41 protein-coding genes and 1 pseudogene are annotated in these 50,142 nt (G+C 70.8%); 17 read left to right on the top strand and 25 right to left on the bottom strand.

Features of this window, described 5'->3' with window-relative positions:
• The first annotated feature begins 328 nt into the window (after positions 1 to 328).
• On the top strand, positions 329 to 1,165 hold the full coding sequence (locus N5079_RS33180; protein WP_261588167.1) for a chitosanase: 837 nt from the start codon (positions 329 to 331) through the stop codon (positions 1,163 to 1,165).
• Positions 1,166 to 1,295: 130 nt separating this feature from the next.
• Here the strand turns inward: N5079_RS33180 and N5079_RS33175 are convergent, their stop codons facing one another.
• The 5 genes from N5079_RS33175 to prcB form a co-directional block, all read right to left on the bottom strand.
• Positions 1,296 to 2,264 carry an FKBP-type peptidyl-prolyl cis-trans isomerase gene (locus N5079_RS33175; RefSeq protein WP_261588165.1) on the bottom strand — a complete coding sequence of 323 codons (969 nt, stop codon included), beginning with the start codon at positions 2,262 to 2,264 and terminating at the stop codon, positions 1,296 to 1,298.
• A 73-nt stretch (positions 2,265 to 2,337) separates the two neighbouring features.
• The gene (gene pafA, locus N5079_RS33170) at positions 2,338 to 3,696 is read right to left on the bottom strand and encodes a Pup--protein ligase (RefSeq protein WP_261588164.1); all 1,359 of its coding nucleotides are present in this window, start codon (positions 3,694 to 3,696) and stop codon (positions 2,338 to 2,340) included.
• 79 nt (positions 3,697 to 3,775) lie between these two features.
• A complete protein-coding gene (locus N5079_RS33165) occupies positions 3,776 to 4,468 on the bottom strand; it encodes a hypothetical protein (protein WP_261588162.1) in 693 nt (230 codons plus the stop codon).
• Positions 4,469 to 4,646: 178 nt separating this feature from the next.
• Positions 4,647 to 5,471 (bottom strand): proteasome subunit alpha, encoded by an 825-nt coding sequence (gene prcA / locus N5079_RS33160; RefSeq protein ID WP_261588169.1) that lies wholly within the window; start codon positions 5,469 to 5,471, stop codon positions 4,647 to 4,649.
• Between the two features lie 28 nt (positions 5,472 to 5,499).
• Positions 5,500 to 6,315: a proteasome subunit beta gene (prcB, locus tag N5079_RS33155; protein ID WP_261588168.1), complete on the bottom strand. Its 816-nt coding sequence runs from the start codon at positions 6,313 to 6,315 to the stop codon at positions 5,500 to 5,502.
• 247 nt (positions 6,316 to 6,562) lie between these two features.
• On the opposite strand from prcB, the gene N5079_RS33150 reads away from it, so the two are divergent.
• From N5079_RS33150 to N5079_RS33120, 7 genes are all read left to right on the top strand, one after another.
• A complete protein-coding gene (locus N5079_RS33150; protein ID WP_261588161.1) occupies positions 6,563 to 7,930 on the top strand; it encodes an extracellular solute-binding protein in 1,368 nt (455 codons plus the stop codon).
• A gap of 208 nt (positions 7,931 to 8,138) precedes the next feature.
• Positions 8,139 to 9,026 (top strand): carbohydrate ABC transporter permease, encoded by an 888-nt coding sequence (locus tag N5079_RS33145; RefSeq protein ID WP_261588160.1) that lies wholly within the window; start codon positions 8,139 to 8,141, stop codon positions 9,024 to 9,026.
• On the top strand, positions 9,023 to 9,907 hold the full coding sequence (locus N5079_RS33140) for a carbohydrate ABC transporter permease (protein WP_261588159.1): 885 nt from the start codon (positions 9,023 to 9,025) through the stop codon (positions 9,905 to 9,907). Before N5079_RS33145 ends, N5079_RS33140 begins: the two co-directional genes overlap by 4 nt.
• Positions 9,904 to 10,977, top strand: coding sequence for an ABC transporter ATP-binding protein (locus N5079_RS33135; RefSeq protein WP_261588158.1), 1,074 nt, complete (start codon positions 9,904 to 9,906; stop codon positions 10,975 to 10,977). The genes N5079_RS33140 and N5079_RS33135 overlap by 4 nt, the downstream gene beginning before the upstream one ends.
• 2 nt (positions 10,978 to 10,979) lie before the next feature.
• Positions 10,980 to 12,263: a CehA/McbA family metallohydrolase gene (locus tag N5079_RS33130; protein ID WP_261588157.1), complete on the top strand. Its 1,284-nt coding sequence runs from the start codon at positions 10,980 to 10,982 to the stop codon at positions 12,261 to 12,263.
• A gap of 149 nt (positions 12,264 to 12,412) precedes the next feature.
• Positions 12,413 to 13,540, top strand: coding sequence for a Gfo/Idh/MocA family protein (locus N5079_RS33125; protein WP_261588156.1), 1,128 nt, complete (start codon positions 12,413 to 12,415; stop codon positions 13,538 to 13,540).
• A gap of 110 nt (positions 13,541 to 13,650) precedes the next feature.
• A complete protein-coding gene (locus tag N5079_RS33120; protein WP_261588155.1) occupies positions 13,651 to 13,959 on the top strand; it encodes a hypothetical protein in 309 nt (102 codons plus the stop codon).
• Here the strand turns inward: N5079_RS33120 and N5079_RS33115 are convergent.
• Together N5079_RS33115 and N5079_RS33110 are read right to left on the bottom strand one after the other, a co-directional pair.
• Positions 13,941 to 14,243 (bottom strand): hypothetical protein, encoded by a 303-nt coding sequence (locus N5079_RS33115; protein WP_261588154.1) that lies wholly within the window; start codon positions 14,241 to 14,243, stop codon positions 13,941 to 13,943. The genes N5079_RS33120 and N5079_RS33115 overlap by 19 nt on opposite strands.
• Before the next feature lie 34 nt (positions 14,244 to 14,277).
• Positions 14,278 to 14,487: a ubiquitin-like protein Pup gene (locus N5079_RS33110; RefSeq protein ID WP_261588152.1), complete on the bottom strand. Its 210-nt coding sequence runs from the start codon at positions 14,485 to 14,487 to the stop codon at positions 14,278 to 14,280.
• Between the two features lie 301 nt (positions 14,488 to 14,788).
• On the opposite strand from N5079_RS33110, the gene N5079_RS33105 reads away from it, so the two are divergent.
• Positions 14,789 to 15,673: a serine/threonine-protein kinase gene (locus tag N5079_RS33105; protein WP_261588150.1), complete on the top strand. Its 885-nt coding sequence runs from the start codon at positions 14,789 to 14,791 to the stop codon at positions 15,671 to 15,673.
• Between the two features lie 170 nt (positions 15,674 to 15,843).
• Here the strand turns inward: N5079_RS33105 and dop are convergent, their stop codons facing one another.
• From dop to N5079_RS33085, 4 genes are all read right to left on the bottom strand, one after another.
• Entirely contained in the window at positions 15,844 to 17,361 is a 1,518-nt protein-coding gene (dop, locus tag N5079_RS33100; protein ID WP_261588149.1) for a depupylase/deamidase Dop, read from the bottom strand.
• 82 nt (positions 17,362 to 17,443) lie between these two features.
• A complete protein-coding gene (locus N5079_RS33095) occupies positions 17,444 to 18,619 on the bottom strand; it encodes an acyltransferase family protein (protein ID WP_261588148.1) in 1,176 nt (391 codons plus the stop codon).
• Positions 18,620 to 18,831: 212 nt separating this feature from the next.
• The gene (gene arc, locus N5079_RS33090) at positions 18,832 to 20,595 is read right to left on the bottom strand and encodes a proteasome ATPase (RefSeq protein ID WP_261588147.1); all 1,764 of its coding nucleotides are present in this window, start codon (positions 20,593 to 20,595) and stop codon (positions 18,832 to 18,834) included.
• 205 nt (positions 20,596 to 20,800) lie between these two features.
• Entirely contained in the window at positions 20,801 to 21,664 is an 864-nt protein-coding gene (locus N5079_RS33085; RefSeq protein WP_261588146.1) for a tRNA (adenine-N1)-methyltransferase, read from the bottom strand.
• Positions 21,665 to 21,828: 164 nt separating this feature from the next.
• Here N5079_RS33085 and N5079_RS33080 point away from each other — a divergent pair, with 164 nt between their 5' ends.
• Positions 21,829 to 24,537: a helix-turn-helix transcriptional regulator gene (locus N5079_RS33080; RefSeq protein ID WP_261588145.1), complete on the top strand. Its 2,709-nt coding sequence runs from the start codon at positions 21,829 to 21,831 to the stop codon at positions 24,535 to 24,537.
• Between the two features lie 13 nt (positions 24,538 to 24,550).
• Here N5079_RS33080 and N5079_RS33075 read toward each other — a convergent pair whose 3' ends face one another.
• Both N5079_RS33075 and N5079_RS33070 read right to left on the bottom strand, forming a co-directional pair.
• Positions 24,551 to 24,976, bottom strand: coding sequence for a hypothetical protein (locus N5079_RS33075; protein WP_261588144.1), 426 nt, complete (start codon positions 24,974 to 24,976; stop codon positions 24,551 to 24,553).
• Positions 24,977 to 24,989: 13 nt separating this feature from the next.
• Entirely contained in the window at positions 24,990 to 27,677 is a 2,688-nt protein-coding gene (locus N5079_RS33070) for an ATP-binding protein (RefSeq protein ID WP_261588143.1), read from the bottom strand.
• A gap of 215 nt (positions 27,678 to 27,892) precedes the next feature.
• Here N5079_RS33070 and N5079_RS33065 point away from each other — a divergent pair, with 215 nt between their 5' ends.
• Positions 27,893 to 29,002: a GNAT family N-acetyltransferase gene (locus N5079_RS33065; RefSeq protein WP_261588142.1), complete on the top strand. Its 1,110-nt coding sequence runs from the start codon at positions 27,893 to 27,895 to the stop codon at positions 29,000 to 29,002.
• 42 nt (positions 29,003 to 29,044) lie between these two features.
• Here the strand turns inward: N5079_RS33065 and N5079_RS33060 are convergent, their stop codons facing one another.
• From N5079_RS33060 to N5079_RS33050, 3 genes are all read right to left on the bottom strand, one after another.
• Positions 29,045 to 31,687: a helix-turn-helix transcriptional regulator gene (locus N5079_RS33060; protein WP_261588141.1), complete on the bottom strand. Its 2,643-nt coding sequence runs from the start codon at positions 31,685 to 31,687 to the stop codon at positions 29,045 to 29,047.
• 138 nt (positions 31,688 to 31,825) lie between these two features.
• Entirely contained in the window at positions 31,826 to 33,058 is a 1,233-nt protein-coding gene (locus N5079_RS33055; RefSeq protein ID WP_261588140.1) for an aminotransferase class III-fold pyridoxal phosphate-dependent enzyme, read from the bottom strand.
• A 107-nt stretch (positions 33,059 to 33,165) separates the two neighbouring features.
• A complete protein-coding gene (locus N5079_RS33050; protein ID WP_261588139.1) occupies positions 33,166 to 34,068 on the bottom strand; it encodes a carbohydrate kinase family protein in 903 nt (300 codons plus the stop codon).
• A 55-nt stretch (positions 34,069 to 34,123) separates the two neighbouring features.
• On the opposite strand from N5079_RS33050, the gene N5079_RS33045 reads away from it, so the two are divergent.
• The gene (locus N5079_RS33045; RefSeq protein WP_261588138.1) at positions 34,124 to 34,714 is read left to right on the top strand and encodes a TetR/AcrR family transcriptional regulator; all 591 of its coding nucleotides are present in this window, start codon (positions 34,124 to 34,126) and stop codon (positions 34,712 to 34,714) included.
• 157 nt (positions 34,715 to 34,871) lie between these two features.
• Here N5079_RS33045 and N5079_RS33040 read toward each other — a convergent pair whose 3' ends face one another.
• Both N5079_RS33040 and N5079_RS33035 read right to left on the bottom strand, forming a co-directional pair.
• Positions 34,872 to 36,488 (bottom strand): FHA domain-containing protein, encoded by a 1,617-nt coding sequence (locus tag N5079_RS33040; RefSeq protein ID WP_261588137.1) that lies wholly within the window; start codon positions 36,486 to 36,488, stop codon positions 34,872 to 34,874.
• A gap of 258 nt (positions 36,489 to 36,746) precedes the next feature.
• Entirely contained in the window at positions 36,747 to 37,871 is a 1,125-nt protein-coding gene (locus N5079_RS33035; RefSeq protein WP_261588136.1) for a site-2 protease family protein, read from the bottom strand.
• Positions 37,872 to 38,013: 142 nt separating this feature from the next.
• Between N5079_RS33035 and N5079_RS33030 the strand changes: the two genes are divergently transcribed.
• From N5079_RS33030 to N5079_RS33010, 5 genes and pseudogenes are all read left to right on the top strand, one after another.
• A complete protein-coding gene (locus N5079_RS33030) occupies positions 38,014 to 38,874 on the top strand; it encodes a RecB family exonuclease (RefSeq protein ID WP_261588135.1) in 861 nt (286 codons plus the stop codon).
• 111 nt (positions 38,875 to 38,985) lie between these two features.
• Positions 38,986 to 40,200 (top strand): sensor histidine kinase, encoded by a 1,215-nt coding sequence (locus N5079_RS33025; protein WP_261588134.1) that lies wholly within the window; start codon positions 38,986 to 38,988, stop codon positions 40,198 to 40,200.
• 61 nt (positions 40,201 to 40,261) lie between these two features.
• Entirely contained in the window at positions 40,262 to 40,945 is a 684-nt protein-coding gene (locus N5079_RS33020; protein ID WP_261588133.1) for a response regulator, read from the top strand.
• 36 nt (positions 40,946 to 40,981) lie between these two features.
• A pseudogene (locus N5079_RS33015) lies at positions 40,982 to 41,174 on the top strand (IS5/IS1182 family transposase); the annotation flags it as partial.
• A gap of 228 nt (positions 41,175 to 41,402) precedes the next feature.
• Positions 41,403 to 42,023, top strand: a complete 621-nt coding sequence (locus N5079_RS33010) for an ester cyclase (protein ID WP_261588132.1) — start codon at positions 41,403 to 41,405, stop codon at positions 42,021 to 42,023.
• Between the two features lie 276 nt (positions 42,024 to 42,299).
• Here the strand turns inward: N5079_RS33010 and N5079_RS33005 are convergent, their stop codons facing one another.
• From N5079_RS33005 to N5079_RS32975, 7 genes are all read right to left on the bottom strand, one after another.
• Entirely contained in the window at positions 42,300 to 43,343 is a 1,044-nt protein-coding gene (locus tag N5079_RS33005) for an ABC transporter ATP-binding protein (RefSeq protein WP_261588130.1), read from the bottom strand.
• Positions 43,340 to 44,368 carry an ABC transporter ATP-binding protein gene (locus N5079_RS33000; protein ID WP_261588129.1) on the bottom strand — a complete coding sequence of 343 codons (1,029 nt, stop codon included), beginning with the start codon at positions 44,366 to 44,368 and terminating at the stop codon, positions 43,340 to 43,342. The genes N5079_RS33005 and N5079_RS33000 overlap by 4 nt, the downstream gene beginning before the upstream one ends.
• Positions 44,365 to 45,384: an ABC transporter permease gene (locus N5079_RS32995; RefSeq protein ID WP_261588127.1), complete on the bottom strand. Its 1,020-nt coding sequence runs from the start codon at positions 45,382 to 45,384 to the stop codon at positions 44,365 to 44,367. The genes N5079_RS33000 and N5079_RS32995 overlap by 4 nt, the downstream gene beginning before the upstream one ends.
• A gap of 63 nt (positions 45,385 to 45,447) precedes the next feature.
• The gene (locus N5079_RS32990) at positions 45,448 to 47,223 is read right to left on the bottom strand and encodes an ABC transporter substrate-binding protein (RefSeq protein WP_261588126.1); all 1,776 of its coding nucleotides are present in this window, start codon (positions 47,221 to 47,223) and stop codon (positions 45,448 to 45,450) included.
• A gap of 71 nt (positions 47,224 to 47,294) precedes the next feature.
• The gene (locus N5079_RS32985; RefSeq protein ID WP_261588125.1) at positions 47,295 to 48,296 is read right to left on the bottom strand and encodes an ABC transporter permease; all 1,002 of its coding nucleotides are present in this window, start codon (positions 48,294 to 48,296) and stop codon (positions 47,295 to 47,297) included.
• A 318-nt stretch (positions 48,297 to 48,614) separates the two neighbouring features.
• The gene (locus N5079_RS32980) at positions 48,615 to 49,142 is read right to left on the bottom strand and encodes a cellulose synthase (protein ID WP_261588124.1); all 528 of its coding nucleotides are present in this window, start codon (positions 49,140 to 49,142) and stop codon (positions 48,615 to 48,617) included.
• A 180-nt stretch (positions 49,143 to 49,322) separates the two neighbouring features.
• Complete coding sequence (locus N5079_RS32975) at positions 49,323 to 49,964, bottom strand: HAD family hydrolase (RefSeq protein WP_261588123.1); 642 nt, start codon at positions 49,962 to 49,964, stop codon at positions 49,323 to 49,325.
• Positions 49,965 to 50,142: the final 178 nt, after the last annotated feature.

Raw genomic sequence — 50,142 nt, 5'->3', positions numbered from 1 at the left:
GTGGATCCGGTGCCGTGGATCCGGTGCCGTGGATCCGGTGCCGTGGATCCGGTGCCGTGGATCTTACGCCGCCGCGCCGCGTCGACAGACGCGTTCATGTCGGCCAGCGGCTTTACATGCGGCGGAAGATACCGGGTCAAATTCGAGTAAACAAGGCGTTGACAGCGGCTTGCCGCTACTGCTCTCATTAGGAAACCTTCCTAACTAACGCCGTGAAGCCTCGCTTCCCGGCTGTTCCGCCACCCCCCTCCTCGACGGCGCACCCCCCAACCGCGTCACCCGCGCGGGCCGCCCGTCGCCGAGAACGGCGGAGAACGGAGAGAACACTGTGAAAGACCTGCTGAACAAGCAGACCTCTCGCCGGACCGCTCTGCTGGTCCTGGCCGCTTCCGTGGCCGTGCTGCCCGCCCAGACGGGCCTGGCGGCGGCCGCGACGGGCAAGACCAAGGCCGCGTCCGTCGACCTCACGGACCCCAAGAAGAAGGAGATCGCGATGGAGCTCGTCTCCAGCGCGGAGAACTCCTCCCTCAACTGGAAGGCCCAGTACAAGTACATCGAGGACATCGGCGACGGCCGCGGCTACACCGGCGGCATCATCGGGTTCTGCTCGGGCACCGGCGACATGCTGGACCTCGTCGAGCTCTACACCCAGCGCAAGCCCGGGAACGTGCTGGCCAAGTTCCTGCCCGCGCTCCGCAAGGTCAACGGCACCTCCTCGCACAGCGGCCTGGGCTCGAGCTTCACCAACGCATGGAAGACCGCGGCCGCCGACTCCGCCTTCCAGCAGGCGCAGAACGACGAGCGCGACCGGGTCTACTTCAACCCGGCCGTGCAGCAGGCGAAGGCGGACGGCCTGCGCGCTCTCGGCCAGTTCATCTACTACGACGCCATCGTCATGCACGGCCCCGGCAGCGACAGCACCAGCTTCGGCGGGATCCGCAAGAACGCGCTGAAGAAGGCCAAGCCCCCGTCGCAGGGCGGCAACGAGACGACCTACCTCAACGCCTTCCTGGACGCCCGCAAGGCCGCCATGAAGACCGAGGAGGCGCACAGCGACACCAGCCGCGTCGACACCGAGCAGCGGGTGTTCCTCAAGAACGGCAACTTCAACCTGAACCCGCCGCTCGACTGGAAGGTCTACGGCGACAGCTACCACATCAGCTGAGCCCATCAGCTGAGCGCCGTGACGGACCGGGTGAACCGGGACGCCGGGTGAACTGAAAGATCTTTCCCGCTCCTCCGGATGACACGGGGAGCGGGAAAGATCTTTTTTCTTTCGCGGCCGCCTGAGAACGTCAGGCGGCGGCGAGGACGTCCACGACGAAGACGAGGGTGTCGGTGCCCTTGATGCCGCCCTGGGCGTTGCCCTCCTTGCCGTACCCGAGGTCCGGCGGGATGGTGATCAGCACGCGGCTGCCGACCGGCACGCCGGTGAGGCCCTGCGACCAGCCCTTCACGACCTGGTTGAGCGCGAACGTGGCCGGCTGTCCCTTGTCCCAGCTCGAGTCGAACTGCTTGTCCGTGCCCCAGATCTTGCCGGTGTAGTGGGCGAGGACGGTCTGGTCGGCCTTGACGGCGGGGCCGGTGCCCTTGATCACGGTCTTGACGACGAGGCGCTTGGGGGCCTTGGCGTCGGTCTTGGTGGTGAGCGTCGGGGCCTTGTCGCCGCCAGGGTTCTCGAGCTTGACGCCCGCGACGCCGGGATCGACCGCGGCGCCCTGGGCGGCCTTCGCGGCGGCCGAGACCACGTCGACCACCAGCACCTGCGACGACGCGGCGAAGTCCGTGCCCTGCTGCTTGGCCTGCGTCACCTGGTCGGGGGACAGGTTGTCCTTGGCGATGACCGCGAGGACCCGGCCGCCCGGCTTGGCGCCGAGCAGCGCGTCGTGCAGGGCCTTCGGCAACTGCGGGTTCACGGTGACGAACTCGGACTTGCCTTGGTCGTAGTCGGAGCCGGCCGACTTGTTCTCCTTGCCGTCCCAGTTGTAGACGGTCACATTGGCGGTGAGGACGTCACCGTCCTTCGCCGGGGCGCCCTGACCCTCGATGACCTTCTGGGACGACGACGTGAGCGCCGGCTTGCCGGCCGGGAAGGTCACGGTCGGCTTCTTGCCGGCGTCCCCCGTCACCTTGATGCCGGAGGCGGACGCGGCGGACGCGGCCGAGGCCGGGCTCGCGCTGGTGGCGGTGGTCTTCTGCGCGGTCCCGCAGGCCGCGGCGAGCAACAAGGGAACAGCGGCGACTATTGCCGTACGGCGGCGCATGTGAAATTCCTCAGACAGACAGCAAGGTTCGGGTAACCCTACCCGAACCCGCTGTCGGAACGACGTAAGGAGATCACATTCCGGCGATGAGCTTGTCGACTCTTTCATCGACGCTGCGGAACGGATCCTTACAGAGCACCGTGCGCTGCGCCTGGTCGTTCAGCTTCAGATGCACCCAGTCGACGGTGAAATCGCGCCGCTTCTCCTGCGCCTTGCGGATGAACTCCCCGCGGAGCCTCGCGCGGGTCGTCTGCGGCGGTACGGATTTCGCCTCGAAGATTTTGATGTCGCTTGCCACTCGCTCCACCGCGCCGCGCTTCTGGAGCAAATAGAAAAGCCCACGCTTTCTGTGCACATCGTGATACGCGAGATCGAGCTGCGCGACGCGCGGCGACGACAGCGGCAGGTCGTACTTCTGCCGGTAGCGTTCGATCATCTGGTATTTGGTGACCCAGTCGATCTCCCGCGACACGAGGTCGAGGTCGCCCGTGTCGACCGCCCTGAGCGTGCGCTCCCAGAGCTCCAGGACCCGCTTGCTGGTCTCGTCGCCGCCCCGGCGGTCCACGAAGTCCTTGGCCTTGGTGAGGTACTCCTGCTGGATCTCCAGCGACGAGGCCTCCCGGCCGTTGGCCAGGCGGACCCGGCGGCGGCCCGTCATGTCGTGGGACACCTCGCGGATGGCCCGGATGGGGTTCTCCAGCGACAGGTCGCGCATGACGACCCCCGCCTCGATCATCCGCAGCACCAGGTCGGTCGCGCCGACCTTGAGCAGCATCGTGGTCTCGCTCATGTTGGAGTCGCCCACGATGACGTGCAGCCGCCGGAACCGCTCCGCGTCGGCGTGCGGCTCGTCGCGCGTGTTGATGATCGGCCGGGACCGGGTGGTCGCCGAGGAGACGCCCTCCCAGATGTGCTCGGCCCGCTGCGAGACGCAGTAGACCGCGCCGCGCGGCGTCTGCAGCACCTTGCCGGCCCCGCAGATGATCTGCCGTGTGACGAGGTAGGGAATGAGGACGTCGGCCAGCCGGCCGAACTCCCCGTGCCGGCCGACGAGGTAGTTCTCGTGGCAGCCGTAGGAGTTGCCGGCCGAGTCCGTGTTGTTCTTGAAGAGATAGATGTCCCCTGCGATGCCCTCCTCGCGGAGCCGCTTCTCGGCGTCCACGAGGAGACCTTCGAGGATGCGCTCCCCCGCCTTGTCGTGGGTCACCAGCTCCACGACGTTGTCGCATTCAGGGGTGGCGTATTCGGGATGGCTGCCCACGTCCAGGTAGAGACGCGCGCCGTTGCGGAGGAAGACGTTGCTCGATCGGCCCCATGACACCACTCGCCGGAACAGGTACCGCGCCACCTCGTCCGGCGACAGCCTCCGCTGTCCACGGAACGTGCAGGTGACGCCGTACTCGTTCTCAAGCCCGAAGATGCGTCGATCCATCACCTCACCCTATTCCCCGAAAGCGACAATCGGATAGGGATCACGTGTCTATTGCCGCCCCGAGCCCGGCGGGCGCCGGTCAGGGGGCATAGATCTCCACTACCTTGACGATCTGCCCGGACTTCACCGTGATGAGCGCCCGCACGTCTCCCTTCGCGGCGCGGGTGACGAGCTTGGCGCGGGGGCAGCGCTGGGTGCCGACGTAGCTGTTGTTGATCGTCTGGTCGTTCCCGTCGCAGCCGACGGCGCTGAGGAAGACGACGCTCTTCGCGATGGGAGCGGCGAAGGCCATCGCGTCGCCCTCCGGCGGCCCCTCGAAGTGGCCGTTGGTGGAGCCGCCGGTCTCCTTCACCCACTTGATCGGGACGTACTCGGCGACGTTGGCGTCCTGCATCGTGCGGATCTGACCGCGCAGAACGCCGTCACGGCTGGGGCTGATGCCCTTGGTGAAGTCGTGTCCCGGGTCCGACTGGAAAATCTCCCCGAAGACGGGCGGGGTCTTGCCGGAGATCGGCGGCCAGTTGTCGTCCTCGGTCGGGTCGGCCACCGGGCGGGAGCTCGCGGACGGCGACGGGGTGGCGGTCTGGCCCGCCGAGCCGTCGGTGGGGGTGGCCGCCGGGCTCTCCACGGCGGACGGCGGCGCCGTCACCGTGACGGTCGCCGCGGGCGTGGGCGGCGTGCCGGCCTCGCCGGAGCAGGCGGCCAGCGAAAGGAGGGCGACGGCGGCGGCAGCCGGAGCACCGACCCGCCGGAAGAGGTCAAATGTCGTCACAACCGGATGAGACTACCGAAACCCGGGTTTGGTTTGGCCAGGAAATCGTGATCTCCCCCACGCCGCCCGTCCGGGGCGTACCGGGGCCGCGGCGTCGGCGGCACACCGCCGCGCCCCCTCACGAGGAGCGCGGCGGCGCCGGGTCACGTCTTCCGGGTCGTGTTTCTGGATCTTCCGTTTACTCGTCCGAGCCCGTGTCGATGTCGCCGTCCGGCCCGATCGGAGGCGCGGTGGGCGGCTCGGCGGGGGGCTCGGCAGACGGCTCGGCCGGCTGCTCGGCGCCCTCGGCGGGAGCCGTACCGGCCGGGGGCTCCGGAGGGGCGGCGGCGGTGAGCAGCCGCTCCAGCCGGGGGCCCGTGAGGCGCAGGAACTTGCGGTGCTCCCGGCTCCGGTCGAGGACGGCCACCTCGAGCTGGGCCGACGGGGGCCGGTCGCCTCCGGGCTCGGTGAGCGCGCTCAGGGCGGCGTCGAGGGCCTCGGGGAGGGCCAGGCCCTCGCGGTAGCGCTCCTTGAGCCGCCCGGCGACGGCCTCGGCCTGGCCGCCGATGACGGCCATGCCCTGCTCGTCGAAGACGGAGCCGTCGAACGTCAACCGGTAGATCTGGTCGTCCTCGGGGGCCTCCCCGACCTCCGCGACCACGATCTCCACCTCCAGCGACTTGATCGACTCGGTGAAGATCATGCCGAGCTGCTGGGCGTACAGGTTGGCGAGCCCGCGGCCGGTGACGTCGCTCCGGTTGAAGGTGTAGCCGTTGATGTCGGCGTAGCGGATGCCGGCCAGCCGGAGCGACTCGAACTCGTTGTAGCGGCCGACGGCGGCGAAGCCGATCCGGTCGTAGATCTCGCTGATCTTGTGGAGTGCCTTGGACGGGTTGGGCGCCACGAACAGGATGCCGTCGGCATACTGCATGACGACCACGCTGCGGCCTCGCGCGATGCCCTTACGCGCATACTCCGCCCTGTCCCGCATGATCTGCTCGGGTGAGGCATATCCAAAGGGCATGGACACCGGGGGTGATCCTCTCTTCGAGTTAGCGCAGCGGGGCGGTCGGGCCGTCGGGGTTGGTCATCCGCGCGTCCAGCATGGTCTGGACGTGGACCGCGACCTCGTCGTCCGGCAGGCGGCGGAAGCCGTCCGCGGTGATCACGGCGATCACCGGCCAGATCCTCCGCGTCACGTCGGGCCCGCCGGTCGCCGAGTCGTCGTCGGCCGCGTCGTACAGCGCGTGGAGGCAGGCCACCACGGTGTCCTCCGGCGTGGCGTTCTCCCGGTACAGCTTCTTCAGCGAGCCCCGCGCGAAGATCGATCCCGAGCCGATCGAGTGGTAGTTGTGCTGCTCGTACGGCCCGCCGCCCACGTCGTACCCGAAGATGCGCCCGGCGTCGCGGTTCGGGTCGTAGGCCGCGAACAGCGGGACGACCACGAGACCCTGCATGGCCATGGGGAGGTTGCCGCGGATCATCGTCGCCAGGCGGTTGGCCTTGCCCTCGGTCGAGAGCGAGCGGCCCTCGGTCTTCTCGTAGTGCTCCAGCTCCACACGGTACAGCCGGGCCATCTCGATGCCGGTGCTCGCGGTGCCCGCGATGCCCATGCAGGAGTAGTCGTCGGTGCGGAAGACCTTCTCTATGTCCCGCTGCGAGATGATGTTCCCGGAGGTGGCGCGCCTGTCACCGGCCATCACCACACCGCCGGCACAGGTCGCCGCGACGATCGTGGTCGCGTGCGGGATCTGCTCTCCGACGGGGGCGGCCAGCACCTGCGCTCGGGTGGGCAGCAGATCCGGCGCGTACGCGCCGAGAAACTCGGTGAACGACGAAGAACCCGTGTTGGTGAAGAGGTTGTTCATCCAGGCCTGCTGAGATGCCACGCGACTCCCTCCAAGCGTGCGTTGTTACGCCCGACCCTACTCATGTCTCAGCACTGGTTGCACTCTTCCCGATCAGCTCAGCGCGAACCACACTCGTGATCCCCATCCCCGTGGATCCCAGGGCGTACCGTCCTGACTCGTTCACCGAACCGGTTCTTTACGTGTGAGTAATCACGTGCGAGTGTCGATTTGTCTGCACGTCATGACTTTGGCGGGAAGGACGTCCATGAGACCTGCACTCGCGGCGGTGGCGGGAGCCCTGCTGGTCCTGACGGCGTGTGGCACCGGAACCGGGGCCGGGGACGGCGGCGTCACCCTGACGATCACCGCCAACGCGATCTCGGGCGGCAAGAACGCCGAGACGGCTGACTGGACCGAGCGGTGGGTGATCCCCCGGTTCGAGGCCGCGCAGAAGGCCAGGGGCCGCCAGGTCCATGTGCTGTTCCAGCCGAGCGCGGCCGACGACGAGCAGTACAAGACGAAGATCGCCCTCGACCTCAAGTCCCACGCCGGGGCCGACGTGATCGACCTCGACGGCATCTGGATCGGCGAGTTCGCCCAGGCCGGGTACATCAAGCCGCTCTCCAGCGTCGCCGGCGCGGAGGTCGGCTCCTGGGAGGGGTGGAGCCAGATCCCTCCGGCCGTGCAGGGCCTCGGCATCTTCGACGGCCAGAAGTACGGCCTGCCGCAGGGCACCGACGGCCGCGTGCTGTTCTACAACAAGGACCTGTTCCGCAAGGCCGGGCTCCCGGCGGAGTGGCAGCCGAGGAGCTGGCAGGAGATCATCGACGCCGGCGCCGCGCTCAAGAGGTCCGGCGTGCCGGCGCCGATCCAGCTGGACGCGGGCACGGCCATGGGCGAGGCCACGACCATGCAGGGCGTGCTCCCGCTGCTCGCCGGCGCGGGCGCCGAGATCTACGCCGGCGGCAAGTGGACGGGCGCGTCGCAGGCGCTCAAGGACGTCCTGGGCTTCTACCGGCAGATCTACACGTCCGGGCTGGGCGACCCCAGGCTCCAGCAGGAAGCGCAGGGCCGGGACAAGTCGTTCGCCGAGTTCGCCCGGGGCGAGATCGGCATCCTGGCCGAGAGCGACTACTTCTGGCGGGCCGTCGTCGAGCCCAAGGCGGGCGTCGCCCCCATGCCGAATCGGAACGCCGTGGTCGGCTATGCCCTGATCCCGGCCGAGCGGCCCGGCTCCGGGATCCGCGGGCAGGACGTCGTCAGCATGTCCGGCGGCGGCGTACGAGTGCTGAACCCGAACTCGCCGAACCCCAAGCTGGCCTGGGAACTGCTGGCTTTCATGCACTCGGCGGAGGCCACCACGGCGCAGCTCGCCGGCGCGGCGAGGGTCACCTCCCGCAAGGACGTGAACGACAGGGTGCTGGGCGTCGACCCGATGCTGAAGTTCGTATCGGACAAGGTGCTGCCGATCACCGCGTACCGGCCGCCCCTCGCCGTCTACCCGCAGGTGTCGGCGGCCCTTCAGGAGGCCACCGCCGACATCGTGTCCGGCAGGACCGTGGACGAGGCCGCCGCCGGCTACCAGCGCAAACTCCAAGCCATCGTCGGCCCCTCCCATGTCACCACCAGCTGACACGCGCGAGCGGAGCGAGCGCGATGAACGCGAGGGGCCTCGAAGGCGCCCCGAGCCCACGCGAGCGGAGCGAGCGCGATGAACGCGAGGGGCGCGGCTGCGCCTGGACTGAGGAGTCGAGTGGGGAGCGAGGGACGAGCGACCCCGAGCGACGAGGGAAGGCGCAGCCTCAAAGGCGCCCCGAGCCCGTCGCGCCGGAGGCGCGACCATGAACACTGACGCCGCCGGCCTGGGGCGGGGGCGGGCCGCCGGCTTCGTGCTGCCCGCGATGGTGCTGATCGGCGTGTTCCTGGTCTTCCCGGCGCTCTGGACGATCTATCTCGGGCTGACCGACTACCGGCTGACCGGGCTGGCGGCGGCGAACCCCCGGGTCGTCGGCGCGGACAACTACACGGCGGCGCTGGGTGACGAGCGGTTCCACCGGTCGCTCTGGCTGACCGTGCAGTACGTGCTGGGCTCGGCCGTGCTGGGACAGGCGGTGCTGGGGTTCACGATCGCGTGGATGCTGCGCGACCGGCCGGGACCGGTCAAGCGGATCACCGAGGCGCTGGTGCTACTGGCGTGGATCCTGCCGTCGTCGGTCGTCGCGTTCCTGTGGATCGCGCTGCTCGACCGCGACGAGGGGACGCTCAACGCACTGCTGCACACGCCGGGGTTCGCGTGGCTCCTCGACTATCCGATGCCGTCCATCATCGTGTTCAACGTCTGGCGGGGAACGGCCTTCTCCATGATGCTGTACGGCGCGGCGCTGGAGAACGTGCCGCCGTCCCAGCTGGAGACGGCGCGGCTCGCCGGGGCCTCCACGCTCCAGCAGCTCAGGGACGTGGTCTTCCCCGCCATCAAGGGCCACGTGCTGACCAATCTGCTGCTGATCAGCCTGTGGACGTTCAACGACTTCACGACCTTCCAGATCACGGCGGGAGGCCCCGAGGGGCGCTCGGAGATCCTGCCGGTCTACATCTACAACGTCGCGCTGCGCGACGGGCAGCTCGGGTTCGGCGCGGCGATCTCGTCCGTCGTGCTGCTGATCAACCTCGTCTTCGCCTTCGCCTATCTCCGGCTGCTGCGCGGGCGGCGCGAGGCGGTGACCTCATGATCCGCGGAGACCCCGTGATCCGCGGAGACCGGGGGACCCGCCCCCCCTCCACCGGCCGGGACTACACGCGGCACGCGCTCGGGACGATCGGGCGGGCGACCCTGCTCGCCGTGCTGCCGGCGTTCTTCGCGCTGCCGCTGCTGTGGCTGGCGTCCGCGCCGTTCGACGCGCACCCGTCGATCACGACGTCGGTGCCGGAGTTCACGCTGGCCAACTTCCGGTCGCTGCTCGAGAATCCGTACGCGCTGAGCTCGCTGCGCAACTCGCTGATCCAGGCGGGCGGCAGCGCGGCGATCGTCGTGGTGCTGGCCGCGCTGGCGGCCTACGCGCTCTCCCGGGTCCGGGTCCCCGGCCGCGACGCCCTGCTGTACGTGCTGCTGCTCCTGTCGTCGGTGGTCACGGGGACGGCGGCGATGGTGCCGCTGTTCGAGCTGGCCACCCGCCTGAACCTGATCGACACCCATCTCGGCGTGATCCTGACGCTGTCCGGCGGGCTGCTCCCGGCCGCGATCTTCATCCTGAAGGACTTCATGGACGGCACGCCGACCTCCTACGAGGAGTCGGCGCGGGTCTTCGGCGCGTCGCCGCTGCAGATCCTGGGGCACATCGTGATCCCGCTGGTGCGGCCCGGCCTGGCGACCATCGCGGTGTGGGCGGTCGCCAACGTGTGGGGCAGCTTCCTGCAGCCGTTCATTCTGCTGCGCGATCCCGGCAAGGCGCCCGGCGCGGTGATCCTCTACACGCTCTACACCGAGGGCGGCGCGCCGCGCCTCGACCTGATCTCGGCGTTCTCGCTGCTCTACTCGCTGCCCGTGGTCGTGATGTACGTGTTCGTCAGCCGCAGGTACGGCTTCCGCTTCCACGGAGGGATCAAGCGGTGATCTCGCTCAGCGGCCTGACCAAGGAGTTCCCCGGCGGGGTCCGGGCCATCGACTCCCTCGACCTGGAGATCGCCGACGGGGAGTTCTTCGCGCTGCTCGGCCCTTCGGGGTGCGGGAAGACGACCCTGCTGCGGACGATCGCCGGCCTGGAGACCCCCACATCCGGAAATATCAGGATCGGGGCGGTGGATGTGACCCGGCTCCCGCCCGGACGGCGCGATGTCGCGATGGTCTTCCAGGACTACGCGCTCTTCCCCCACATGGACGTCACCGCCAACATCGCCTACCCCCTGCGGATCAAGAAGGTCCCCCGGGCCGCGCGCGAGGCCAAGGCCGCGGAGACCGCCTCCCGGCTCAGCCTCTCCGAGCTGCTCGGCCGCAGGCCCGGCCAGCTCTCGGGCGGCCAGCAGCAGCGGGTCGCCCTCGCCAGGGCGATCGCGTCCCACCCCACCGTGTTCCTCTTCGACGAGCCGCTGTCCAACCTCGACGCGCGGCTGCGCCTGGAGGCCCGCACCTTCCTCAAGCGCCTCCAGCGCGAGCTGGCCGTCACCACGGTCTTCGTCACGCACGACCAGGGCGAGGCGCTGGCGCTCGCCGACCGGATCGCCGTCATGTCCGCCGGGCGGATCATGCAGGTCGGCACGCCGTCCGAGGTGTTCCAGCGGCCCGCCAACACGTTCGTCGCCGCCTTCATCGGCTCAACCCCCATGAACCTGCTGCCCGGCCGCGCCGAGAACGGCGCCCTGCACGTCGCCGGGGCCGTCCTCCCCCTCCCGCCCGGCGTCCGCGAAGGCCCCATCGTGTACGGCCTGCGCCCCGAGTACGCGGATCTCACCCAATCGCCGCCACTAGGAAGGAACGACGCGTTCACGGGGAAGGTAGCCGTCGTGGAGAATCTCGGCACCGCCCACCTCGTCACCCTGGAGTCCCCCTCGGCTGAGGCGAACCACCTGCTGCAGGTCGTCGTGCCCGAGGGCGAGGAGCCCGGCCTCGGCACGCCCGCCTGGGTCACGCCGCGCCCCGGCCGCGCCCTGCTGTACCGCGACGACGAGCTCCTCACGAGCGCCTGACCATGACCGCCACGAGAGGGACCGCCATCAGGGGGACCGCTATCAGGGGGACCTGGACCCTCGACGACCGGGCCGACGCCACCTGCCCCGCGGCGCCGGTCAGAGAGGTGACCTTCGAGGTGCCGCCCGGCACGGCGGCCCTGACGGTCAGGCTCACCTACGACCGCTCGGCGGGCGTGCTCGACCTCGGCTGCTCCGGCCCCGGCGGCTTCCGCGGCTGGTCCGGCGGCGCCCGCTCCGAATACACGATCGCCCCCGCCTGGGCGACCCCCGGCTACCTCCCCGGCGAGGTCGAACCAGGCCTCTGGCACGTCCTCATCGGCCTTCACCGCGTCCCCCTCGGCGGCCTGCCGTACGAGATCACGTTCATTCGGCACGGGCGGCCTCCGGCCGTGCCGCGCGACCACCCGAGCCGGTGCCCGCGCGCCCCGCGAGCGCCGCATCGCGAGGCCGCGGCGGCACGGCGCGGCCTCCCCGGCCTGGGCGGCCTCCGCTGGCTCGCCGGGGACCTCCACGCCCACACCACCCACTCCGACGGCGCGCTCGGCGTCTACGAGCTCGCCTGCGTCGCGGCCGAGCGCGGCCTCGACTTCCTCGCCGTCACCGACCACAACACCATCAGCCACCACGCCGAGTTGCCGGCCGCGGCGGCGCTGGCGGGCATCGTCCTCATCCCCGGCCAGGAGATCACCACGGACCTCGGCCACGCCAACGCCTTCGGCGACATCGGCTGGATCGACTTCCGGCGTCCCCCCGGCGAATGGGCGAAAGCCGTACAGGAAAGGGGCGGCATCCTGTCGATCAACCATCCGGTGGCGGCCGACTGCGCGTGGCGGCACCCGATGGACACCCGGCCCAGAACGGCCGAGGTCTGGCACTCCAGCTGGTGGGACCGCACCTGGGGCGCGCCGCTCGCCTGGGGCCAGACCTGGGCGGACGACCTCGTCGTCGTGGGCGGCGGCGACTATCACACGCCGGAGGAGGGGCACCCGCCCGGCGCGCCGGCGACGTGGGTTCTCGCCCACGCCGCTGACGACCGGGCCGCCGGGCCGGACGCCGTCCTGGAGGCGCTGGCCGAGGGCCGCACGGCCGTGTCGGCGTCGCCCGGCGGCCCACTGCTCCTGCGGCATGGGGAGGACTTCCTGGTGGTGGACGGGGACGGGCTCGTGTTGTGGGGACCGGAGACGCGGCGGGTGATCCGCGGGGACCGTGTCCGGCTGGCCGCCCGCCCGGGGATCCACCGGCTGGAGACCCCCTCGAACGAGGTGATGGCTCTGTGCGGCTGAGCGCGCCGCATGATCACGATCACGGTCCGCGCCGGTCGGAGCACCTCGGCGGGAACCTGTGCATGATCACGCTGGAGAGGGGCGCAGGTAGGGGGGCCTTGACGGGAATGTGTGCATGATCACCACAAGGGTGGGGGGATGGTGAGGGTGTGGACGTACTGAAGGTGGGCATCGCGGGGCTCGGGGTGGTGGCGCAGGTCGTGTACCTGCCGCTGCTCACCCGCCGCCGCGACCTGTTCCGGGTCTCGGCCGTCAGCGACCTGGACCGCGGCCACGCCGAGACGATCGGGCGTGAGCTCGGCGTCCCGGCCTACGACGACCCGGTGGCCATGCTGGACAAGGGCGGGTTCGACGCGCTGCTCCTGCTCACCGCCGGCTCGCACGGGCCGCTGGTGAGGGCCGCCCTCGACCACGGCTACTGGGTGCTGTGCGAGAAGCCTCTCGCCTACAGCCGCCGGGAGCTGCGCGGCATCCCCGGCGACGCCCGGCTCATGGTCGCCTACATGAAGCAGTACGACCCCGCCACGCAACGCATGCTGGAGGCCCTCCACGAGGCCGGCGGCGCGAGAGCCGTACGCCACCTGGACATGACCGTGCTGCACCCCTCCGAGGAGTCGCAGCTCCTGTTCGCCAGGGCCCGCGCGTCGCGGCCGTCGCGCGAGCGGCTCGCCCCCTACCTCGAAGCCGACGAGGAGTCGCTCACCACCGCCCTCGGCACGTCCTCGGAGCGGCTGCGGCGGCTCTACGCCCAGGTCATCCTCGGCAGCATCTGCCACGAGCTGTCCCTGATGCGGCTGTTCACCGGGCCGCCCGACACCGTCGACCACGTGGCCGTCTGGCCCGTCGACGCCTTCCCTCCGTCCGTCGAGGTCAGCGGGACGCTGCCCGACGGCGGAGCCGGCAGGTACGGCCTGCGCTGGCACTACCTGCCGAGCTATCCGGCTTATCAGGAGATGATTCGGCTCGACCACGAGCACGGATCACTGGAGCTGAGCTTCCCGTCCCCCTACCTCCTGAACGCCCCCACCACGCTGACCGTCCTGTCCCGGGTCGGGACCACCGAGCGCAGGACCGTCTACCGCGACATCGCCGAGTCGTTCGAACGGCAACTCGTCGCGTTCCACCGGTTCGTCACCCAGGACGAACCTCCGCTCACCGGACTCGACGGGGCGCTGAAGGATATCGTCGCGGCCCAGCGGATCGTCCGCCGCTACGCCGAGTGGGCGGGCATCCCCATAGGTGGCGAATGCGCCGAGGAGACCCCACCTGAACGCTGAAACCGATGCGGGGCACGGGGAACGGACGCGCGAACAGATCGCGGCACAGGACAACTCATGATCAGACTGGCACGAGGCCGGGCTGCCGCGCCTGGCTGAGGAGTATCGCCATGAGCTGCCGGCCTTCCCGGACAGGATCCCCGGAGGCGGCCGCCACCGCGCCAGAGCCGATGGCGCCGGTGATCTCCGGAGACGGGGTCATGATGGCCGCGCTGAGAGAAAGGGACGGATGGCTGGAGATCCGCCTGGTGGCCGAGCATCTGGTGACCACCGAGGCCGTCCTCCACGGGGGTTTCACCGCCGCGCGTCTCGCCGACGCGCTCGGCTCCCCCGCCGCCCCGCTTGAGGTCTCGTCAGGCGCGGTACGGCTCCCGCTCCGGCCCTTCGAGATCGCGACCGTTCAGCTGTCGTGGGTGTAGGCGAACTTCCACTCGGCCTTCCGGTAGAACCCCCGCAGCGGATCGGCTTTATCTCGCGGCATCGCGGGCAGTGTTTTGCGAGCCTCGGGAACGTCGATACGCTCCCGGACGGTCTTTCCCTGCTCCGCCTTCTTTCGATAGCAGCTGGCGGTGGATCGGATTCGGAAGCCGGCCTTGCGGTACCTGGCGCGGCCGTCCGGCACGCGCCTGTTCAGTCCGAATTCGGAGAGTTGCTTACTGACGCCACAGTCCGGGCACGTCTTCGTACCGTCCTGCGAATCCACCCGACTTGACCCCCTTTCCGTGTCCGTTTTGCCGCTACTCGCCGCCTTTCTGCACATACGACCGCACGAACTCCTCGGCGTTCTCTTCGAGGACTTCGTCGATTTCGTCCAGAATCGCGTCGACGTCGTCGGTGAGCTTCTCGTGGCGCTCCTGCACGTCCGGAGACGCCTGCGCCTCGGTCTCCTCGACCTCGCTCTCCTGGCGGCCGGCCTGCTTCTGCCCGCCGGTGTCCTTGGTCGCCATCTCCGCTACCTCCGCTGCTCGGGGGACCCTCTTCCCCATATCTTCCCCGAACCGGGCGACAATGCGCGCGAATGGTCCCGCGATCTTCGCGGCCCGGTGCCGGGGCGTCCCGCCAGACAACCCTCTGCACGGCGTCAACGCAACCCACGGGCAGAATGATCCTCGCCAGGGCCTGCCGTACATCGGATCGTTATCCCGGCGGAGCCGCCGGTCGCCCGGAATCACCGTCACCCCGGACCGGCTCGGACCACAATGTGATCCCGGGTTCGAGATGCCGGTGCGGGGACGTGGACGGGGGCTGATGGCGACGGGCCGTGCGCGGCATCTGCTGGGGGATCGCTACAGGCTGCTGTCGCCCGTCCGCCGCGACGGCGGAGGAATCCTGTGGCACGGCCACGATCTGCTGCTCAAGCGCGACGTCGCCCTCAAGGAAGTGTCGCCGCCGTACGAAGTCGACATGCCGGACCTGCCGGCGGCGCGGCGGCAGGCGCTGCACGAGGCCCGGGCGGCGGCCCGGCTGAGCCATCCGGCGATCATCACGGTGCACGACCTGCTGGAGGACCGGGGCCGGCTGTGGATCGTCACCGAGCTCCTGTCCGGCCTGACCCTCGACGAGACGGTCGAGCATGTGGGGCGGCTTCCGGTCCGCTGGGCGGCGTGGGTAGGTTTCCAGCTCCTGGCGGGCGTGCGGCACGCGCACGCGACGGGGGTCGTTCATGGCGACATCAGGCCGGGCACCGTGCTGCTCACCGGGGATCGGGTCGTGCTCACGGACTTCGGAATCGCCGCCATGGGGAGGGACGCGGGCGGCTCCGCGCCGCCGCCTGCCCGGTCGGCGGCGTATGTCGCGCCTGAGCGGATGCGGGGGGCGCCTGCCGCCCCGGAGGCCGATCTGTGGTCGTTCGGAGCGACGCTGTACTGGGTGGTGGAGGGCAGGGCGCCCTTCCCCGGCACGGGACCGCTGGCGGAGCGGGGAACGGGCGGCCTGCGCGAGCCGGACCCTCCGGATGAGGCGGGGCCGTTGCGGCCGGTGCTGGAAGGGCTGCTGCGGCGGGATCCGGCCGAGCGGCTGACCGCGGAGGAGGCGACGCGCCTACTCGTGGGCGTGCTGCGGCGGGAGGGCATCGCGGCCGCTCCGCCCGGCCGGCGGGCCGAGGAGCTCCCGCCGGACGCCTTTACGATGTAGATCCGCTGCCCGGAGAGAGCTCGTCGCCGCCCCCGCCCTCACCGGCACCCACCCTCGCCGTGATCATGCGCAGATTCCCATAAACCCGTCCCACCTGCGGTTTCGCGGTTCGTGATCGTGCAGGTAGGGCCAGCAGAGCGAGCACCGCTCCCCAGAGGAGGAGGCGCGGCTCAGCCTTCGCCGGTCAGGGCGGCGACGAGGTCGGCGGCGGTGCGGCAGCGGTCGAGAAGGTCGCCCACGTGGGCCTTGGTGCCACGGAGGGGCTCCAAGGTGGGGACGCGCTGGAGGGACTCCCGGCCGGGGATGTCGAAGATCACCGAGTCCCAGGAGGCGGCGGCCACGGACTCGCTGTACTGGCGCAGGCAGCGGCCGCGGAAGTAGGCGCGGGTGTCGGTGGGCGGCGTCTCGATGGCGCGCTCGATGTCGTTCTCCGTCACCAGCCGCTGCATGCGGCCGCGGGCGACCAGGCGGTTGTAGAGGCCACGCTCGGGCCGGATGTCGGTGTACTGCAGGTCGACGAGCTGGAGCCGGGGGTGGGACCAGGGCAGGTTGTCGCGGGTCCGGTAGCCCTCCAGGAGCTCCAGCTTGGCGACCCAGTCGAGCTCGCGGGACAGTTGCATGGGGTCCTCGGCGAGCCGGGTGAGCACGGACTCCCAGCGGTTGAGCACGTCCTTGGTCATGTCGTCGACGCTGGAGCCGTACCGGTCCTCGACGTACTTGCGGGCCTGCTCGAGGTATTCCATCTGGAGCTGGATCGCCGTCATCTTGCGGCCGTTGCGCAGGGCGATCTCGTACCGGCAGGTGGGGTCGTGGGACACCGCCCGCAGGGCGGCGACCGGGGACTCGACCGAGAGGTCGGTGGTGAGGAACCCGTCCTCGATCATGGCGAGGACGAGCGCCGTCGTCCCTAGCTTCAAATATGTCGAAATTTCCGACATATTTGCGTCGCCGATGATGACGTGGAGCCGGCGGTACTTCTCCGGGTCGGCGTGCGGTTCGTCGCGCGTGTTGATGATGGGCCGCTTGAGCGTGGTCTCCAGGCCGACCTCGACCTCGAAGAAGTCGGCCCGCTGGCTGATTTGAAAGCCCTCGCCGCGCGAGTCCTGCCCGATGCCGACCTTGCCCGCGCCGCAGACGATCTGGCGGGACACGAAGAACGGCGTGAGGTGCCGGACGATGTCGGCGAACGGAGTCGCCCGGCGCATCAGGTAGTTCTCGTGGCAGCCGTAGGAGGCGCCCTTGGCGTCGGTGTTGTTCTTGTAGAGCTGGATGGGGGCGTTGCCCGGCATGGCCGAGGCGCGGACGGCGGCGTCGTGCATGACCCGCTCGCCGGCCTTGTCCCAGATGACCGCCGCCCGGGGGTTGGTGCACTCCGGCGTGGAGTATTCCGGGTGGGCGTGGTCCACGTAGAGCCGCGCGCCGTTGGTGAGGATCACGTTGGCCAGGCCGAGGTCCTCGTCGGTCAGCTGGCTCTGGTCCGCCACCTCGCGGGCCAGGTCGAACCCTCGGGCGTCGCGGAGCGGGTTCTCCTCCTCGAAGTCCCATCGAGCCCGGCGAGCCCGGGCGGCCGATGCCGCCAGGTACGCGTTGACGACCTGTGAGGAGGTCACCATCGCGTTGGCTCCCGGCTGACCGGGTACGGCGATGCCATACTCGGTCTCGATGCCCATCACCCGCCGAACCGTCATGCGCACCCCGCCTGTTTCAGGCTGTCGTTCCGCCGTTATATCCCCGAGCCTAGCCTCTTCTCTATGCCCTGCCACCCGACACTTACGGCACGGATGCCTCGTGACTTTGCGCCGGGACGGGCGGCCGGTCCGGGGAATCGGGGCCCGGGCGGCGTCCACGCCGCGGCCGTGAGCGTCCCAGGAGGGCTTCCAGACGGGCTCGTAGCCACCGCTGACCAGGCCTGTCGACGAGCCGGTACACGAGGTAGGCGAGCGCGATCGAGACCGTCATGGTGACGCCGACGAGCAGCCAGGGGTCGATCTCGTCCCGGTAGGACGGGATGAGAACGGCCGAGACAGTCTGGTGGAGAAGGTAGAGCGGGTACGTGAGGGCCCCGACGGTGACGAGGGGCCGCCAGCGGAGCCACCGCAGCCAGCCGAGGGCGACCGCGGCCATCAGCGCGAAGATCAGCGTTATGGCGACGATCACGGCCCGGGGCGGCGCCGGGTAGTGCGCGATGCCGATCGACGCCACCCGCTCGGCGACCCGCCTCAGCGCGGTGTGCAGGGCCAGGCCGTACGACACGGCGACGAGGATCCAGGCCGGCCAGGAGCGGAACCGGTGGATCAGGTAGAAGGCCATGCCGCCGATGAAGTACGGCGCCTGCTTGGGCAGGACGACGAAGTCGAGCACGGGGCTCTGGGTGACCTCGGCGGCGCCGACGAGGACCGCCCAGACCGACATGAACACCAGGCAGCGCCGTACGGTGATCCCGAACAGGGAGAACACCGCGACGATGACGTAGAACCGCAGCTCCGCCCACAGCGACCAGAAGACGCCGCCCGCGTGGCCGATCCCGAAGGCGCCCTGCAGCATGGTCAGGTTGACGGCGTACTCCCCCGTCGTGAGCTTGGGGTCGAACGCGGTGACGCCGCTGAACCGGTACATGATGAAGATCACGATGACGGCGAACCAGTACGCCGGGTAGAGCCGCGACACCCGGGAGACGGCGAACTCGCCGATGGTACGTCCCCACACGCTCATCAGGATGACGAATCCGCTGATGAGGAAGAACAGCTCGACGCCGAGGATGCCCAGCGCGGTGACGCGGCTGACGGCCGGGAAGAGCGAGGCGGGGAACTCGCCCCAGAGCGACTTGCTGGCCGCCATGAAGTGGAAGGACATGACGGCGAACGCGGCGACGAAGCGCAGCGTGTCCAGCTCGACGAGGCGCGGCCCTCTGGCCGTCTGGGGGGCCGTGAGACCACGGGGAGGCACAGGAGTCACCCGTGTGCGCCTAGGGAGATCACGCACCTTTGACGTGATCGGATCCGTCCCGGTTCCGGGAAAGCCGCGGTTCCACACGGCCGCCGACTCCGGGGCAGGTACCGGGACGAACGGAACGGCGCGGATGAACGGAGGCGCCCGGCATGACGAAGCGGCGCGGCCCCTGGGGACCGCGCCGCTCGTTCTCTTCCGGACCGGTGGGACTACAGGTACTGGCCGGTGTTGGCGACCGTGTCGATCGACCGGCCGGCCTCGGTGCCCTGCTTGCCCTGCACGAGGGTGCGGATGTAGACGATCCGCTCGCCCTTCTTGCCGGAGATGCGGGCCCAGTCGTCCGGGTTGGTGGTGTTGGGCAGGTCCTCGTTCTCGGAGAACTCGTCCACGCAGGCGGCCAGCAGATGCGCGATCCGCAGGCCCTTCTGCCCGGTCTCGAGGAACTGCTTGATGGCCATCTTCTTGCCCCGGTCCACGATGTTCTGGATCATGGCGCCGGAGTTGAAGTCCTTGAAGTAGAGAACTTCCTTGTCGCCGTTGGCGTAGGTCACCTCGAGGAAGCGGTTCTCCTCGCTCTCGGTGTACATCCGCTCGACGACCCGCTGGATCATGCCGGCGATCGTGCCCTCGCGGCTGTTGCCGTGCTCGGCGAGGTCGTCGGCGTGCAGCGGCAGGTCGCTGATGATGTACTTCGAGAAGATGTCCTTGGCCGCCTCGGCGTCCGGCCGCTCGATCTTGATCTTGACGTCCAGGCGGCCGGGCCGCAGGATCGCCGGGTCGATCATGTCCTCGCGGTTGGAGGCGCCGATGACGATGACGTTCTCCAGGCCCTCGACGCCGTCGATCTCCGACAGCAGCTGAGGGACGATGGTGTTCTCCACGTCGGAGGAGACGCCGGAGCCTCGGGTGCGGAAGATCGAGTCCATCTCGTCGAAGAACACGATCACCGGGGTGCCCTCGGAGGCCTTCTCCCTGGCCCGCTGGAAGACCAGGCGGATGTGCCGCTCGGTCTCGCCGACGTACTTGTTGAGGAGCTCGGGGCCCTTGATGTTGAGGAAGAAGCTCTTGCCGGACTGGCCGGTCTTCTCCGCGACCTGCTTGGCGAGGGAGTTGGCGACCGCCTTGGCGATGAGCGTCTTGCCGCAGCCGGGCGGGCCGTACAGCAGCACGCCCTTGGGCGGGCGGAGCTTGTGCTCCCTGAACAGGTCGGCGTGCAGGTAGGGCAGCTCGATGGCGTCCCTGATCTGCTCGATCTGCCGGCTGAGGCCGCCGATCTCCTCGTAGGAGATGTCGGGGACCTCTTCGAGGACGAGCTCTTCGACCTCGGACTTCGGGATCCGCTCGTACACGTAGTTGGAGCGGGGTTCCAGCAGGAGCGAGTCACCGGCCCGGATGGGCTGGTCGAGGAGCGACTCGGCCAGCTTGACCACGCGCTCCTCGTCCGCGTGCGAGATGACCAGGGCGCGCTCGCCGTCCTCGAGGAGCTCCTTGAGCATGACGATCTCGCCGACGTCCTCGAAGCCGAGGGCCTCGACCACGTTGAGCGCCTCGTTGAGCATGACCTCCTGGCCACGCTTGAGCGAGTCGACGTCCACGGCGGGGCTGACGTTCACCCGCAGCTTGCGGCCTCCGGTGAACACCTCGATCGTGCCGTCGTCCCTGGCCTCGAGGAACACGCCGAAGCCGGACGGCGGCTGTGCCAGCCGGTCGACCTCCTCCTTGAGGGCGACGATCTGGTCCCTGGCCTCCTTGAGGGTGGAGACCAGACGCTCGTTCTGGCTCGTGAGGGCGGCCACCTGGGCCTGTGCCTCATGGAGACGTTCTTCGATGACCCTGGCCTGCCGGGGAGACTCGGCCAGCTTCCGGCGCAACGCGGTGATCTCCTCCTGCAGGAAGGAGACCTGTGTTGTGAGATCTGCGACCTCCCGTTCGCGCTGCGCGGCTCGAGCCTCAGCGTCGTCGCGAGCTGCCACGCCCCGTCACCTCCTTCCCCGTCGAGAACGACTACTCAAGACCCTACCTATCTTGGCGCTGTACGTAACCTGGCCGGGCAGTGTTCGTGTAGTTACGTTGGGTGTTCGGCGTTTGATACCTTATGAACCTTTTATTCGGGTAACCATAAGGAACACACCCTTATGTTCCCGTGTCACGCGGCTTTGCCGGTTTGTGGCTGAATCGTCACAGTGGTTCGATCCCCTCTCCATACGCTCCCTTGGCCGGGCGCCTGCGTCGCGGCGGGGGCGTCACACCGTCCGCCATGCGACGGGCGCTGACGAGGAATCCCGTGTGGCCGACCATGCGGTGGTCCGGCCGTACGGCGAGCCCCTCGACATGCCAGTCGCGAACCAGGGTCTCCCACGCGTGAGGCTCCGTGAAACTCCCGTGTTCCCTGAGGGTCTCCACGGTTCGGGACATTTGGGTCGTTGTCGCAACATAGCAGCAGATAACGCCTCCCGGAGTGAGCGCCTTCGCCGCGGCGTCGACGCATTCCCAGGGGGCGAGCATGTCGAGGATCACGCGGTCGACGTCCACCTCGTCGAGGGCGGAGACGAAGTCCCCGACGACCAGCCGCCACTGGTCCATGGGTCCGCCGAAGAACTTCTCCACGTTCTTGGTGGCCACGTCGGCGAAGTCCTCGCGGCGCTCGTAGGAGGTGACCGAGCCCTCCGAGCCGACCGCGCGGAGCAGGAAGCAGGTCAGCGCGCCAGACCCGACGCCGGCCTCCACGACCCGCGCGCCGGGGAAGATGTCGGCCATGCCGACGATCTGGGCCGCGTCCTTCGGGTAGATCACCGCCGCGCCGCGCGGCATGGAGACCGCGTAGTCCTGCAGCAGGTGCCGGAACGCCAGATAGGCGGTGCCGCCGGAGGAGCGCACCACGGACCCCTCGGGCTGCCCGATCAGGTCGTCATGCGGGATCGACCCCTTGTGCGTGTGAAAGACGCCGCCCTCTTTCAACGTCACCGTGTGCCGCTTGTTCTTCGGATCGGTGAGCTGAACCTGATCTCCGGCCTGGAACGGGCCGTGCCTGCGAAAACCCATGCTGAAAAGGCTATCGGTGATTGCCGTGTACGGCTGTCGCCCGCGGGAGCCGTACAGGCCGCGGGACAGGCCGCGGGACAGGCCGCGGGACAGGCCGCGGGACAGGCCGCGGACATCGCGCGACACGCTGTGTCGCAGGGTTTCCTTTGCGTAATATCCCGGATGTGACCGCTGAATGGCCATTCGCTGGGCGGGCGGCGGAATTTCGCCGCGTCCTCGGCCTGCTGGACGGCCGCGACGCCCCGGGCGCCGTTATCGCGGGCAGCGCGGGCGTGGGCAAGAGCCGGCTCGCGACGGAGGTGGCCGGGACGGTCAGGGCCAAGGGGGACACGGTCGTCCACGCCATCGCCTCGTTCGCGACCCGGTCCATCCCGTTCGGGGCGTTCGCCCATCTGCTCCCCTCGACGGCGCCTCCCGCCAACCCACTCAGGTGGGTGGCGCAGACGCTGGTGGGGTCGGCCGCGCATCCGCTGGTCCTGGTCGACGACGCCCATCTGCTCGATCCGGGATGCGCCGCCGTCCTCCATCACCTGGTCCAGTCGGCGACCGCCGGCGTGCTGGTCACGATGCGGAGCGGCGAACCGGTGCCGGACACCGTGACGGCCCTGTGGAAGGACCTCCACCTGCCCCGCGTGGAGCTCGACCCGCTCACCGCCGAGGACACGGGGCGGATCCTCGCGTCGGCTCTGGGCGGCCCGGTCGAGGCGGCGACGGCCAGGCGGCTGCACCGGCTGAGCGAGGGCAACGCGCTCTTCCTGCGGGAGTTGGTGCTCGGCGCGCTGGAGAGCGGCTCGCTCGCCCCGGTGCACCGGCTGTGGCGGCTGGACGGCTCGCCGCCCGTGGCGCCCCGGCTGCGGGAGCTGGTCGAGGCCAGGATCGGCCGTCTCGAACCCGCCGAGGAGGAGGCGCTGGAGCTCGTGGCCTTCGGCGAGCCCATCGGCTTCCAGCCGCTCCTCGGCCTGGTCTCGGGGGACGTCCTCGAATCACTGGAGGCCAAGCGGCTGATCCGCCTGCTGGAGGACGGCCTCCGGACCCTCGTCCGGCTCGCGCATCCGCTGTACGGCGAGGCGATCAGGGCCCGCTGCCCGCGGCTGCGGGCGCGGCGCAGGTACCGGCAGCTCGCGCAGGCCGTCGAGGCGACGGGGGCGCGCCGCCGCGACGACACGCTCCGGCTGGGGGTCTGGCGGCTGGAGAGCGGCACCGCCGGCGACCCGAGGCCCCTCCTGGCCGCCTGCCGCGTCGCCTGGGCCGCCCACGACGCCCCGCTCGCCGCCCGGCTGGGGTGGGCGGCGCTCGACGCGGGCGGCGGCATCCCCGCCGCGATCGCCCTGTCGGACGTGCTGGACTTCTCGGAGCGGTTCGAGGAGGCCGAGTCGGCTCTGCTGGCGGTCTGGGACCACCCCTGCGCACCGGAGCAGCGGGCGGAGCTGGCGATGCGCCGCGCCTGGAATCTCAACTTCGGCCTCCAGCGCCCTCGAGAGGCGGAACGGGTTCTCGACGAGGCGGAGGCCGAGCTCTCCGAAAGCGCCCCGCTGTCCGGAAACCCGGAGCTCTCCGGAAACCCGGGGCTGTCAGGAAACCCGGGGCTGTCCGGAACCTCGCTGCGGCATGACATCCAGTGCATGCGGCTGCACCTGCTGGCCCTGAGGGGCGAGGTGGCCGCCAGCGTCAGGACGGCCGAGACGCTGCTCGCCGAACCCGAGCTGCGGCCGGGCTCCACGGCGCTCGCCCTGGTGATCAAGATTTTCGGGCTTCCGTACCTGGGCCGCCACCGCGCGGCCGTCACCGCCTACCGGCACGCCCGGTCCATCGAGGCGCGCTGGCGGGACGCCGCGCCGGCCGAGCTGCCCAAGATGATCTGCGGGCTGTTCCTCGCCCACGTGTTCTCCGGCGCCCTGGACCTGGCCGACGAGGCGCTCGACGAGGGCGACGCCATCCTGGGGGACGACAGCGGGCTGCGGCTGTTCCGGCGCGCGTTCCTGACCTGGCGCGCGGAGGTGCTGCGTCTGAGGGGCCGCGTAGCCGACGCCGTCCGGGTGTGCCGGGACGCGGCCGTGCTGGGCAGCCCGGGCCCGCTGGGCGCTCTCACACACGCCGAGCTGGCGCTGTCCGCCGCGCTCGCCGGAGACCTGGAAACCGCCCGCGCGGGGCTGGCCCAGGCCGAGCGGCACGCCAGCCCCGTCGTCCGCGTGTACCAGTACACGCTCGGCCCCGCGGCCACGTGGGTCGCCGCGGCGGGCGGCGAGGTCTCCCGGGCGATCGAGCTCGCGTCGGCACGCGCGGCGGAGGCCCGCGACCTCGGCCTGCCCAGCCTGGAGATGGTCGCCCTGCACGATCTCGTACGGCTGGGCGTGCCGGAGCGGGCGGCGGCCCGCCTGGGCGAGATCGCGCGAAGCGCCGACGGTGAGCTGGCGCGGGTCTGCGCCGCCCAGGCGGCCGCCGCGGGCGCGGGCGACGGGCCGGGCCTGGAGGCGGCGGGAGCGGCCTTCGCGGGGCTCGGCCTGACTCTCTACGCGGCCGAGGCCTACGCCCAGGCCGCCGAGGCCCACCAGGCCTCCGATGGACCGGGGCCCGCCGCCACAAGAACCGCCACAGGAGCCGCCGCGGGGGCCGCCCGGCGGGCATCGGTGCGCGCGGCGGAGCTGGCCGCCCGGTGCCAGGGCGCGCGCACCCCGGCCCTGCTCGGCCTCACGGCGCCCGCACTGACTCCGCGCGAGCGGGAGATCGCCCGCCTCGCCGCCACGGGGATGTCGAGCAGGCAGATCGCCGCGTCTCTCACGGTGTCGGTCCGCACGGTCGACAACCACCTCCAGTCGGTGTACGGCAAGCTGGGAATCAGCGACCGCGGCCAGCTGGCCGGCGTTCTCGGCTGAGCGACCGGCCCCGTCATGTGTGGAAGCGCCGCCGGAACTCCTCCGCGACCTCCTCACCGGCCGCGGCGGCGAGCCTGTCGACGATCGGGCTGACGACCACCCGCCCCACGGCGGCCGCCATCCGGGGGAACCTGCGGGCGAACCAGCCGCGCACATGCTCCATGGTCGCCAGGTCCGGCGGCTCGGCGAAGACGGCCTCCTCCAGCTCGCCGAGCTTGGCGAGAGCCGTACCGGCCCTGTCGTCCCCGTCTGCCTCGATCAGGCGGCGCAGCCGGTCGAGCGCGTCCTTCAGATCTCCTGTGTCTTCCAGTGTGTCTTCCAGTGGGGCTGGCTCAGGTGGCGGCGGCTGCGCCGAGACGGTGATGTTCCCGTCTCCGGTGACGATGTGGCCGGTCATGTTCCGGCCGACGCTGATCTTGTGTCCGGTCCGATCTGTCATCGGGCGCTCCCGTTCATGAGGGACGGAGGTCGGCCACGGGCGGAAGCTCGGAGCCGGTCAGCATGGCGCAGGTGGTCCGCCCGGAGGCCTCGGCGAGGTCCTTGGTGGCCATGCACACGCTGACCCTGCTCTTGGGATTGCCGGGATCCTCGCGCAGCCATTTCCTCGTCTGGTCGACCCGCTCCTGTGTGACCGTGACCGTGCAGGTATCCGACGGGGAGGGCTCGTCGCAGCCGTACCAGACGATGGAGTTGTCGGGGCTGGACACCCCTCGCATGTAGGCGTAAGGGTCGGGGCCGGTGATCCGGGCGGACAGGGTGAAGGAGCCGCCGATGGGCGGGTCGAAGCCGCACGCGTCCTTCCGCTTCATGAGGTCCTCCTCGTTCAGCTTCAGCGTGCAGCCGTCCGGGAGACCGGAGACCTCTATCGGCCACCGGGTGGTGATGGAGATGGTGAAGCGTGTCGTCGGACCCTTCTCTGAGATCGGCGTCTCAGACGTCCCGGTTCCCGGCCGCGTCACGAGCCCGGCGCAGGCCTTGCGGGCCGCCTTGTCCTTGGGGCTGGTCGTCGAGACGCAGACCGACTTCTCCTGGTCGGCCTTGACCGTGCAGGTGGGGACCTCATCGCCTTCCGCGCAGCCCCAGTAGCGCATCGCGACACCCTTGGGCAGGGGCCCGTCGGGGCGCACGCCGATGGTGTCGGCCTTGTCCTTGGACGCCTCGATCGTCCAGGTGCAGTCGGTGCCCTTGCCGGCCGGGGCGCACTCGGTCTGCCGCTCGGGGAGGCTCACCGCGATGACCTTCGTCTTGACCGCGACGTGAATGGGGACGGTGTCCGGCCTGCTGAGCTGCCCGAAGCCGTACGCGCCGCCCGCGACGAGACCGCCGCCGAGGGCCAGGCCGATGAAGAGCTTGCCGGTGAGCGGCAGGCCGTGCGCCGCCGCACCCCCCGTTCCCGCCGCACCCCCCGTTCCCGCCGTGCCGCCCTTACCGGCCGCGCCTCCCTTGCCCGACGCGGGCCCCTTCCCGTTCTTCACGGGGGTCCGCCCGTGGGAGGTCGCGCCCTGGTGACCGCCGCTCGCCGCCTGGTCAGTCGCCGGTCCATGGGAGCCGTGGGCGCTGTGCTCGCCGTTCCCGCCACTGTGCCCGCCACTGTGCCCGCCACTGTGCCCGCCACTGTGCCCGCCGTTGGCCCCCTGGCCGGGCGGGTGCGCCGACGCCGCGCCCGGATCGGCGGCGGGGCCGGAGGCGGCCGCGGGCGGGGTCCCGGTGAGGGCCTGCGTCTGCCGCGCCGCCTCGGCGGCCCCCGTGTCGCCAAGGCGGTGCCAGATCGCGATGGCCGCCGCGATGGAGACGGCGGCCTTGACCCTGTTGCCGGTCAGGAGTGACCGGATGCCGTGCTCATGGGTGAAGTAGGCCTGGGCGGGCTCGTCGCCCGCGGCTCTGGCCGCTCCGAGGCCCCCGTCGAGGAGGCGCCGCCACGCTCCCCAGCGGAGCGACCTGGCGGCCGCGGGCGCGGCGGCGCGGGCGAGCGCGGTGCCGAGCTCCGGCCGGCCCGCCCTGACGAGCGCGTCGACGACCCCCGTGACGAGCGTCTGGTTGCCGGCGACGCCGGCGGGCGGGGCCGAGGCGGCCCACGCCGTGAGCCGTTCGGCGATCGCGGCCAGCCGGCTCCCGCCGAGGGTGAGCCGGGCCGGAAGGGCGCCGGCGACCCCATCGGTCAGGCGGCAGCCGTACTCGGACTCGGTGACCAGGCCCATGCCCGCCAGCCGTGTGATCGTCTCGTCGAGCCCGTCGACGCCCTCCGCGAGCAGGGCCAGCAGCTCCCGCGAGGCCGTGGCGCCGTCCACCACGCCGAGCAGGGTGACGATCTCGCGGCCGGGGCCGTCGAGCGTGCCGAGGATCCGGGGCAGGATCCCCGGCACGTCAGCGGGTCGCGGCAGGAGGCCCGGTCCGCCACTCCCGCCGGTCACGGCGGCCGCGCGCATCAGGTCGAGCGGGTGCCCGTCCGTGGCCTCCCAGAGCAGCGCCGCGGCCTCGGTCTCGGACGGCTCCAGCGGTCTGGCGGCGGCGGCCGACAGGAGCTCGAGCGCGGCCTCGCGGCCGAGCCCGGTGAGGGCGAGCGCGTCCCCGTGCCACCAGAGCGACCGGGCGGCCGAGGTGAACAGGACCGCGCCGTCGGGGACGGCGTCGAAGATCCCGGCCAGCTCCTCGCCGGGCAGGTCCACGTCGTCGGCCAGCAGGCACACGCCGACTCCCGCCATCAGGCGGCGCAGCTCCGGGGCTCCCGGCCGATATCCCTCGGCGTCGTAGCAGGCCTCGAACAGGTCCTGGACGAGGTCCTCGGCGTCGCGGCCGTGACCGTTGAGGAAGACGACATCGGCGCCGTCGCCCGCGAGCAGCCGCGCGGCGTGCCGCAACAGGACGCTCTTCCCCGATCCCGGCGGGGCGAAGACCTGGAGCGTCCGCCCGTCGACCGCCGCGGACGTGAGGACGGCCAGCTCGGCGTCCCGGCCGATGGGCGGCGCGGCCCGGCGGGGCGGGAGGCTGATCCGGTCGCGGCGGCGCGGCGCCGGGCGTCGCGAGCCCTGGATCACGGTGACGGTCGACCCCTCCGCCGTCACGGCGACGTTGTAGTCCCCCGTGATGAGGGGGCCGCGCATGTCCCTCCCGACGTGCACGGTGGGGGCGGTCTCCGTCATCTCAGGGCCTCCATGCCGAGTTCCCCCGCGGGGGGTGCGGTTCCACGCTCTCCACGGAAACACGCCGCGGCGCGGCTGGCCTGAGTAGCGGATTACTCAATCAGGAGCGAGGCGCCTACTCAGGCGGCCTCGGGCCGTACGGGGAGGCGACGGGAGGCGGGCCGTACCGGGAAATGGGATGGCCGCCGGAGCGGGGCGGCTGGTAGCAATGGGACATGTTGCCCCACGAGGTCATTTCCGCCGGTCCAGTGGTTCTACGGACTCCCGAGACGAGCGACGCCGACGGGATCACGCGTGCCTGCGCCGATCCGGATATCGCCCGGTTCATTCCCCTTGTCCCGTCGCCGTACACCCGTGACGACGCGCTGTTGTGGATCACCGAGCTGGCTCCCGGCGGCTGGGAGGCGGGCGGCGCCGAGTTCGTGATCGCCGGCCCCGGGGAGGCGGAGCTCCTCGGCGTGATCGGGCTGAAGCCGGTCGACCGGCTCGGCAACGGCGAGGTCGGTTACTGGGTCGCGCCCTGGGCGCGGGGGCGGGGAGTCGCGACGGCCGCCGTCCGGGCGCTCTCCGAGTGGGCGTTCGCGCACGGCCTGCCGCGTCTCGCGCTGCTCGCGGGGGTCGAGAACATCGTCAGCCAGCGCGTCGCCTACGCGGCCGGCTTCGAGCACGAGGGGGTGCTGCGCGGGGCGCAGGCGTCGAGGGACGGCTCCCGCGCCGACATGGTGGCCTTCGCCCGGCTGTCCACCGACCCCGGCGACCCCATCGAGCCGTTCCTGCCGTTCTTCCCCGGGGGCTTCCCCGGTGGTTCGCTCACGGACGGCGTCGTGCTGCTCACGCCGCTCACCACGGGCGACGCCGCCGACCGCCACGCGGTGGCGTCGGTCCCGGACATCGTCAAATACCACGTCCCGCCTGTGACGCCGGACTACGCGGAGACGGTGGCGCGCTGCCGCTACGCGGGCCACCGGTGGCTCGCGGGGCAGATGGCCTCGATCGCCATCCGGGACGCGGAGACCGGCGAGTACGCGGGAGACATCCAGCTCACCAACATCATCCCGCCCCTCGGCCAGGCCATGATCGGCTACAGCCTGCACCCGCGCCATCGCGGGCGGGGCCTCACGACGCGCGCGGTGAACCTGCTCGTCGAGTGGGCCTTCGAGAACACCTCGCTGTGGCGGATCGTCGCGGGCACCGCCCCGGAGAACACCGCCTCGCACCGGGTGCTCGAACGGGCCGGGTTCACCCGCGAGGTGCTCGTCAAGGACCTGCTGCCGGGGCCCGGCGGCACCCGCGTCGACGACCTCCAGTGGGCCCGCACGCGCTGATTGGGACGATACGGTCCGCGGGGGCCAGACCTCGCGGCGGCCTCAGACGAGCCCTCCGAGGTCGCCGCGTCCCGAGATGCCGAGCTTCGCGTAGATCGCGGACAGGTGGTTGTCGATCGTCCGGGACGAGGCGAACAGCCGTGCGGCGATCTCCTTGCTGGTCAGCCCGGACGCGGCCAGGCGGGCGATCTCCAGCTCTCTGGGGGTGAGGGCGGGAGCCCGGAGGCGGCCGAGGGCGGGCGTGACCCCGGCCTCGCACCGCCGGGACAGGGCCCACGCACGGGCCGACGACGCCCGCGCGGGGGCCGTACGGCCGGCGGCTCCATGGGCGAGGGACGCCTGGGCGAACGCGTCGGCCGCGTGCAGGGGCAAGCCGAGGCCGTCGAACGTCTCCGCCGCCCGGTCGAGGGCCGCCCCGTCGCCGGACGCGGCGGCGCGGGCGTGAGCGGCGCAGGCGGGAGCGAGGTCGCCGTCGTGGAGGGGCGCGATCTCCTCGATGCGCCCCACCACCCGTGCCGCCGCGCCGAGCCGTACGGCATCATGCAGGGTGATCATCTCGTGGCCCAGGGCGCCGACGGCACGGCACCCCTCGGCGAGTTCCGCGGCGAGCGACAACGCGCCGCCGGCGTCGCCCTCCATCGCGGCGAGCCAGACAGCGGCGTGGTCGGCCCAGAAACCGAGGATCCGCGTGGAGGAAAGGCGGCGCCGCTCCGCTTCCCGCAGTGCCTGGCGGGCGCGGCCGAGGTCTCCCATGAGGGCGGCCGTGTGCGCCAGCTCGCCCCACGCGAGAGAGCCGATGGCGGCCACGGCGCCGGACCCGTGCGCCGCGGACTCCGCCGCGTGGCGCGCGCCCTCGGCGAGGCGGCCGGACAGCCGTCCAGACTGCGCCAGGAGAGCCTTCAGCATGGTGGCAGCCAGGTCCCACTTCTCATACTCGGCACCGTTCCGCAGGGCTCCGGCGGCGAGGGCCTCGGCTTCGCCCGGCTTGCCCGCGAAGAGATGGGCCAGCCCCGCACCGATGAGCGACGCCGGCAGGACGTTCGGCACCGCGCTGTGCCAGGCGTCCACGGAGCTCAGCGCCGCGTGGGCGTGTTCGAGGGCCGTCGCGGTGCGGCCGCTGTGGCCGTGGGCCAGCGTCGCGACCGCGTGGGCCTGCGCGTCGATCATGATGCCCTGCGACGCGGCGAGCAGTCCCGTGGCGACGGGCAGCGACTCGCCGAGGCGCGCGCCGAACACGAGGAAGGCCGCTCTCTGGGCGGTGACGTGCTGGTTCCACAGAGGGTCGCGGATCGACGCCTCGGCGTCGGTCAGCATCCTCATCGCCGGCTCGTGCCGATCGAGGCCCCAGTAGAGGTTGTGGCCCCGGGCGATCGCGTAACCGGCCCGCTCGCGGTCGTCGGCGGGCTCGTCGGTGACCGCGCCCCACATCGCCTCGGCCTCGTCGTGGCGCTCGGCGTAGTTGAGCACGATGCCGAGCGTGATGGCGGCGCTCATGCCGCCCCCCGCGCGCAGCGCCGCCCAGCCGAGCCGGGCCGCCAGCGTGAGATCGTGCAGCGCCCAGGCCGCCTCGCACCCCGCCAGGAGCACGGCGGGGCCGGGGGCGTCCCCGGCGTCCAGCCACCAGACCGCCAGGCGGAGGGTGTCCTCACGGCGGCGCGCGCCGGTGGCCTCCACCGCCTCCGCCAGCTCCCGGACCCGCCGCCTCGCCCTCAGGTCGGGGCAGCGGGACCGGATGACCTCGCCGTACAACGGATGGGTGAGGCGGACCCGCTGGCGCCGGCCGTCCCCGGCCACCTGGATGAGCCCTCTGGCCTCGACCGCCTCCACCGCCTCGGGCGGGCAGAGCGACTCCAGCTCGGCCAGGCCGACGGGCTCGCCCAGCACGACGAGCTCCAGCACCCGCGTCTCGGCGGCGTCGAGCCGGCCGAGGCGCTGGTCGATCACCTCGACCAGCCGTGGGGCCAGGGCGGGCTCACCGTCGAGGCGCCACATCCCGGACTCGGCCCGCAGGGCCCCGGTCGCCCGGCTCGCGAGCACCACCTCGCGCAGCAGCAGGACGTTGCCCTTGGTGACCCGCCACAGGCGGCTCGCCGTGGTGGGGTCGACGTCTCCTTCCAGCGCTCCGGCCAGCACCGCCGCGGAGTCCTCCTCCGACAGCGACTCCAGCTCCACCCGCGTCGCCAGGCCGTCCTTCCAGAGCTCGACGACCGAGTCGGGTGCGGGCTCGCCCGTACGGACGGTCGCGAGGATCCGGGCCTGGCCGGGCCTGACCGGGGCAAGGTCGGGCGGCAGGCGCGGCAGGAGGTGCACCAGCGCGGCCGACATCGAGTCGAGCAGGTGCGCGTCGTCAACGGCCAGGATCAGCGGCCGCCGTGGCGGCCCTCCCCGCATGGCCGCTCCGAGGACGGCGTCTGCGGCCCACCGGAGCGGGTTGGACACCTCCGAGGGGACGACCGCCGGAAGCAGGTGGGCGAGAGCGCCGAACGGCAGCGCGGCGGCGGCCTGGGTCGCGCGGACGGTCTCGACGGCGAAATCCCGCAGGGCGGGAGATTCCAGCACCTGTGTGGAGAGCCGGCTCTTACCCACGCCGGCGTCCCCGGCGATCACGACGCTCCGCCCCTCGCGCAGCATGCCCGCGATCCGGTCGAGCTCCCCCGAGCGCCCGGCGAACGGCCACCGATCCACGGTCCCTCCTCGCCGGGATCATACGCAGGAGGCGCGCCCGCAACCACCCGCGCTGGAACCGCAGCCGGTCTCCCAGAAGCGCCGACCGCAACACCCGCGCCCGAGCAGGAGCGCCGCCCGCCCCGGCGGGCTCCCGCGTCACTCCGCGCCGAAGGCGGCCCTGAGCTTGGCGAAGGCGGCGTCGGTGCCCTGCAGCGCGCGGTCGATCTCCGCGTCCGTATGGGCGGCCGACAGGAACCAGTTGTGCCACGGGTGGAGGTAGACGCCCTCGTCCAGGCAGGCTCCGGCCCAGTGGATGGCCTTCTCCAGGGTCGCGTCGCCCTCGAAGGACAGCCACGGCACCTGCACCGGCCCGGTCTGGTTCACCACGAACCCGTGGGAGGCCGCCTGCGCCGCCAGCCCTTCCCGCAGGCGGGAGCCCGCGCGGTGCATGAGCGCCACGCCGTCGGTCTCGCGGAGGATCTCGATCGTCGCCTTGGCCGCGGCCATCGCGGTGGCGGAGAACCAGAACGACCCGGTCGAGTAGAGCGACTGGGCCGCGCCGCGCAGCGCGTCGGCGCCCGTGACCGCGGCGATGGGGAAGCCGTTGGCCATGGCCTTGCTCCAGGCCGTCAGGTCGGGCCGGACGCCGAGCGGCTCCCAGGAACCCCGCAGGTCCAGCCGCCACCCGGCCCGCACGTCGTCGATGACGAGGGCCGCGCCGAGCCGGTCGGCCAGGGCGCGGATCCCGGTGGCGAAGGCCGCCTCGGCCAGTTCCTGGTCCTCGAACGAGTCGTGCTTGAACGGCGTGACGAGGATGGCGGCGACGTCTCCCTCCGCCTGGGCCGCGGCGGCCTCGGCGGACTCGAGGTCGTTGTAGGTGAACTCGATGGAGTCGGCGCGCTGGTTGGGGGTCACCCCGGACAGGCCGGGAGTGCACCACGGGTCCGCGCCGTGGTAGGCGCCGTGGGCCACCAGCACCTTGGTCCGGCCGGTCGCGGCCCTGGCCACCATGAGGGCCTGTGTGGTGGCGTCGGTGCCGTTCTTGGAGAACATCGCCCAGTCGGCCGACGGGATGAGGTCGACCAGCAACTCCGCCAGCTCCACCATCACGGGGCCGGGGCCGTTGAGGCAGTCGCCGGAAGCCTGCTGGGCGGCGGCGGCCGCCTCCACCCGGGGGTTGCGGTGGCCCACGATCATCGGGCCCCAGCTGCACATGAGGTCCACGTACTCGCGGCCGTCTGCGTCCCACTGCCGCGCGCCTTCCGCCCTGACGAAGAACTGCGGGTACTTGTCACCGTGCAGGGCCGCGTTGAGGTGGCCGTACATGCCACCGGGGATGACCTTGGCGGCGCGTTCCCGCAGTGAGGCGTCGCCGGGGATCTCGGGCATGGGTTCTCCTGTTCGAAGTCGTCGATGTGGGGCCCGCCTCCCGCTGGGCCCGGCACGCGCGGTCCGCGCCGTACGGCCCGCGAGAAAGGGGGGCCGGTACGGCGTGCCTAATCGGTGACGGGGCCGTCGAGTCCGGCGTCGGAGCCCAGGCCGCCGGCCACCCGGGCGGCGACGGCCGTGCCCAGTCTGGCGGCTCCCACGACGTCGCGGCCGGCGAGCAGCCCGGTGGCGAAGCCCGCGCAGTAGGCGTCGCCGCAGCCGGTCGTGTCCACCACCGGCACGTCGAGCGCGGGGATCCGCGTGTGCCCGGACTCGGTGGCGACCAGGCTGCCCTCGGCGCCCAGCGTGACGAGCACGCCCCGGAGCCCCTGGCGGAGCAGCGCGGCGGCGGCCTCCTCGGCGGTGGCCGCCCCGGTCAGCATGAGCGCCTGCTCCTCGTTGGGCAGCAGGTAGTCGACGTGGGGCAGGAACGCCATGACACCCGGCATGAGATCGGGCATGTTGGACAGCAGGTCCATGGTGACGACGGCGCCGTTCTCGCGGACCTTGTCCAGGAGCGCGAAGAACGCGGGATCGTGCAGCCCCCAGGTGACGTCCATGCCGCCGAGGTGCACGATCTTCGCGCCGGTGATCCGTTCCTGGTCCAGATCGGCCACGGAGAACCCGAGGTTGGCTCCCGGGACGTGGAAGGAGGGCCGCCCGCCGTCCGGCCTGATGGGGAGGATGGAGGCCGCCGTCTGCTCCCCCGGCTTGCGGACGATCCCGCCGACGTCGACGCCACGCCGTTCCATGATCATGATGAGGAAGTCGCCGAGCTCGTCGTCGCCCACCGCGCCCAGGGACGCCACGGGAACGCCGATCTTGGCGAGGTCTACCGCGGTGCCGGCGGCGGCGCCCGCCGCGGTGATGCGGATCTGCTCCAGCAGATGCGTGTCCTGACCGGCCGGAATGGACTCCACCGGGCGCGCCAGGACGTCCACGATGTGGACGCCAACCGTGACAACCGTCATGTGCGGATAATAGACGGGCGTCCGACTAAAATGTCAACGGGAAGGGGGCGCCGGAATGCCCAAGATTGTTGACCATGAGGAGCGTCGCGGCGAGGTCGTCGCGGCCGCCCGCAGGATCATCCTCCGCGACGGCATCGAGGCCGCGACCACCCGGGCCATCGCGAAGGAGGCCGGATACTCCAACGGGGTGCTCACCCACTACTTCGCCGACAAGGACGACATCCTCGTCTCCGCTCTGGAAACGTCGCACCGCCGGATCGCCGGGCGGCTCGCGGACAAGCTGTCCGGCCTCGGCGGCCTCGCGGCGCTCCGGGAGGTGCTGCTCGACAACGTCCCGCTCGACGACGACCGGGTCCAGGAGACCGGCCTCGAAATCGGGTTCTGGGGCCGCAGCCTGACCAGCCCCGGCCTCCTGGAGGTCCAGCGGCGGGAGGCCGCCGAGCTGCGCTACCTGGTGGTCAGTCTGCTCCAGTCGGCGGCCGAGGCAGGAGAGATCCGGACGGACGAGGACCTCGAAGACGTCGCCGAGCGGCTGCTCGCGCTCGTCGACGGGCTGAGCGTGCACCGGCTGCTCTACCCGGGAAGGGTGACCGCCGCTCGCCTCGAACGGCTCATCCTGCGCGAGCTCGACCACCTCGGCCCGTAAACCGCGGGCAGGGCGACCGCCGACCGGCCCGAACGGCTCATCCCGCGCGAGCTCGACCAGTTCACCCTGTGCGAGCTCGACCAGTTCAGCCCGTAAGCACCGGCCGAGGCGACCGCCGGCCGAGCCGGGATGCCGACGCCGGGCCCCGGCTCCGGCGCTACGCGTCGCGGTGGGACTCGTACCGCATCGTCCGCGACACTCCGAGGCGCACAGTCGTGCCGGGAGGGATCGCCACGTGCTCGTTCGGCGGGATGTCGTAGAAGTTGGGGTCGCCGGGCGGCTGGATCTGGGTGCCGTTCACCGACTCCAGATCGATGAGCGTGACGTCCCAGTTGTCCAGCGCGACCCGCAGGTGCCGCCGTGAGACCGAGCCGTCGGGGCTGGTCACCCGCGCCGGGCGGGCCTCGCCGGACTGCACCTCCGGCGCCCGCTCGGGGTCGCGCCCCAGCACGTAGTCGGTCTCCAGCGGCAGCGTCATCCCGTCGTCCAGCAGCAGCACGCCGAGCGACGGGCGGGGCCCCTTGTACGGCACCACCGAGCGCTGGTCGATCGGGATGCCGCAGACCGCGCAGTACGGCGCGCGCGGGTCGTTGAAGTGGTCGTTCTTGCAGTCGACGCCGTACACCATGGGCCGGGGCTCAAGGTCGGGGGTGGCGTCGAGCTGGGTGGCCTCCCCCGGGTCATCGTCGCCGGCGGACCGGAACGGCTCGAACGGCGTGCCGCCCGTGCCCCCGGAGCCGCCCGAGCCACGCCCGTCGTCCCGGCGCTGCGGGCCGTCGTCGGCCGGGCCCGAAGCCGGGCGGGGGTCCGCCAGCGGCGGGGACGCGTGCGGGGCCGACGATCCGGAGATCGGGCCCGGCACCTGCTCCGACGGCGGCGCGGGCGGCGGGACGGGGAACGGGTCGGAGGAGGGCCCAGCAGACGGGCTGGAAGACGGACCAGTGGACGGCAGAGGAGGCGCGGGGGGAAGCGGTGGCACGCCCGACGACGGCGGCAGCGGCTGCGACGACTGGGATCCCGGCGCTTGTGACCCCAGCGGCTGAGAACCCGACGGGCCGGACGGCGGGAGCGGCTGCGGGCCGGGACCGGGCATCGGCTGAGACACGTGCGGCGGCGCGGAGTCACGGGGCGGACCCGCCGGGGGCATCGGCGGCAGAGGCGGCAACGGGGGCGGCGGCACGACCGGCCCGCGCGCGGCGATCGGCTCCGGCGGCCCCGCCGGAGGGAGCCGCGGCGCCTGGTGCTGCGCCGGCGGGCGCAGTGGCGGAGGCAGGAAGGCCACGTCGCCGGCCTGGGTGAAGTCGCACTCGACGCCCGCTCCGGCCACGACGCCACCGTCCAACCGGGAATACGGGCTTGACGGCCCCGCCCCGGGAAGGCGCAGCTCGATCCTGGCCACGGGACCGTTGACCAGCCGGTCGGTCCAGGTCAGGGCGTCACGCCCGCTGAGGTGGACATCGCCGTCGGGGCCGCCGGACACGGTCGCGGTCGCGGCGCCGCTGACCAGCACCGCGACACCGCCTCCCGCCGGGCCGGCGATCGCGCAGGCCACCGGCTCCCCCGCGCCCGGGCCGTCCATGGCTCGCGCGAGGACCTGGGCCGCCCGGCGCGCCAGCGCACGCCCGTCCCCGCCGGTCGCCGCGGTCTCGCGGAGCGCTCCCAGCAGCTCCTCGACCAGTGGACCGGCTGCGCACACCACCAGCAAGCCGTTCAGATGGGCGACGACGCCTTCACCCGGCAGCGGGCGGACCACCCCCACGCCCTGTTCCGTCACAGAACTCTCCCTCCCGGAAACGCCACCGGACGACCGCATTGATCACCACAGAACGTAGCAAAAAGAACGGTAGACGGCGTTCCGGAGTCGACGCCACCCGGCCGTACAGCCTGGAACGCAGGGTGGCGTTCAACGTCACCGGCACCTGACGGGCTCGCCACTTCACACTCCTGATCAGTTCACGAGAACACTAGCTCCAGGCGACCCGGAAGACGAGTGCGACAAAAAGGGTGCGGCAAAAGAAGGGGGCCGGGCCGTTCAGACACCGGAGAACATGCGGTTGACGTCGGCCGTGGCCAGCACACCGTAGATCTCGCCGCCGCGCTCGACCAGTAGGTACTCCCCCGATGGCGTGCCGCGCATGGCGTCCAGCAGCGACTCGCCCTCCAGGTCGGCGCCGAGGACCAGGGAGGGCTCCAGGGTCCGGGCCAGGGAGCCGACGTTGACCCACGGCCTGCGCTGCTCGGGGGTGGCGTTGATGGCGGCCTCGTTGACGATGCCGACGGGCCGCCCGTCGTGGTCGACCACCACCATGGCGCCCGCGCCCGCGTCGTTCGCGCGCCGCAGCGCCTCCGACAGCGGGACCTCGGCGGTGACCGGGAGCGCCCTTCTGGCGAGCAGTCGCGCGCGGAGCTGCGGCAGCCGGGCGCGGACCCGGGCCACCCTGAGCGACTGGGACGCCCCCATCCAGATGAAGGACGCCAGCACGACCAGCCAGAGAGTGTCCCAGGAGGGATCCTGCCCCGCCATCAGGTTCAGCATCAGGGGGATCACGACCACGGCGACCGCCACTCCGCGTCCCACCCAGGCGGCGGCCACGGTTCCCGTGGTGGAGTCGCGGGTGATCTTCCAGACTCCGGCCCTGAGCATCCGGCCGCCGTCGAGCGGCAGGCCGGGCAGCAGGTTGAAGATGCCGACGATGAGGTTCGAGGACCACAGCTGCAGGACCAGCACGGCGACGATGCCCTCGGACGGGAGATACCGCGACACCAGGTAGCCGATCCCCGCGAGCCCCAGCGAGACCAGCGGCCCGGCGAAGGCCACGTTGAACTCGCGTCCCGCCGTCTCCGGCTCGCGCTCGATCTCGGAGACCCCGCCGAGCAGGTAGAGGGTGATGCGGCGCACCGGGAGACCGTAGTGCTTGGCGACCACGCAGTGGGCCAGCTCGTGCAGGAGGACCGAGAGGTAGAGGAGGACGGCGAAGGCCAGGGCGACCGCGTAAGTGGCGGCCTCGCTGTAGCCGGGCAGCCTCCCCGCGAAGACCTTCTGGAAGCTGATCGTGATGAAGGCCGCCACGATGAGCCACGTCGGCGAGACGTATACGGGGATGCCGAACGGACGCCCCACCCGCAGCCCCGGGGATCCGTTGACAGGTGTGCTCATGATGGCCGCCTTCCCTCCTTGACCTCGATGCTACGCGCCACGAGGTGAGATCAGCCTAAGAGCTCGCGGGCGACCGGCGAACCGCCGCCGCCCGGGGCACGGCCGGGCGCGTTCTGTCGCCCCGGTGTCCTACAGTGCGGGCATGACCCTCGCCGAAGAGCGCGCGATCATCGGCGCCCTTTCCCCCTCTCGTGCCGGTGATTTCATGACCTGCCCGCTGCTCTACCGGTTCAGGGTGATCGACCAGCTTCCCGAGCGGCCCTCCCCCGCGGCGGTCCGCGGCACGCTCGTCCACGCCGTGCTGGAGCGGCTGTACGACTTGCCAGCCGAGGCGCGGACGGTCGCGGCGGCGCAGGGCCTGCTGGAGCCGCAGTGGGAGCGGCTGCTGGCCGAGGAGCCGGAGTACGCCGGGCTCTTCACCGCCGACGAGGAGCGCGACGCGTGGCTCGGGCAGGCCCGGGGGATGGTCGAGCGCTACTTCACGCTGGAGGACCCGCAGCGGCTGGAGCCCGCCGAGCGGGAGATGTACGTGGAGGCCGTGCTCGACAGTGGCCTGCTGCTGCGCGGCTACATCGACCGGCTCGACGTGGCCCCCACCGGCGAGGTCCGGGTCGTCGACTACAAGACGGGCACGGCGCCGCGGCGCGACTTCGAGGCCAAGGCGCTGTTCCAGATGAAGTTCTACGCGCTGGCCCTGTGGCGGGTGAACGGGACCGTGCCGCGGATGCTCCAGCTCATGTACCTGGGCAATGGGGAGATCGTCCGGTACGTCCCGGACGAGGCCGACCTGCGGGCCACCGAGCGGAAGGTCGAGGCCCTGTGGGTGGCGATCGAGCGCGCGATCCGCACCAAGGAGTGGCGCCACCGGCCCTCGCGCCTGTGCGACTGGTGCGACCACCAGGCGCTGTGCCCCGAGTTCGGGGGCACTCCCCCGCCCGTCCCGGACCGCGAGCCCGGAATGTCGCCGCGCGTCTCGAGGAGGTCCGCCACGGATGAGCTGTGAAGACGTGTGAGCTGTGAAGACCCGCGGCGGGTGCGGTCTCATCCGATCGAATGAGCGGGATATCCGTCGCGAGCAGGGTGGTGTGATCCTGTGACGACCTAAATTTGATACGTGCGCACCACCCTCGGCGATTACCGGTCCTGGCTCCGAGCTCATCCCTTCATCGGTGACCTGATCCTCGCGGTGGTGCTGACGACCGGCTCGTCGGCGCTGATCCTGCTCACGAGCCCCGAGACGCTGGCCCGCTGGCAGGACGTCCCACAGCTGGACCTCCGGCCTTCGGACGCCCTGAACGTCCTCCTGGCGGCGCTGTGCACCATGGCGGTGGCGTTGCGGCGGCGCTGGCCGTTCGTGCTGCTCGTGCTGACCGGAGTCCCGCAGTGGGCGCTCGACGCGCTCAGCTACAACAGCGGCTTCAGCGAGATCGCCGGGCTCGTCCTGCTCTATACGGTGGCCGCCTATCGAGGGCTGGCGCTGAGCCTGGCCGGCCTCACCATCTGCGCCGCCCAGTACGGCATCAGCGTCGCCCTGGGGGCGGGCCCGCTGTCGTGGGCCGACCACCTCGTGGTAGCCGTGGTGATCATGCTCTGCTGGGTCAGCGGCCGGAGCGTCCGGCTGCGCCGGGCGTACCTGGCGGAGCTGGTCCATCGGGCCGACCGGCTTGAGCGGGCGAGGGAGGCCGACACGCGGGCGGCCCGGGCCGAGGAGCGCTCCCGCATCGCCCGCGAGCTGCACGACGTGGTCGCGCACCATGTCAGCGTGATGACCGTGCAGGCCTCGGCGGCCCGCAAGATGCTCGACAGCAACCCGGATGTCGCGCGCGACGCGCTGACCGCGATCGAGGAGATGGGCCGCACGGCCATGGCCGAGATGCGCAACATCGTCGGGGTGCTCCGGACCGACGGCCCCGCCGAGCGGGGGCCGCAGCCGGGCATGAGCGACCTTCCGACGCTCGTCGAGCAGATGCGGGAGGCCGGCCTGCGGACCCAGCTCTGGATCGAGGGCGAGCACCAGGGCCTGCCTCCGGGGGTGGACCTCGCGGCCTATCGCCTGGTCCAGGAGGCCCTGACCAACAGCCTCCGGCACGCCGGTCCCGCCGCCCGCGCCTGGGTGACCGTACGGCAGGAGCCGAGCGAGCTGACGGTTCACGTCGAGGACGACGGGCGGGGCGCGGCGGCGGAGCTGGGGCGGGCCACCGGCACCGGGCACGGCCTGGTGGGCATCCGGGAGCGTGTGGCGCTCTATGGTGGAGTCCTGCGGATCGGCCCCCGGAGCGGGGGCGGGTTCGAGGTCCGGGCCCGGTTCCCCCTCAAGGACAGACCATGACGACCAGGGTGATCCCCTCCACCCCTCCCCCGCTGGGGACGGCATCTCTCTCGGGCGGATCATGACGATCCGCGTCCTGCTGGTCGACGACCAGCCACTGCTGCGCACGGGGTTCCGGTTCATCCTGGAGGCCGAGCGGGACGTCACGGTCGTCGGTGAGGCCGGAGACGGCTCGATGGCGATGGACCAGTCGCGGGCGCTCTTGCCGGACGTGGTGCTCATGGACATCCGCATGCCGGGGATGGACGGCATCGAGGCGACTCGGCGCATCGTCCGGGAGGCCCCGGCGAGCGCGCACGTTCCGAAGGTGCTCGTGCTGACCACGTTCGACCTGGACGAGTACATCGTGGAGGCCCTGCGGGCCGGGGCGAGCGGGTTCCTGCTGAAGGACGTGCCGCCGGACGATCTCGTGCAGGCCATCCGGGTGGTGGCGGCGGGCGACGCGATCGTCGCGCCGAGCGTGACCCGGCGGCTGCTGGACAGGTTCGCGACTCGGCTGCCCTCCGCCCAGCAACAGGCGACCCCGGCCCGGCTGGACCGGCTCACCGAGCGTGAGCTGGAGGTCCTGCGCCTGATCGCCAAGGGTATGTCGAACGCGGAGATCGCCGCGGAGCTGGTGGTGAGCGAGACGACGGTCAAGACCCACGTGGGCAACGTGCTGACGAAGCTCGCGCTGCGCGACCGGGTGCAGGCGGTCGTTCTCGCCTACGAGACCGGCCTGATCACCCCCGGCGCCTTGCCGTAAACGCAGCGCTCTCCCTTAGCGAAATTCCACGCGGCGATCGGTGGAGATCGCCCCGAGTTCCGCCCCGATCACCCGCTCGGCTGGCACCGCCGCCGGATCCTCGTCCGAGTGGTGTTCGAGCACGTCATCGACAGTCTCGTGCGTGCATGGCTCGGGCTATGAGCGGATCGCCGCCGCCTGCTCAGATCGCACCCTCCGTCGCCGGCTGAAGGCGTGGGGGCGCGCCGGGGCCGAACGGAGTTCGCGTCGCCGCGCTGCGTGCGTTCGAGCCTCTCAGCGTTACCACCTGCCCGCCCCCTGCCCGCCCTCGGTGTGGGCTATTGAGCAAGCACTTGACGCGTCAAGAGTTGCCGCAGCAACTTTTGATCCGTCAATCCTTGACGCGTCAAGGATCTATGTGGTTGTCTTCAAGTAGTTCGAATGCCGCCAAGGCATCCGACCCCCCTCAGGAGTTGACATGTTCTCCACGAAATCCCCCAAGGCCGCATCCACCCTCGCGCCCAAGCGGCGCAGGATGGTCGGAGCCATGACCGGCCTCGCCGTCGCCGCCGCCCTGACCGCCACAGCCATCCCGGCCGGGGCCCAGAGCCATGGATCGCACGGCGCCTCGTCACAGTCGTCACCGGCGTCGCAGCCGTCCAACCGCCACCCGCTGTCGCCAAGGCAGGTCATGGCGGCGTACTACGCCAGCTACAACGGCGACCTCGCCGCCGGCTTCGACCGCTATATCTCGAAGAACCTGGTGCTCCACGGGTTCAACGGCCCCGAAAAGCGCGAGGACTGGATCAAGGGTGACCTCAATATCAAGCAGGGGCTCACCGGTTTCAGGCTGGACGTGCTGGACCAGATCGTGCAAGGCAACAAGGTCGTCACACGCTGGATCTTGGGGGGCACCCATACGGGGACGATCTTCGGAATCCCTGCGTCCGGCCGCGTGGTGCGCCTCAGTGGCATCTCCATCGACCGCGTGGTAGGAGGCCAGTCCGTCGAACACTGGTCAGAGGGGAACTTCGGCAGGTTCCTCGCCGAACTCCGCGGTGAGACCCCTCCCGTCCAGGTCACCCCCGCCGCCCAGTAGCGCTGCGCGGCTGCGTCCGCCGGTCGCCATGACCTGGGCATGAGCCTAGGCCGCCGTCCAGGTCGAGCAGCAACGTCGTATCGTCGTCCGTGCCCGTGGTCCTCTGATGATCAAGCTGCCCAGAGAACAGCAATGATCACTCATGGTCACGGGCACTCTGCGTCACCGGCCGCGGTCGGCGCCAACCGCTAGACCGCCGGCGGTACGGCTCCCGCAGACCGTCTGGGCGGACGGGGGCGGGAGCCGTACCGGCGGACGAAGATCTTTCCGGGGCTGTCAGCCCGCCGACGCGGCGGGGGCGGCCGTGGCCTCCGAGGCGGGGGCGTTCTCGGGGAAATGGCAGGCGACCTGGTGGCCGGGGGCGAGGAACTCCAGCGGCGGCTCGACCGTCTTGCAGATCTCCTGCGCCTTCCAGCAGCGGGTGTGGAACCGGCAGGCGGGCGGGGGGTTGAGCGGAGAGGGCACGTCGCCCTGGAGGCGGATACGCTCGCGCTGCGTGCGCCGCTTGGGGTCCGGGATCGGGACGGCCGACAGCAGCGCGGTCGTGTACGGGTGCATCGGCGACTCGTACAGCTTCTTGCGGTCTGCCAGCTCGACGATCTTGCCGAGGTACATGACCGCGACCCGGTCGCTGATGTGCCGGACCACCGACAGGTCGTGCGCGATCACCACGTAGGTGAGGTCGAGCTCGTTCTGCAGGTCCTCCAGGAGGTTGACCACCTGGGCCTGGATCGACACGTCGAGCGCGGAGACCGGCTCGTCGGCGATGATGAGCTTCGGCTTGAGCGCCAGCGTCCGGGCGATGCCGATGCGCTGCCGCTGGCCGCCGGAGAACTCGTGCGGGTAGCGGTTGTAGTGCTCCGGGTTGAGGCCCACCAGCTCCAGGATCTCCTGGACGGCCTTCTTAGTGCCGTGCTCGGTCTTGATCCCCTGGATCCGGAACGGCGCGCCGACGATGGCGCCGACCGTGTGCCGGGGGTTGAGCGAGCTGTAGGGGTCCTGGAAGATCATCTGGACGTCGCGGCGGAGCGGGCGCATCCTGCCCTGCGACAGGTGCGTGACGTCGTGACCCTCGAAGACGATCTTCCCGCCCGTCGGCTCGATGAGCCGGGTGATCAGACGGCCGGTCGTCGTCTTGCCGCAGCCCGACTCCCCCACCAGGCCGAGGGTCTCGCCCTTGAGGACGTCGAAGCTGACGCCGTCGACGGCCTTGACCGCTCCGACCTGCCGCTGGAGCAGGCCCTTGGTGACCGGGAAGTGCTTCTTCAGCCCCTGAACGGACAGCAACGGCTCACCGGTTCGCTCGCTGAGCTCACTCACGACGCGGCCTCCAGGTTCGGCTTGATCTCGTTCTCCCAGATGGCCCGCCGCAGGTCACGCGGCATGTGACAGCGGACCAGGTGGCCGCCCTCGGTCTCCAGCAGCTCGGGCACCTCGGTTTTCGCCCGGCCCTCGGTGCGGTCCTCGAACGCGCAGCGCGGGTGGAAGGCGCAGCCGCTCGGCACGTTGATCAGCGAGGGCGGTGAGCCCTTGATCGGCAGGAGCCGTTCGGTCGGCTCACGGTCGAGGCGTGGCATGGACCCCAGCAAACCCCAGGTGTACGGGTGCTCGGGCCGTTCGAAGATGTCCTCGGTCGTGCCGTACTCGATGCACTTGCCGCCGTACATGACCAGGATGTCGTCGGACAGCTCGGCGACGACGCCGAGGTCGTGCGTGATGATGATCAGCGCGGCGTTGAAGTCGCGCTGGAGGTCGCGCATCAGGTCGAGGATCTGCGCCTGCACGGTCACGTCGAGCGCCGTGGTCGGCTCGTCCGCGATCAGCAGTTCGGGGTCGCAGCTCAGCGCCATCGCGATCATCGCGCGCTGCCGCATGCCGCCGGAGAACTCGTGCGGATAGCTGTCCACCCGCCGGTCCGGCTGCGGGATGCCCACCCGGCCCAGCAGGTCGATCGCGTGCTTGCGCGCGACCTTCTTGCTGACGTCGTTGTGGATGCGGTACGCCTCGACGATCTGCTGGCCGACCGTGTAGAAGGGGTGCATCGAGGACAGCGGATCCTGGAAGATCATCGCCATCTTCTTGCCGCGCAGCGTCCGCACGTGCTCCGCGCTCGCGCTGACGAGTTCCTCGCCGTCGAGCCAGATCTCGCCGCTGATCCGGGCCCGGCCGCCCTTGTGCAGGCCGAGGATGCCGAGCGACGTGACGCTCTTGCCCGAGCCCGACTCGCCGACGATGCCGAGCGTCTTTCCCCGCTCCAGCGAGAAGGACAGCCCGTCGACCGACTTGACCAGGCCGTCGTCGGTCGGGAAGTGGATGCGCAGGTCCTTCAGTTCGAGAAAGCTCATGACAGCCTCACTCTCGGGTCGACCACCGCGTAGAGGAGGTCCACGATCAGGCTCGCGAAGACCACGAAGAAGGCCGCGAGCATTGTCACGCCCATGACCTTCGGGAGGTCGTTGGCGATGATCGCATCGATGGCGTACTTGCCGATGCCGGGCAGGGAGAACGTGCTCTCCGTCAGCACCGCGCCACCGAGGAGGAGCCCGAAGTCGAGGCCGAAGATCGTGATGATGGGGGTGAGCGCGGCGCGCAGGCCGTGCCTCACGACCACGGACCGCTCCGGCAGGCCCTTCGCCCGGGCCGTGCGGATGTAGTCCTCGCCCATGGTCTCCAGCATCCCGGCGCGCGTGAGCCGCGCGTATCCGGCGGCGTAGAGGAACGCCAGGGTGATCCAGGGGAGTAGCAGATTGTACGCCCAAGTCGCCGGGTTCTGCTCGAACGGCGTGTACGTGCTGCCCGGAGCCGTGACCCGGAAGGGGTTCCCGTAGCTGAACACCACGAGCGACACGAGGCCGGTGAAGAAGATGGGCAGGGAGACCCCGGCGAGCGCGACGCTCATGGCGGCCCGGTCGAAGAAGCTGCCCCGCTTGAGGGCGGACAGCACGCCGGTGGCCACGCCCGCGATCAGCCAGATCACGGCCGCGCCGATCGCGAGGGACGCGGTGACCGGCAGCCGGTCGAGCATGTCGGGCCAGACCGGAAGGCGGCTGAGGAACGAGTACCCGAAGCAGGGTGCGGAGCAGTGCTCCACCCCGGCGCCGTAATCGTAGTCGGCGCCGACGAATATGGCCTTCACCCACCGGCCGTACTGCACGATCACCGGGTCAAGGAAGCCCAGCCTCTGCGCGGCGACCTGGGCCATCTCCGCCGACGCGGTCCGCCCGACGTAACGGGTGGCCATGTCCACGGGGGTGGCTCCCGCCCAGCGGGGGACCACGAAGAAGATGGAGAACGTGACCATGCTGACGACCGCGAGCATGACCACGGCGCCGATCAGGCGCCGGATGAGATAAGTGACCACTGTGCCCCCGGCTCCGGGGGCCGGCCGATCGGGCCGGCCCCCTTAGCCTCGCTCGGTTGGTTGTTACTGGACGCCGAGCGCCAGGTAGTCGTACAGGCCGTAGGCGTCGTTGACGAACACGTTCGTCAGGCCCTTGCCGCGGACCGTCAGAGCCTTGGCCCAGACGGCGGGCAGGACGTACGAGTCCTCCATGACCTTCTTGTCGACCTCGGCCCAGACGCCGTTGCGGGCGGTGGCGTCGGCGGTCGTCATCGCCTTGTCGATGAGGGCGTCGACGGCCGGGTCCTTGACGCTCATGTTGTAGTTGCCGGCCTCGCGAATCGTCCGGCTGTCCACGATCTGCGACAGGAAGCCGAAGCCGTCGTTCCAGTCGGCGCCCCAGCCGTTGGCGGCGAGGCCGATGTTGTTCTCCTTGTTGAAGGAGGGCTTGCCGGCGTACAGCGCGAAGTAGTCACCGGCGGGGTAACCCTTCAGCGTCAGCTTGATGCCGACCCGGGCGAGGGCCTGCTGCAGAGCCTCACCGGCCTGCTTCTCCTTGGGCCGGTCGGCGCGGTAGGCCGCGTTGATCGCGAAGCCGTTCGGCTGGCCGCAGGCGGTCAGCGCCTCCTTGGCCTTGGCCACGTCACCGTGGTTGTCGGCCCCGGCCGGGTACAGGTTGAAGTCCTGGTGGCCGGCGATCGACGGCGGCATGAGGCTGGTGGCGATGTCGCCACCGGCGAACGGGCCGTTGTAGGCGGTCTGCAGGGCGACCTTGTCCGCGGCGAACTGGATCGCCTTGCGGCAGTCGAGGTTGTCCAGCGGCTTGACGTCGCCGATGATCGACCAGTACCAGGTGCGGGCCGCGGTCGGGTTGTCGGAGCGGGCCTTCAGCGCCGGGTCGCCGAGGACCCGGCTGAGAGCGGCGGGCTGGACGCCGGTGCCGGCGAGGTCGACCTGGACGTCACCGCTGATCAGCCGGTTGTCGAGGTCGTCCGCGTTGGCCTTGGCCTCGATCTCGTAACCGTCCGGCAGCGCCTTGCGAATCTGGTCGGTCGCCTGGTCCCAGTTGGGGTTGCGGACCAGGCTGTAGCCCTTGCCCGCCTCCGCCGACTTGAACATGTACGGGCCGGTCGCGACCACGTGCTCGCGGTACTTGACGCCGGTGTCCTTGGCCTGCGGGACCGGGATCGTCCCGGGCAGCGCGGCGAAGTTGTCGAAGCCCGCGTAGCCCTTCTTGAGGTGGAAGACGATCGTCTGGTCGTCGGGCGTCTCGATGGCCGAGTCGGTCTTGACGTCGGGGGTCTTGTAGACGCTGACGAAGTCCTTGGGGAGGTCGAGCCAGTCGTTGAAGTACGTCGGGCCGTTGGGGAAGGTCTTCTTGTCCAGCGAGCGCAGCACGGCGTACTTGACGTCCGCAGACTTGACCGGGGTGCCGTCCTCGAACTTGACGCCCGTGCGCAGCTTGTAGGTCCAGGTCTTGTTGTCGTCACTCGCCTGGCCGAGGCTCTCGGCGAGGTCGGGGACGACCTGGTTGCCCTCCTGGCCCGGGGCCGGCTTGTAGGTGACCAGCGAACGGCCGTAGACGCGGAGGAAGTCCCACGCGAAGCCGTAGTAGGTGTCCGCCGGGTCGACCGAGTCGAAGTCGTCCGAGATGGCGAACTTGATGACGCCGCCCTTCTTGTCCGACGGGTTGAACACCTTGCCGATGCCCGCGTTGAACGCGTCCGCGGCGGCCGGGGCGGCGGCCTCGCCGGTGCTGCCACCGCTCGGCGACGTGGACGTGGAACCGCCACCACACGCGGCGACACCGAGCAGTAAAGCGCCGCTCAGCGTTGCGACGACCAACGATCTTCTTGTCATTCTCGTTTATCCCTTTGTTGTGAGGAGCCGGGGGTGTTGTGAGGAGCCGGGGGTTGCCGGGGCTACTGGAACTACCGGGAGGACCTCGGGTCGAGTGCGTCCCTCAATCCGTCACCGAACAGGTTGAACGCCAGCACGGTGAGGAAGATCGCCATTCCGGGGAAGAACATGAAGTGCGGCACCGTGTAGAAGTGCACCGCGTCCGACAGCATGCCGCCCCAGGTCGCGGTCGGCGGCCGGATGCCGACGCCGAGGAAGGACAGCGCCGCCTCGAACAGCACGTTCGTGGGGATCAGCAGCGTCGAGTAGATGAGGATCGGCGCCACGAGGTTGGGCAGGATCTCGCGGAACAGAATGTACGGCCCGCGCGCTCCGAGGCTCCGCGCCGCGTCGACGAACTCACGCTCTCGCAGTGACAGCGTCTGACCTCGAATGATGCGCCCGATGTACGGCCAGCTGAAGAACCCGATGATGAACACCAGCAGCACGATCCGCAGCGTGTCCCCTTCCAGGCCGAACGCCTTGTCGGGGATGACCCCGGCCAGCGCGATGGCGAAGACGAGAAGCGGGAAGGCGAGGAAGACGTCCATCGCCCGGCTGATGATCATGTCGGTCCAGCCGCCGAAGTATCCGGCCACGACGCCGAGCACGGTGCCGATGACCACCGACAGCATGGTGGCGAAGAAGGCGATGAGCAGAGAGATGCGGGCTCCGTAGACCACCCGGCTGAACAGGTCGCGGCCGTTGACGGGCTCGACACCGAACAGGAAGTCCTTGTTGATGCCGCCCCAGCTCGCCTTGGGCCCCATGGTCTCCGGGTTGATCATGTCCTGGTGGAACTCGTTCGGCGGGTGGCCGAGCAGGCCCGTGATCACCGGAGCGAAGATCGCCACCAGGATCAGGAAGATCACGAATATCGCGCCCGCCATGGCGACCTTGTCGCGCTTGAGGCGCATCCACGCGATCTGACCGAGCGAACGGCCCTGAATGGCCTTGGCGCCCCCCGCTCCTTCTACGACGGCTTCCGGAGCGGCCTGCAACTCCGTGCCGGAAACGTCCAGCGGCGCGGTCATGGAACCTCCTTCAATGGCCCCACGACGCGGGTGCTGTGCCTGTTGATGACCTTGCTTCGCGCGGCCATGGGTGTCGGCCCCCTGGATCCCAGACGACATTGTGCGCGGGGCCCTACCGGTCGTACGGCCCCTCTGAAACGCACAATGTATGCGCTGAGCTGGGATGACCAGTACTCCAGGGCTCCCTGTGGCTCAACTGTGATTCACGCGAAACTCATTCGTGTTGATCTTGAAAAGTTTGTCGGAGTCCCGTACGGGTTGTGTCGCGGAACTGTGACATTGCACTGGCGGGTAACTTACATCCCAGACTCTGAGATTTCAGGAGATGCCGCGCCGCTTCAGGATCGCCTCGATGTCGGAGAAATCGTCGGTCGCGGCGTTGCCCGCGGACTGCTCGACCGGCTTGGCCGCGGCCGGCTTGTCCCCCTTCTCGGACCGGCCTGGCCTTCCCGCCGCGCCGCCGGACGAGCCGGACGCGCCCGGCTGCGCCGTACCGGCCGTGCCGCCCGTGCTTCCCGTGCCGGCCGTACGGGCCCGGGAGAGGGCGCGGCCGCGCAGGGCGCCTGAGACGAAGAAGAGCAGGGCCGACAGCCCGGCGAGGGCGACACCGGCCCAGACCACCGGCGACAGGACCAGGCCCGTGACGAAGCCGACGAGGCTGGAGCCGATGTTCCACAGCGTCCGGTGGACCCCGGTGAGGTAGGCGGCCAGCGGCAGCAGCGACCAGGCGGTGGCGCGAAGGCCGGCCGCCGCTCCCCTGCGGCGGAAGGCCAGGTAGCTGAGCGCGATCCCGACGGCCGTCAGCCCGGCGCAGAGCGGCAGCCAGGTGATCTGGTCAAATGTCATGACGGGCTCCTCAACGCGGCGTACTTCCATCCTGGCACGCGCGGAGCCCGCCCACGCTCCCTATCCGGCCGTGATCATGCGCACGTTCCCGCGGACCCCGCCCGACCAGCGCACCCCCCGGCCGTGATCATGCACAGGTTCCCGCGCAGCGGCCCCCGCCTGCGCGAACGCCAGACGTGATCAGGCGATCAGCGAGCGGAGCAGGTTGACGTCCACGTCCAGCAGCGACGGCATGACGAGCCGTCCCATGGCCGGGGCGATGGGGACCACGCTCGGCACGGCCACCACCCGGCAGCCCGCCGCCGTCGCCGACTCGACGCCGTTCGGTGAGTCCTCCAGTACGGCGCAGCGCGCCGGATCGACCGACAGCAGGCCGGCCGCAGTGAGGTACGGCTCGGGGTGGGGCTTGGTGCACGTGACGTCGTCCGCTGTGACGATCACCTCGAAGAACTCCCGGCCGATGCTTTTCAGCACCGCGTCGGCGATCACCCGCAGCGACGAGGTGACCAGCGCCGTCCGGACGCCGTGGTCGCCGAGGCTGCGCAGCAGCTCCAGGGCTCCGGGCATGGGCGTGACCCCGCCCGCGAGCCTGCTCTCCATGCCGTCGACCAGCCACTCCCCCACGATGGCCGGATCCACGTCGGTCTCGGTCAGCGCCAGCATGTAGGCGACGGTCCGCTCCCAGGACCCCCCCACGAGCTGCTCCTGGTGCTCCGGCCCCCACGATCCGCCGAGACGCGTGACGACCTCGGCCTCCACCTCGAACCACACCTGCTCGGTGTCCACGAGCAACCCGTCCATGTCGAACAGCACCGCGTCCACGTGACCCCTTCCCCCGGCGAGCGCCCCACGATAAGAGGGGGGACCAACATGGTAGAGGCCGGCCCGGAACGCGCATTCGGCGGGAGCCGGGTAGCGGCCCCCGCCGCAGCGCGCCCCGGCGGGTCAGACGTTGAAGTACGTCAGACGTTGAAGTACGTCAGACGTTGAAGTACGTCAG

The sequence above is a fragment of the Planotetraspora sp. A-T 1434 genome (assembly GCF_025420585.1).
Taxonomy (GTDB): Bacteria; Actinomycetota; Actinomycetes; order Streptosporangiales; family Streptosporangiaceae; genus JAOEGB01.
Note: the sequence above shows the minus strand (reverse complement) of the source record. Positions and strands in the feature narration are given on the sequence as shown.

Excerpts from the sequence above, each read along its gene's own strand:
- N5079_RS32980 (WP_261588124.1), bottom strand. The coding sequence starts at position 49,142 with ATGACATTTGACCAGATCACCTGGCTGCCGCTCTGCGCCGGGCTGACG.
- N5079_RS33030 (WP_261588135.1), top strand. The coding sequence starts at position 38,014 with ATGACCCTCGCCGAAGAGCGCGCGATCATCGGCGCCCTTTCCCCCTCT.
- N5079_RS33035 (WP_261588136.1), bottom strand. The coding sequence starts at position 37,871 with ATGAGCACACCTGTCAACGGATCCCCGGGGCTGCGGGTGGGGCGTCCG.
- prcA (WP_261588169.1), bottom strand. The coding sequence starts at position 5,471 with ATGCCCTTTGGATATGCCTCACCCGAGCAGATCATGCGGGACAGGGCG.
- N5079_RS33045 (WP_261588138.1), top strand. The coding sequence starts at position 34,124 with ATGCCCAAGATTGTTGACCATGAGGAGCGTCGCGGCGAGGTCGTCGCG.
- dop (WP_261588149.1), bottom strand. The coding sequence starts at position 17,361 with ATGACGGTTCGGCGGGTGATGGGCATCGAGACCGAGTATGGCATCGCC.
- N5079_RS33175 (WP_261588165.1), bottom strand. The coding sequence starts at position 2,264 with ATGCGCCGCCGTACGGCAATAGTCGCCGCTGTTCCCTTGTTGCTCGCC.
- N5079_RS33020 (WP_261588133.1), top strand. The coding sequence starts at position 40,262 with ATGACGATCCGCGTCCTGCTGGTCGACGACCAGCCACTGCTGCGCACG.
- N5079_RS33000 (WP_261588129.1), bottom strand. The coding sequence starts at position 44,368 with ATGAGCTTTCTCGAACTGAAGGACCTGCGCATCCACTTCCCGACCGAC.
- N5079_RS33150 (WP_261588161.1), top strand. The coding sequence starts at position 6,563 with ATGAGACCTGCACTCGCGGCGGTGGCGGGAGCCCTGCTGGTCCTGACG.
- N5079_RS33070 (WP_261588143.1), bottom strand. The coding sequence starts at position 27,677 with ATGACGGAGACCGCCCCCACCGTGCACGTCGGGAGGGACATGCGCGGC.
- N5079_RS33130 (WP_261588157.1), top strand. The coding sequence starts at position 10,980 with ATGACCGCCACGAGAGGGACCGCCATCAGGGGGACCGCTATCAGGGGG.
- N5079_RS33105 (WP_261588150.1), top strand. The coding sequence starts at position 14,789 with ATGGCGACGGGCCGTGCGCGGCATCTGCTGGGGGATCGCTACAGGCTG.
- N5079_RS33065 (WP_261588142.1), top strand. The coding sequence starts at position 27,893 with ATGTTGCCCCACGAGGTCATTTCCGCCGGTCCAGTGGTTCTACGGACT.
- N5079_RS32985 (WP_261588125.1), bottom strand. The coding sequence starts at position 48,296 with ATGACCGCGCCGCTGGACGTTTCCGGCACGGAGTTGCAGGCCGCTCCG.
- pafA (WP_261588164.1), bottom strand. The coding sequence starts at position 3,696 with ATGGATCGACGCATCTTCGGGCTTGAGAACGAGTACGGCGTCACCTGC.
- N5079_RS33145 (WP_261588160.1), top strand. The coding sequence starts at position 8,139 with ATGAACACTGACGCCGCCGGCCTGGGGCGGGGGCGGGCCGCCGGCTTC.
- N5079_RS33140 (WP_261588159.1), top strand. The coding sequence starts at position 9,023 with ATGATCCGCGGAGACCCCGTGATCCGCGGAGACCGGGGGACCCGCCCC.
- N5079_RS33010 (WP_261588132.1), top strand. The coding sequence starts at position 41,403 with ATGTTCTCCACGAAATCCCCCAAGGCCGCATCCACCCTCGCGCCCAAG.
- N5079_RS32990 (WP_261588126.1), bottom strand. The coding sequence starts at position 47,223 with ATGACAAGAAGATCGTTGGTCGTCGCAACGCTGAGCGGCGCTTTACTG.
- prcB (WP_261588168.1), bottom strand. The coding sequence starts at position 6,315 with ATGAACAACCTCTTCACCAACACGGGTTCTTCGTCGTTCACCGAGTTT.
- N5079_RS33075 (WP_261588144.1), bottom strand. The coding sequence starts at position 24,976 with ATGACAGATCGGACCGGACACAAGATCAGCGTCGGCCGGAACATGACC.
- N5079_RS33120 (WP_261588155.1), top strand. The coding sequence starts at position 13,651 with ATGAGCTGCCGGCCTTCCCGGACAGGATCCCCGGAGGCGGCCGCCACC.
- N5079_RS33085 (WP_261588146.1), bottom strand. The coding sequence starts at position 21,664 with ATGGGTTTTCGCAGGCACGGCCCGTTCCAGGCCGGAGATCAGGTTCAG.
- N5079_RS33050 (WP_261588139.1), bottom strand. The coding sequence starts at position 34,068 with ATGACGGTTGTCACGGTTGGCGTCCACATCGTGGACGTCCTGGCGCGC.
- N5079_RS33110 (WP_261588152.1), bottom strand. The coding sequence starts at position 14,487 with ATGGCGACCAAGGACACCGGCGGGCAGAAGCAGGCCGGCCGCCAGGAG.
- N5079_RS33055 (WP_261588140.1), bottom strand. The coding sequence starts at position 33,058 with ATGCCCGAGATCCCCGGCGACGCCTCACTGCGGGAACGCGCCGCCAAG.